Below are 56,492 nucleotides of genomic sequence, written 5' to 3'. Positions count from 1 at the left end.
GAAGGCGCTCGCCGAGTTGCAGCGCACGCGCGGGCGCTATGCGCTCGTGACGATGTGCATCGGCGGCGGACAGGGCATCGCAGCGATCTTCGAAAACCTGCAATGAACGGTGCGCGACACCGCGATTTCAACGAGAAGCGAACATGAAAATTCAAACGGTAGGCATCGTCGGCGCGGGCACGATGGGCAATGGAATTGCACAGACCGCCGCCGTCGCCGGACTGAATGTCGTTCTGATCGATGTGACCGAGGCGGCGCTGCAAAAGGGGATCGCGACGATCGAAGGTAGCCTCGGGCGGCTGCTGGCGAAAGACAAGCTCGATGCCGCAAGGCGCGACGCCGCGCTCGCGCGCATCGAGACCGCGACCGACTATCAGCGTCTTTCGGCCGTCGATCTCGTGATCGAAGCGGCGACCGAAAACGTCGACCTCAAGCACCGGATCCTCAAGCAGATTGAAGCGGTGGCGCGTCCGGACGCGATCATCGCGACGAATACGTCCTCGATCTCGGTCACGGCGCTCGCGGCGACGCTCGGCGATGCTTCGCGGTTCATCGGCATGCATTTTTTCAACCCGGTGCCGCTCATGCCGCTCGTGGAGATCATCCGGGGGCTGCAAACGAGCGATGCCACCGCTCAGGCAATTCGCGAGCTCACGCAACGCTTCGACAAATCGCCGATCGGCGTGAGGAACTCGCCGGGATTCGTGGTGAACCGGATCCTCGTGCCGATGATTAACGAGGCCTTTTTCGTGCTGGCCGAGGGTGTGGCGAGCGCCGAGGAAATCGACGCGGGCATGAAGCTTGGTGCGAACCATCCGATCGGCCCGCTCGCACTCGCGGATCTGGTCGGGCTTGACGTCTGCCTGTCGGTGATGGACGTGTTTCTGAAGGACTTCGGCGACGCGAAGTATCGTCCGTGTCCGCTGTTGCGCGAACTCGTGGCGGCGGGCCGGCTCGGCCGCAAGACGGGGCAGGGTGTCTATTGCTACGAATGAGTGGCGAGCACTGGCGATGAGCGAGCGCGTCTCGCGACTCGCCAGCGCTCTCGCGAAGCGTGACGTTCAGCACTCAAGAAGTGAGTGCAGGAGCGGTTCGCATAGCGTGCACGGTGCCCCGGAAGTCAGAGGCTATCCGCCTGCCCGACGCTTGCGCTTCGGCTGCGCGGGTGGCGTTTCCGGGACACTCAGCAATCCTATGATCTGGCTTCGCAGCCATATGCTTGCCTGATCCTGCTCACTGCTGCGATGCCAGTACAAATGCCACTCCAGCCTCTGTAGCCGGAACGGCAATTCAAAAATGCGCGCGTCATATCGTTGTAGCAGCTGCACCGGAGCGGTCAGCGCGAGGTCGGTGCGCAAGGCGACGAGCGGCGCAACCATATAGTGCTGCACGCGCATACGCATCTGCCGCTGTTTGCCGAGCTTTTTCAGCTCCGCGTCGACGAAGCCGCTTCCCTGGCGGCGACTCGACACCTGAATGTGACCAAACGCCAGGTAGTCTTCCATACTCAGCGTGTTGCCCTTGAACGGGTGGCCGTGCCGCAGCAGGCACGCGTAACGGTCGCTACCGAGCGGCGCCTGGCGCAATTGCGGATCGTCGATAAACGGCACGTCGATGGCAAAGTCGATCTTGCCCGTTTCCAGCGCTGCGGCCACTTCGTTGCGCGGGGTGAAATAGCACTCGATGTTCATGCCTGGCGCCTGTTGCTGAAGCAACTCGCCGAGCGTCGGCAGGAGGATTGCTTCCGTCAAATCGGGCATGCTCAGACGAAACGTGCGCTGCGATGCGGCGGGAACGAATACGTCGCCCGCGGTTGCACTCGCTTCGAGCAGTTGCAGCGCCTCACGCACGCGGCCGACAATGTTTTCGGCGAGCGGCGTGGGCACCATTCCTGACGACGTGCTCACGAAGAGCGGATCGTTCAACGCCCGGCGCATGCGTGCGAGCGCATTGCTCACGGCGGGTTGCGTGATGAAAAGCGCCTCGGCGGCGCGAGTCAGATTGCGCTTTTCATAAATCGACGCAAATACGACGAACAGATTCAGATCCAGCTTCGGCAGACGCATCTCAGAGGCTCCGTTTGCCGACATCTTAAACGAGCCGGAAGGTGACGATGCGTCCGAATGGGTCATGTGTGTCGCCGTCGCGCTTCAGGCTTCAATCGCGCTGCGGAATGTTCAGGTAGACCGCCGTCGATCCGAGCCGCGCCTTGCTGTGGCTGATTTCCATGCGTGCGATGGCCTGAAGATGAACCTCGTCGGGACCATCCGCATAGCGCAATGCGCGAGCCCAGGTCCAATGATCGGCGAGGGGCGTGTCGGGACTCAGGCCCATCGCGCCGAACACCTGCATCGCGCGGTCGCAGACAGTCGAATAAACCTGCGGGACCAGCGCCTTGATCATGGAGATCTCTTTGCGCGCCGCTTTCGCGCCCACTTCGTCGAGAAGCCAGGCCGTCTTCAACACGAGGAGCCGCGCCTGCTCGATTTCGATACGCGACTTGGCAATCCACTCGCCCACCGTTCCGTGCTGATGCAGATATTTCCCGAAGGTCTTGCGCTCCTGCGCGCGTTCGGTCATCAGTTCCAGCGCCAGTTCCGCTGCACCGATCGAGCGCATGCAGTGGTGAATACGTCCGGGCCCGAGCCGCGCCTGCGCGAGCGCGAAACCGCCGCCTTCCTCGCCGAGCAGATTCGACGCCGGAACGCGAACGTTCTTGAACGTGACCTCGCAATGTCCTTCCGGCGAGATGTGATTCATCACGGGAATGTTGCGTACGATCGTCACGCCCGGTGTTTCCGCCGGCACCAGAATCATGCTTTGCTGACGATGGCTTTCGGCGTCCGGGTCCGTCTTGCCCATGACGATGAATAGCTTGCAGTTGGGATGCGCCGCGTTCGTGATGAACCACTTGCGGCCGTTGATCACGTAATCGTCGCCGTCACGGCGAATGGACGTCGTGATGTTGGTGGCGTCGGAGGAGGGCACATCCGGCTCCGTCATGGCGAACGCAGAGCGGATTTCGCCCTCGAGCAGCGGCTTGAGCCACGCCTCGCGCTGTGCCGGCGTCGCGAACATATGCAGCAGTTCCATGTTGCCGGTGTCGGGCGCGTTGCAGTTGAATACTTCCGAGGCCCACGAGATGCGCCCCATGGCCTCCGCGAGCGGCGCGTATTCGAGGTTCGTCAGACGCGTGCCGGGCTCGTCGTCCGCCAGCTGCGGCAGAAAGAGGTTCCACAGCCCTTCGGCTTTGGCGATGGCCTTGAGTTCCTCCATGAACGACACGGGATAGTGGCCCGCATGCACTTCTTCCAGCCACTGGCGCTGACGTGGAACGATATGGTCGTCGATGAAGCCGCGCACGCGACGCAGCAGATCTTCAACTTTGGGGCTGTACGCGAAATTCATGATCGGGTTCCTTGTGTACGGTTTATCAGATCGTCAGTCCGCCATCGACGACGATGCACTCGCCGTTCGTGTAGCTCGCTGCGTCGGACACGAGATAGAGCACGGTGCCCGCCATGTCCTGCGGTTCGCCGTGGCGGCGTAACGGAATTTCGTTGATCCAGCGGTCGTAGATAGCCTTGTTCTCGAACAGCGCGCCGGCGAATTTCGTTTTCGTGAGGCCTGGCAACAGCGCGTTCACGCGGATGCCGAACGGCCCGCATTCCTTCGCGAATGCGCGCGTCATGTTGACTACCGCCGCCTTCGTGATGGAGTAGATGCCCTGCATGTCGCCGGGCTGAAGCGCGTTGACTGACGCAGTGTTGACGATGGCGCCCCGTCCCTGCGCCTTCATCATTTTCCCGGCTTCGATCGACATGAAGAAATAACCGCGGATATTGACGTCCACGGTCTTGTTGTACGCACCGAGGTCCGTATCGAGGATGTGGCCGAAATACGGGTTGGTGGCGGCGTTGTTGACGAGGATGTCGAGGCGCCCGTGTTTTTCCCGGATATAGGCGAACGTGGCGGCGATGTCTTCCATGCGGCCGACGTGGCAGGCGAACGCTTCGGCGCTGCCTCCGCCTGCGCGGATGGCCGCCGCGACAGACTCGCAGTCTTCGAGCTTGCGGCTCGACACAATCACGTGAGCGCCCTGCTCGGCGAGGAGCCGCGCGATTGCCTCGCCGATGCCGCGGCTTGCGCCCGTTACGAGAGCGATGCGGCCCGTGAGGTCAAAGAGATTCGTGCTCAATTTCGTTTCCTTTCTTTCGGGGTAATGGTGTGGCGCGTCAGTCGATCAGCTCAACCGCGAGTTTTGCTAGCGGCTCGACCATCCCGCCCACCTCGTGCGCATTCGCATTCGAGGCGTTGCCTTGCAGGGCCCGCGCCTTGACACCCTGAGCAATCGAAGCCAGACGGAAAAAGCTGAATGCCAGATAAAAATTCCAGTTCTCGATGGCGGGCAAACCGCGCAACGCGCAGTACCGTGCCACCATGTCCTCTTCCTCGGGAATGCCGAGCGCCGAGCGGTCCTGGCCGCGCAGACCTGTGATATTGCCCTTCGCGGGCAGGCGCAGGCACATGCAGAAATACGCGAGATCGGCGAGCGGATTGCCGAGTGTCGAGAGTTCCCAGTCGAGAATCGCGCGTACGCGTGGTGCGTCGTGCGCAAAAATGAGGTTATCGATGCGGAAGTCCCCGTGCACGAGCGAAACGCGCTGTGTGTCGGCTGGACAATGCGCGGGCAGCCAGGCGATCAGCGCTTCCATGGCTGCGATCGGTTCGGTCTCGGCGGCACGGTATTGCCTAGTCCAAAGCCCGATCTGACGCTGGAAGTAATTACCTGCGCGTCCGTAGTCACCGAGGCCCACAGCGTCGACGTCGACGTCGTGCAGTGCTGCGAGCGTCGTGATGATCGATGCGTAATAGTCGCGACGCGTGCCGCTCTCGACCTCCGGCAGAGCAGGGTTCCAGAAGATGCGGCCGTCCTCGTAGCTCATCACATAGAACATGCTGCCAATGACTTCGCGGTCTTCACACAGATGCCACGCGCGAGCGACGGGCACGCCGGTGTCGGCGAGCGCACGCAGCACGCGGTATTCGCGATCGACAGCGTGAGCGGACTTCAGCAACTGCCCCGGCGGTTGGCGCCGCAGGACGTAGCGGCGCTCGGGCGTATCGAGCAGAAACGTCGGGTTGGACTGGCCACCCGCGAATTTCTGCGCCTTCAGGGGGCCGCGAAACTCCGGAATATGCTGCCGGAGATAATCGGCGAGCCTGTCGAGGTCAAGAGGGGTTGAGGTGGATTCGCGAGTCATGGCTCTTGGTCTGTCTCTGTTGGCGCTCAACCGTAGGTGTGGAACGCGTGGCGTTGCGGATCGTCGAGATGCGAGACGGTGTTGAAGCTCGACAGATGAAACGCTTCGCGATTGAAAAAGCACTGGGTGACGCTGCTGTTGCGGATCTGCAGATTCAGCGCGATGGCCGTGGCCGGCGGCGCGTGCAACACCTGTTGCGTCAGCGCGCCAATCACGCCTCCCGAGGTCACGACCAGGACGCGCTGTGCGTCACTTTGCTGGATGATCGCACGCACCTTGGCGATGCGTAGCTGGAATGCACTCCACGTTTCGGGCACGCGCGTGTCGAGGACGCCCTCGGCCCACAGATGCAGTACCTGTCGAAGCGCTTTGAAGAAATCGCGTGGGTTGCCTTTGCTCGTTTCGACGAGATCACGATGTTCGTCGCCCAGTGCACGAAAGAGCGCGTGGAAATCGTATTCGTCCAGTTCGGGGTGGACTTCGTGGTCGACAGGGACGCCGGGCAGCGCACGACGAATCGCATCCAGCGATTGCGCGTGACGCCGCAGCGTGCCGGTCAGGACTCGGTCGAAGCGCTGGCCGTTGCGAGCGAAATGCTGCCCGAGCCAGAGGCATTGCTGCTCGCCTTTGTCGGAAAGGCAATCGTAGTCACCCGCGCCAAGCGACGCTTGTCCGTGTCGCACCAGGTAGAGTTCCGCCATCGCAAGCTTTATCAGGGAAGGGAGAAGGAGTCAGCTTAGCGGCAGGGTTGGTATTGATGAAATTTATTTTATTTATATACGATCATTCGCCATTGTGATGACCGAGGCGGGGCGACTGGCAGTGACGGACCGGGTTCGGAGCATCGGAAACGCTGCATGGACGAGGTGGTTTTGCACTTCCTTGCCCCTTGGGACATTCTCGGCGGAGATGCGGATGGCCCGGATCTTGTCCTTCGCTCTCGATCATGCCCCACAGGTGCACGATGCCGTAGGTGACGATCACGTTGTTGCGCCGCAGCGCTCACGCCCCGCTTCTACGACCGTCAATAGCAGCGCACCGAAGACTCGCCAACGTTACATGCCCCCTCCTGATCAAAGCAATGCGTATTCATTCGTGAAAAGTCGCGCTCTCACGTTTTACTATCCCGCAGGGCGAGAGAATCACCTCGAACTAGATAAACGTAACGACACAACAATTCGAAGAAGCTCTCTGATGACATTTACTATTCGTGCAGATTTGGATGCGGGTATCTGCGAATTGTCATCATAGAAAATATTCGGGGGGAAAATGAAACTGACTTTTCGCGCAAAGCTCTTTGCTCCTCTCTTTGTTTGCTGGCTCAGTTTGTGGGCGGTGACAGGAACCGGCCTCTACCACAACAAAGTGCGGCTATTGGAGGAGAGACAGCTTGCGATGAAATCCGCTACCGAAGTCGGCCTCTCTATCGCCAAAGACTACGCGGCGATGGTTGCTGCCGACAAACTTCCCCTGGCTGAAGCGCAACAGCAAGCGCTGGCACGTATCAGAGCGCTGCGCTTTGGGAAGGACGGGTACCTTTTTGTGATCTCCTCCGAGCCTAAAGTCCTGCTGCACCCGATAAAGCCTTCGATGGAGGGGCAAAACGTCGCGGATTATAAGGACCCTAAGGGAAACCGCCCTTTCATGGACATGGCGAACATCGCCAGAAGCAAGGGCGAAGGATGGGTGGAATACGTCTGGCCGAAGCCCGGCAACGCGGACCAATCCAAGGTGTTTCCCAAGGGTACGTATGTCTTGACATACAAGCCATGGGACTGGACGTTCGGAACAGGTGTCTATCTGGATGACCTGACCGACGCGACAATCAAGGACTTCTGGCTCGCTTTTCTGGTGCTCAGCGTGGTCGGGATTTTCCTCAACGGTGCAAGCCTGCTCGTCATTCGAAGCTTGAACAGGGCTGTCGGTGGAGAACTGGAAGCGGCTGCCAGCGCCGCGCGAAGAATTGCCGCTGGCGACCTGTCCGAAACAGTCAAGGTCAAGCCCGGCGATGACTCCAGCCTGCTGCACACAATGAAAACCATGCAGGATAGCCTGCTGGGTATCGTAACCAAAGTGCGCTCGGGAGCCGACGCCATCGCGGGTGCCGCAGGCGAAATCAATGCCGGCAATCTTGACCTGTCGTCCCGGACCGAGCAGCAAGCAGCGTCATTGGAAGAGACTGCCGCGACAATGGAGGAACTGACGGCTACCGTGAAAGAGAATGCGGAAAATGCGCGTCAGGCTAGCGAGATGGCTGTTGCCGCTTCTGATGTCGCCGGTAAGGGCGGGGAAGCCGTGGCGGAAGTGGTTGGCACAATGTCAGCCATTAACGTGTCGTCGAGGAAGATCGTCGACATCATCGGCGTCATCGACGGCATCGCCTTTCAAACCAACATTCTTGCACTCAATGCGGCGGTGGAAGCAGCACGCGCCGGTGAGCACGGCCGGGGATTTGCGGTTGTTGCTGGTGAAGTACGCATTCTGGCGCAACGTTCCGCAGTTGCAGCCAAAGAGATCAAGGCCTTGATCGACGATTCGGTCAACAAGGTGGGTGCCGGGACTTCTCTCGTAGAGCGGGCAGGTGCGACGATGAAAGAAGTGGTGGAGAGTATCCGCCGCGTGTCGAACCTCATTGGGGCAATCGCCGCGGCCGGCCACGAGCAAACGCATGGCATCGAACAGGTCAATCAGGCCGTCGTCCAGATAGACCAGACGACACAACAGAACGCAGCACTGGTCGAACAGGCTGTTGCCGCGGCGGATGCTTTAGACAAGAAGGCTGCTGAATTGACGCAGGCGGTCAATGTATTCAAGTTGGAGTGCTGACGCCGCGAACCTGTTCAGTTGCGCGGCTTTGGCTTTGCGGCGGGGCGTCTACTTGTCGTTGTTGGTAGACGCGCCGCTATGCCAACCCACTCCGCCGATTGTCAACTTCGCTCGGGATAATCCCGGCTTCATCGAGTTCCGGCACCCTCCATTGCCCCCTCGTACGCTTGCGCATCGCCCCCGGCGTGACACCGAACCATCGCCTGCAACTGCGTGTCAGCACCGATACCTCCGCATAGCCGAGGATATGGGCGATCTGCGTGAGACTCGGTCCCACGCGCAGTTCGATCAGCGCCATGAACTGCTCCTTGCGCACGTCATCCACCAATCGCTCAAACGTGACGCCCTCCACCTCCAGCCGCCGCTGAAGCGTGCGCGGATGAACCGATAGCGCTCGCGCGATGTCGGCGTGCCTCGCCTCGCCCGCGCCGAGGAAATTGCGTGCGAGCGAGCGCACACGATCGGAAAAGAGCGTCTGCGGTCTGCCGCCGAGTTGCTCGAGATAGCTCACGGCCAGCGCTTTCACCTGCGGATCGTTTTCCGAAACGACAACGTTGAGATCGTCGGCGGCGATGCGCACCGCGGCCGACGACGCCATGAACTGTACCGGGCAGCCATACGCCTCCTGATAGGCCGCTTCGGATGCCACGGGCGCATGGGGCAGGGTAACGAGGCGCGGCTGCACGCGCGCACCGGTGAGGGCGTTCAGGCCTTGGCAGATGATGCCGATGGACAGGCTGGTGACTTGTGGCCGCGCGATCAGGTTGGCGTGGGTGATGTCGCAGACCACGTCGAGCAGGTCGGGACGGCCGGGAACGGTGCGCGTTCCAAGTTGCAGGGCCGGACTGTGGACGAAGAGATAACGGGAGGCCAGCGCGAGTGCATTGCCCAGGGTGTCGGCGTGGCGCACGAGCACGGCGATGGGTCCGAGAATGCCGATGCCGCGCGCCTGTGCGAGACGCAAGCCGAGATCGGGGCAGCGTCCGAGGGAAGCGGAATATTCGAGCAGGTTGATGAAGGCCTGATAGGAGATCAGCAGGTCCGGATCGCGCAGCGCCTGAAGCGGAATGCCGAACCGCGAGAGGAGGGCGGGGACGTCCAGCCCGAGATCGCTTGCCAGGGTTTCGTAGGTCGAGAGCGTTGCGGAGCGGACAAGAATGGTCATTCGGCTGGGCGTGTCACGGGTGGTGTCGCCAAATGTGAATTTTTTGTCGTGAAGTGTCAATACGCATCCGGGCAATTCTTTCATGATGGAGATCTCAGCGAATCGCCTGCGCGTGGAAAACCAGCGCTGCCCGCCGTGCGGAGACCACGGCATCGAAGGCATAAGATGCGATCGCGGCACGGCGGGTTCCGGACCCACTCCTGGGTGTCGGAGCAAACGAGAAAAACGCAAACCAGCCACAGAAATCGACGCGGAGACCGACCCGATGGCCAATGGCGCTCAAGCAATGCTGCGCACACTGCTCGATGCAGGTGTGGAAGTCTGTTTTACCAATCCCGGAACGTCGGAAATGCATTTCGTCGCTGCCCTCGATACGGCGCCGGACATGCGCGCGATCCTGACGCTGTTCGAGGGCGTGGCGACGGGCGCCGCAGACGGTTACGCACGCATGGCCGACAAACCGGCCTCGACGCTGCTGCACCTCGGTTGCGGTCTGGGTAATGGTCTCGCGAATCTGCATAACGCCCGCAAGGGCAATGTGCCGGTGGTCAATATCGTTGGCGATCATGCGATTGCTCACGCGCAGTACGACGCGCCGCTGCAGTCGGACATCGAGACGGCCGCCCGCAATGTATCGCGCTGGGTGCGCACGTCGCGCAGCACGGCGGAGTTGTGCCGGGACGTCGCGGAAGCCGTCGCCGCGGCGAAGGGGCCGCCAGGACAGGTTGCGACGCTGATCCTGCCGGCCGATGTGTCCTGGGGAGAGGGCGGTGTGCCGGTGTCCGCGCCGGAGATCGCGAAACCGCCGCGTGCCGCCGACGATGTCATCGAAAAAATCGCTCGCGTGCTCGAGGCGGGTGGCCGGAACGCGTTGCTTCTGGGCGGGCGCGCCTTGCGCGAACCAACGCTGTTGGCCGCCGCGCGCATCGCCGCGCAAACCGGCGCGCGGCTCTACGCCGAAGTGTTCCCGACGCGGCTCGAACGCGGCGCGGGATTGCCCCACGTCGAGCGCATCGCCTATCTGGCTGAAATGGCCTCGGTACAGCTGGCGGGCCTCGACAACCTGATCCTCGTGGACGCGCGCGCACCGGTGTCCTTCTTCGCCTATCCCGGCAAAAAGAGCTATCTGGTGCCCGAAGGCTGCACCGTGCATGAACTCGCGTCGCCCGATCAGGATGTTTCCGGTTCGCTGGAAAGCCTGTGCGTGCAACTTGGCGCCGATCAGGTTGCACCGACGCTGCAGGCGCCCCTGCGCCCCGGCCGTCCACGCGGCAAGCTGACCGCCGAGAAAGTGTGCAAGGCCGTTGGCCATCTGCTGCCGCAGAACGCCATCATCGTCGATGAAGCGCAGACTTCCGGCACCATGCTGCCCATGTTCACCGCGGGTGCGCCCCGTCACGACGTGCTGGCGCTCACCGGCGGCGCCATCGGCCAGGCCCTGCCCGTAGCGGTGGGCGCCGCGATAGCCTGCCCGGATCGCCAGGTGCTGGCCTTGGTGGGCGACGGTTCCGCCATGTACACCTTCCAGGCACTGTGGACCATGGCGCGGGAACGGTTGAACGTCGTCTCGATCATCTTCAATAACAAATCATATGGAATCCTGAATGTGGAGCTGGAGCGTGTCGGTGCCGGGAAAGCCGGCCCGAAAGCCAAAGCCCAGCTCGATCTGAACAGTCCCGGACTGGATTTCGTGCAGCTTGCCGAGGGCATGGGCGTTCCCGCCGTACGCGTCACTACAGCCGAGGATTTCACCGCGGCGCTCGAACGGGCGCTCGCCAGCCCCGGCACCCATCTCATCGAAGCTGTGGTGCCCAGTGTTTTCTCTGGCCTCAAGCTGCGAGTGCTGCCCTGGCTGCTGCGCTCTCTCGGCACACTGCCTGACCCCGTGGCGCGGGCACTTAAGCGGAAGCTGGCGCCATGACCCGGATTCTGCGATCGGATGTGCTGGTGGTGGGCGGCGGTCTCGCCGGACTTGTGACTGCGCTCGAATGCCTTCAGGCGGGCAAGACCGTGACGCTCGTGGATCGCGGCAGTCGCGAGCGCCTCGGCGGCCTCGCGTTGTGGGCCTTCGGCGGCATGGCGCTCGTGGGAACGCCGTTGCAGGCGCGAATGAAAATACCGGATACGCCCGAACGGGCGCTCGCCGACTGGATTCGCTTCGGCGAACTGGGCGACACGGACACGCTGCGCCTCGCATGGGCGCGCCATTACGTGGAGCATTCCCGGGCGGACGTTTACGACTGGCTCATCGGTCACGGTCTGAAGTTCCTGCCCGCCGTGAACTGGGTCGAGCGTGGCCGCTTTGGCGATGGCAATAGCGTGCCCCGCTATCACGTGCTATGGGGCACATCGCGTCTGCTGACCCTGCGCATGATCGAGGCTGTAGAGCGCGCGGGCGGCGCGGGTCGGCTTGAGCTGCTGAGCCACATGCGTATCACCGGCCTCGATCGCTCAGGCGGCGCGGTCTCCGGTGCGAGCGGCGTGGATGAAAGAACGGGCGAAGAATTGCGCTTCGCCGCGCCGGTCGTCGTGCTGGCCATGGGGGGCATCAACGGCGGCCATGAGGAAACCCGGGCGAACTGGCCAGCCGGCCGACCGTTGCCGGCTACGATGCTCAACGGCGCTCATCCCTCGTCCGACGGCAAGCTTCATCGGCTGGTGGAGGGCTTCGGCGGGCGCATCACCGCCGCGGGCGAGATGTGGAACTACGCCGCAGGCATCCCGCATCCGCAGCCTCACTTCGAGGGTCACGGGTTGTCCATGATTCCGTGCAAGTCGGCGCTGTGGCTCGACCACCAGGGCCGGCGCATCGGTCCCGATCCGCTGGTGACGGGGTTCGACACGCACGATCTTTGTCAGCGCGTGGCGGGCGAGTCGAAGCCCTGGACCTGGCACCTGCTGAACTGGCGCATTGCCGCCAAAGAGTTGGCGATTTCGGGCGCGGAGCACAACGTGCGACTGCGGGATCGCCAGTTCCTTCTTTTCATGAAGGAGACGCTGCTCGGCAACCATCGGCTCGTGCACCAGCTCGCGCGCGAGAGCGGGCACTTCCTGGTGGACGATACGCTCGCCGGTCTTGCCGCACGGATGAATGCGCTGACCGGCGCCGAGCATGTGCGGCCCGAGGTATTGCAGGCGACCGCCGACGCCTTCGATGCCAATTTCGCCAACGGCAGCAAGCTGCAGAACGATGCGCAGATCCGTCGCATCCTCCATGCGCGCCAGTGGCGGCCGGATAGCCTGCGTACCTGCAAGCCTGCGCCGTTGCAGAAGCGTGGCGCCGGTCCCTACATTGCCATCCAGACGCAGCTCATCACCCGCAAGAGCCTGGGCGGACTCGTGACCGACTTGCGAAGCCGCGTTCTTGACGGCGCGGGCGATGCCATTTCCGGCCTCTACTGCGTTGGCGAGGCGGCGGGGTTCGGCGGTGGCGGGGCGTGCGGCAAGCGCTCCCTCGAAGGGACTTTCCTTCCGGGGTGCGTGTTGACGGCCAGAGCTGCTGCACGGGACATCACCGGAAAAATCTGAACGGGCAGGGCCGTCCAGGTCCTCCGCAGCGGCTGCAAGCGACGATGGCGCTATGAGACGTGGCCGATCCAGCGCGCGACGTGTCACCGGTATTCGGCGGTCGAAGGGAATTGATTCACAGCAGATCTGGGGATTAATGCAACTAACCGCCAACCAACTCCACACACAGCCGACGCCTGCCGGCGGCAGGAGCCGAGCGGCAGCGAGAATAGGGTGATAAATGATAGGGCCGCTTTGCGATCCCCAACTGGCGCAAACCGCGGGGCAGCTTCAATCCTCCATCGTCGCTTCGATCCGCCCTTCCTTGATGGCACGGATAAAGGCCCGGTAGTCGAGTCGATTCTGGGTAGGGTACTCGGTCGCGAACTCGGTGATCGCATCATCGAAAGTGTGCCCTGAGCCCATGTATCCCGTGATCGTCGCGGCGTCGCCTGAGCGGGCGTGCGCCCGCGCGAGAGCGTGGGCGCACATGCGCCCGTACTGCCGCAGCAGGTCCTCATCCAGATCCTCAATGACGACGGACATCTTCATGTCACGAAGTTGACGGATATAGAAATCGCGGCCGTTGGCGCCGCGTGTCCATCCGAGAAACACATCGCTTGCGGCCTGCATGATGCGTTGGCCCGCGATCACGCGCTGGCCCTGGTTGAGATGCAGGCTCTTGCCAGCATAGGGTTCGAGTACCGAGGCCCGCGCCTCTTTCACCTGCAGGAACAGTGGATCGTTGTCCCCCGCCATGAACAGGCCCACGCTGCACATCGTACCCACGCTCCCCACGCCGACCACCTTGACTGCCAGGTCGACGAACTGGAACCGGTCGAACAGAACGCGGACATGTTCGGCGAGGCTTTCGCGATAGGCAGCGATGGCCTCCGCATAGCCCGACGTGAAACCCGGGGCCATTTCATCCGTCGGATGGAAAATCAGCGGCGGATCGTCCTTGATCCTCGGCAGTGTGCCCTGTTCACAGACGAGCTTCGGATAAAGATGGTCGGGCACGGTCTTGCGCCGCACCACTTCAATCCGCTCCGCGATCCGCTTGCGTGCCGCGTCGACGACAGAGGGATCGCCCGACCGATCTTCATACCTTTGCAGGTCGATGCGGTCGTACCAGACGTCGAGCGCCCTCATCGACGCGTAGTCGTACATCCGGTTCCGGTATTCGCGGACGAGACCCGAAATGATGTGGATCGTGTCGCTGGAGGAAAATTCCAGATGCTGCGCCGCGATCACCACGCTCGCCGCCAGCCGCTTGAGGTCCCATTCGAACGGCGCGGGCAGCGTCTCATCCAGATCGTTGACGTCGAAGATCACGTTGCGCTCCGGCGTCGCGAACCCGCCGAAGTTCATCAAGTGCGCGTCACCGCATGCCTGCACCCGGATTCCGCTCGTGGGTGTGGTGGCAAGGTCGGCGGCCATCACTGCGGCCGCACCGCGGTAGAACGCGAACGGCGACGCAGACATGCGTCCGAAGCGGATTGGAATCAGGTTTGGGATGCGGCCTTCGTTGGATTCGATCAGGAGTTCGACCGGGTCGCGGCGCCCCGTCGCCGGCGTCCAGCCGGCCTGCGACGACCGTGGCACCGCCTTGCGCAACGCTCGCCCTTGAGACGCGCGTTCATCGGACGATAGATACGCAGTCTCCGGCTCATAGGCCGCACCTGCGTTTTTTGAATTAACGGCTTTGTCCATGGCTGTTTCCTGGAACATGCCCCACCGGCTCGGATCGCGCATGGGATCGGGCGATTTCTGTGTTCGCTGCGGGATGCCTTGATAGTCGAAGTATAGATTGAAGACCAGGCAGGCGATATCGTTCCTGGCATAAGCGGTACGACCACACTTCGCTCTTTATGGCATGACACCGACCGGCTGGTGTGCCGTGTCCGCTCACATTTGCACTGGGCTACATCTATGTTGAAACCGTTGAAGCCATTGTGGATGAATTAATGGACATTCACGGCAAGAAAGTGTTTCAGGTTGTGATGAACGTTAGATAAAACTTCAAGGTGAGGCGCGGTGAGATATCTGAGCGGAAAAGAATGCGAGCTATTCCGCTGCCGTGTAATTGCACGGCATGACTTTAGTTAGGGTAACGATTAAAAGTCCGCTGCAAATATCGGTTTCAACCGGATTGACAGGGCGGTTGCCAACGCCGATGTCAAGCGTCCCGGAGCCAATGGCGCGTCACATCCAGCAAGCGATTCACAAAGCCCCACTCGTTGTCGAACCACACCATCAGATTCACGAGACGATGACCGCTGACATGAGTCTGCGCGCCGTCGATGATTGCAGAATGCGGATCATGATTGAAGTCGATCGAAGCATGCGGGTCGTCCGACCAGGCGATGAGGCCGGCATAGGGGCCGGCCGCTGCGCTTTTCAGCAGTTCGTTGACACTCGCAGCACTTACGTCGCGTCCTAGCGACAACACCATGTCGATCGCCGACACATTGTGGGTCGGTACTCGGATCGCCTTGGCATGCACGCGGCCCCTGAGTTCCGGAAGCAGGCGTTCCACGCCACGCGCGAGACCCGTCGAAACGGGGACTATCGATTGCATCGCCGAGCGTGTTCTGCGCAGGTCAGAGTGGTGATAGCCGTCGATCAGCGGCTGGTCATTCATTACCGAATGCAGTGTCGTGAGCTGCACCTGTTCGATATTGAACGCCTGGTGCAGTAGTGAAAGTACCGGTACGGTCGCGTTGGTTGTGCACGAAGCGTTCGACACGAGACGCTCCTTGCCCGAAAGGATGCCGTGATTCGTGCCGAATACAACCGTCGCGTCGACATCCGCAGCGCTGTCACCCGGATGCGAGAGCAGCAGCCGCGTGCAGCCCGCGTCGAGAAAACGCGTCAGCGATGCGCGATCGCCGTAGCGCCCGGAACACTCGACGAGCAGATCGACTTCGAGGCCTCGCCAGTCGACGCGCTCGGGCGTGGTCTCATGGAATACCGGGATTGGTTCGCCCTCGATAAGCAACGTGCGTTCTCCGACTTCGACCTTTCCCGGGAAGCGCCCGTGGGTGGAATCGAAGCGCGTCAGGTAAGCCATGCTCGAGAGATCGGCAGGTTCATTGATGGCCGAAATCCTGAAGGCATTACGGTAGTCCGACTCATATATTGCCCGCAGGAGGCAACGGCCGACGCGGCCGTATCCGTTGATCGCAATACGCAACGGTGCAGGGAACCTATCAGGCACGGCGTGATTCATGAAAAATTAATTAACGAGTAGTGTTAAAACACTGGATTCACTCATGCTTTTCCTCGATGCGTAGCCAGGAAAAATGCATGGTGAAAATTGAGATAAGCCTGCAAGGAAAGTACATTATGACGTGCCCGGCGTTGCGTCAATACGTTCGCAATGTATCGGGCATTACATCTGTTCGTCGGTAAGCCGGCTCTTTTTCATGTCTTCCTTTCTCCGTTGGAAGCCATTCTCTCAAATTTTAGATGGTCCGAAAATTCCAAGGCAGATCACATGGAGTCCGGGCGGACTCGTGAGCGACTTGCAGAGCCGCGTTCTTGACGGCGCGGGCGACGCCATTTCCGGCCTCTGCTGCGTTGGTGAGGCAGCGGGGTTCGGCAATGGCGGGGCCTGCGGCAAGTGCTCCCTCGAAGGGGCTTTCCTTCCGGGGCGCGTGTTGACTGCCAGAACTGCAGCACGGGACGTCACCGGAAAAATCTGAACAAGCAGGGCCGTCCAGGCCCGCCGCGCCCCCTGACAGACCGACGCATCGGATTTGTATCACAACCGGTACGACGACAACCGCAAGGGATTCAGTGTCCCGATTGTCAAGAACTCGCAGTGCCATGTGAATCGAATAATTGCGTTCGCGCAGAAAATTCGCCCTCCGTCTTATCGCAAAATTAGAGGGGGATAAAATGCCGCACCACGGTTAGATGCAGCAAGCATATTTCACGCGGCACTTTGGTGGATAACGCACGATTCCTGAGACGATCCATGTCCTGCCCCCCAAGGGATCTGGTCAGCCAGACCTTCCCGACGTATAGGCCCATCGTTGTACTGTTCGGCTTGCTGATCGCATTCAACGTCGGTGCGTGGGCATGGGCATTCATGGCGTTTCGCGACTATCCGCTGTTGATGGGGTCGAGCCTGCTCGCGTACTCGCTGGGATTGCGACATGCGGTCGACGCGGATCACATCGCCGCCATCGACAACGTCACGCGCAAACTGATGCAGACGGGCCAACGTCCGATAGGCGTCGGGCTGATGTTCTCGCTCGGGCACTCGACGGTCGTCGTGCTCGCATCGCTCGCGATCGTGGCTACGACACTCGAATTACGGCGCCGGTTCGGTGATTTCCGCGAGATCGGATCGATGATTGGCACACTCGTGTCGACGTTCTTCCTGTTCGCGATCGCGCTGGTCAATCTTGTGACCCTGAAGTCGCTGGTCGGCGCGTTCAGGCGCGTTCGCCGCGGGGAGCGGTACGAAGACGAAGACCTCAATCAGCTGCTGGCGAACAGAGGCCTCCTTGCGCGGTTATTCCGTCCATTGTTCCGGCTCATCACGCGCCCCTCGCACATGTACTTTCTCGGATTTCTGTTTGGACTGGGCTTCGATACCGCCTCCGAGGTTGCGCTGCTCGGCATCGCGGCGGCGGGCGCGACACAGGGATTGCCGATCTGGTCGATTCTGGTGTTTCCCGTACTCTTTACGGCAGGCATGACGCTGATCGATACGATCGATAGTGTTCTGATGACGGGCGCTTACGGATGGGCGTTCATCAAACCAGTCCGCAAGCTCTACTACAACATCACGATCACGACCGTCTCGGTGCTGGTGGCGGTACTGGTCGGAGCCATCGAGGGGCTGGGACTGATCGCCGGACGAATGCATCTGGAGGGCCGCTTCTGGACTTTCATCGGCGGGTTGAACGACAACTTCGCGCTGGTGGGCTACACGATTATCGGCGTGCTGGTGATGAGCTGGGTGCTGTCCGCAGCGGTGTATCGCTGGAAACGACTCGACGAGGAGCCGGGCGCGGCCCCCGGCGGTTCCGCCGGATGTCAGGCTGAATAAAAGCGGGACGCGCCGAGCCATGTGTTGCATAGCCAAAAGGTACATCACGTTATCTCAATATTCGTATGGAGTCCGGAGTTATATGCGGGTAGTGGAAACCAGGGGTAATTCCCGGTATCGATTGGGTGTTTAAGGCGAGCGCTAATTTGATTTGGCGCAAGCTGGATTTGTCTGTGCAAGCAGAATATTCATTTGTCGTCCTTGATAAATCTCACAAGCAAAGGGGGAAACTTGGAAACCTTTTACGATGCCATGCGCAGTCAGGGCGTGACGAGGCGCAGTTTCCTCAAGTTCTGCAGCCTCACCGCCACGGCGCTGGGGCTTGGCTCGTCGTTCATCCCCCGTATCGCCCACGCGCTCGAAACGAAGTCGCGCACGCCGGTGATCTGGCTGCATGGCCTCGAATGCACGTGCTGCACCGAATCATTCATCCGCTCATCTCACCCGCTCGCGAAGGATGCGATCCTGTCGATGATCTCGCTCGATTACGACGATACGATCATGGCAGCAGCCGGCACGCAGGCCGAAGCCATCCTGAACGACATCACGACCCGCTACAAAGGCAACTATATCGTCGCGGTAGAGGGTAATCCGCCGCTGAACGAGGACGGCATGTTCTGCTTTCCTGGCGGAGAACCGTTCGTCGAAAAATTGAAGCGCGTATCGGCCGATGCAAAAGCCGTGATCGCGTGGGGCGCCTGCGCTTCGTGGGGCTGCGTGCAGGCAGCCAAGCCGAACCCGACCCGCGCGACCCCGATCGCCGACGTGATTCTCGACAAGCCGATCATCAAGGTGCCGGGTTGCCCGCCTATTCCGGAGGTGATGGCTGCGGTCATCACGTATCTCGTCACGTTCGACCGGATTCCACCGCTCGATCGTCAGGGCCGGCCAAAGATGTTCTACGGCCAGCGCATTCACGACAAGTGCTATCGCCGGCCTCACTTTGATGCGGGGCAGTTCGTCGAAAGCTGGGACGACGAAGGTGCGCGCAAGGGGTATTGCCTCTACAAGATGGGCTGCAAGGGACCCACCACGTATAACGCGTGCTCGACGGTGCGCTGGAACGATGGCGTTTCGTTCCCGATCCAGTCGGGGCACGGCTGTCTCGGCTGCTCGGAGAACGGATTCTGGGACAAGGGCTCGTTCTATGACCGGGTCGTCGATATCAACCAGTTCGGCATCGAATCGAATGCCGATCGTATCGGTCTGGCTGTCGCGGGCACCGCCGGCGCGGCGATCGCCGCACACGCCGTCGTCAGCGCAATCAAGAGTTCTGTACTCAAGCGGCAAGACCTGAAATCGCTCCACGAAACACATGACGAAGCAGCACGCGAGGAACACGGCCAATGAGCTACGAAACCCAGGGCTTCACGCTCGATAACAGTGGACGCCGCGTCGTCGTCGATCCCGTCACGCGCATCGAAGGACACATGCGCTGCGAGGTCAATCTCGACAGCAATAATGTCATTACGAATGCGGTTTCCACGGGCACGATGTGGCGCGGTCTGGAAGTGATTCTCAAGGGCCGCGATCCACGCGACGCGTGGGCGTTCGTCGAGCGCATCTGCGGCGTGTGTACCGGTACACATGCGCTGACGTCGGTGCGCGCGGTCGAAAACGCGCTGAACATTTCGATTCCCGACAATGCGAACCTGATCCGCAACCTGATGCAGGCGACGCTCTGGGCGCACGATCACCTCGTCCACTTCTACCATCTTCACGCACTCGACTGGGTCGACGTGGTGTCTGCCCTGCAGGCCGATCCCAAACGCACGTCGGAACTGGCGCAAAGCATCTCCGACTGGCCGATGTCGTCGCCCGGCTATTTCCGCGATCTGCAGTCCCGTCTGAAGCGCTTTGTCGAGTCGGGACAGTTGGGCCCGTTCCGCAACGGTTACTGGGGACACCCGGCCTACAAACTGCCGCCGGAAGCGAATCTGATGGCGGTCGCGCACTATCTCGAAGCCCTCGACTTCCAGAAGGACATTGTCAAGATCCATACGGTATTCGGCGGCAAGAACCCGCACCCGAACTGGCTCGTCGGCGGGATGCCATGTGCGATCAACATCGACGACACAGGGGCGGTCGGCGCGATCAACATGGAGCGGTTGAATCTGGTGTCGCAGATCATCGACCGGACGATCCAGTTCTGCGATCAGGTGTATCTGCCCGACGTGATGGCGATTGCCGGGTTCTACAAGGACTGGGGCGCGATCGGCGGCGGACTGTCCTCGCAGGCTGTCTTGTCGTACGGCGATTTTCCCGACCACGCGAACGACTACAGTGCCAAGAGCCTGCTGGTGCCGCGCGGGGCAGTGATCAACGGCAACTTCAACGAGATCCACGAGGTGGATCTGGTCAATCCCGACGAGATCCAGGAGTTCGTCGCGCACTCGTGGTACCGCTATCCCGAGGGAACACATGGCCTGCATCCGTACGACGGCCAAACCGAGCCGCACTTCGAGCTTGGCGGGGCAACCCGCGGAACGAAAACGAAAATCGAGCAGATCGACGAGTCGGGCAAGTATTCGTGGATCAAGGCGCCGCGTTGGCGCGGTCACGCGATGGAGGTAGGACCGCTGGCGCGCTATCTGATCGGCTATCACCAGAACCGCGCGGACATTCGCGAGCCGGTCGACGCGCTGCTCCGGCAACTCGACGTTCCGGTCGCCGCGCTGAACTCCACGCTGGGGCGCACAGCAGCCCGCGCGCTCGAAGCGCAGTGGTCCGCGCACAAGATGAAGTACTTCTTCGACCGGCTGATGGCCAACATCAAGGCTGGCGATACGTCCACGGCGAACGTCGACAAGTGGCAGCCCTCGACATGGCCGTCCGAGGTGCGGGGCGTCGGCTTCACCGAGGCGCCGCGCGGCGCGCTCGGCCACTGGCTCAAGATTCGCGACACGAAGATCGACAGCTATCAGTGCATCGTGCCGACCACATGGAACGGCAGTCCGCGTGATGAAAAAGGGCAGATCGGCGCGTTCGAGGCAAGCCTGATGCAGACGAAGATGGCACGTCCGGACGAGCCGCTCGAAATTCTTCGCACATTGCACAGTTTCGACCCTTGTCTTGCGTGCTCCACCCATGTCATCGGGCCGGCCGGCGAGGAACTGGTCAACGTCACAGTGCGCTAGGACCGGGAGACGACCATGTCGAAAAACCAGCATCTGAAAACCTACGGATTCGACGGCAACGCCCCCGCGGAACTCGGCGGCAAGCGTGTTGTGTCCGTCTATGTGTACCAGGCGCCGGTGCGTCTGTGGCACTGGCTGACGGTTTTGTCCGTGATGGTGCTGTGCGCGAGCGGCTACTTCATCGGCAAGCCGCTGCCGACCTTGTCCGGCGAAGCCAGCGCGCACTTCCTGATGGGCTATATCCGCTTCGCACATTTCTGCGCGGGTTATGTGCTCGCGATCGGCCTGATCTTTCGCGCGTGCTATGCGTTCTTCGGCAACACGTTCTCGCGCGAAATTTTTATCGTTCCGGTCTGGGATCCCCAGTGGTGGCGCGAGATGTTCTACGAATTGCGCTGGTATCTGTTCCTCGCACGCTATCCGCGCAAGTACGTCGGTCACAATCCGCTCGGACAGATCGCGATGTTCGGCTTTTTCATCGTGGCCATACTGATGAGCGTCAGCGGTTTCGCGCTGTACGGAGAGGGGCTGGGCGCCGATAGCTGGGCTTCCCACCTGTTCGGCTGGGTGATCGCCATGTTCGGCGGCAACAGCCTTTCACTGCACAGCTGGCACCGGCTCGGCATGTGGAGCATCGTGCTGTTCGTGATGATTCACGTCTACGCCGCGATCCGTGAGGACATCATGTCGAAGCAGAGCATGATTTCCACGATGATCAGCGGCTTCCGGATGTTCAAGAGTTGAAGCATGGAAACAACCATGGCTGACAGGACGCGTATTGTCGTGCTCGGCATCGGCAACGTGCTATGGGCGGACGAGGGCTTCGGCGTGCGTGCGGTCGAGCGGCTCAATGCGCTATGGCGATGGCCGGATAACGTCGAACTCGTGGACGGCGGCACGCAGGGACTCGCGCTGCTGCCGTTCGTCGAGTCGGCGGACCGGCTCATCGTGCTCGATGCAGTCGATTTCGGTCTGGAACCGGGCACGCTCGACGTGCGCGAAGGTGACGCGGTTCCCGCCTGCCTGAACGCCCGCAAGATGAGCCTGCATCAGGCCGGATTTTCCGATGTGCTCGCCTGTGCGCAACTCAAGGGGCATTACCCCGCGGAACTGGTGTTGATCGGCGTGCAGCCGGTCGAACTGGACGATTTCGGCGGCAGTCTGCGTCCGGCCGTCAGGGCGCAAATCGAACCGGCTGTGGCGGTTGCGTGCGAATGGCTGCGGCGCTGGGGTGCGTTACCCATTGCCCGGGACGAAACCGATGCGCCCGCTGCACCGTTGAACGCGAGCGGCCTTTCGCTGTCGCGCTACGAGGACGAGCGTCCTTCGGAACAACGTGCGAACCGGCAAGGCGACACGCGTTTCTGGCATCCACCGGAGCAAACCTGATGTGCATCGGCATCCCTGCACGTGTGTTGCACGTCAATGGTCTGCGCGCCCAGTGCGAGAGTCGCGGCGGTCCGTGTACGGTCGATCTGTCGCTCACCGGACCGGTAGCGCCCGGCACGTGGGTATTGACGTTTCTCGGCGCGGCGCGCGAGGTGATCGACGAGACACGCGCACGCGACATCGACGCGGCGCTCACGGCGCTCGAAGCAATCGCACGTGGAGAGGCCAGCGTCGACAGCTACTTTGCGGATCTGGCCGATCGCGAGCCGGAACTGCCGGAACATTTACGCGAAAAGGTCATGCGATGACAACCCCGGCCACCTCGACCGCGCCGACGCTCGAACGGTTGCGCGGACAACTGCTCGGGCATGGTTTCACGGAGCTGGTGCCCGATACGCTCGACGACGTCGCCGCCGCGGGCACCGGAATGCTGATCGTGCTTCCGCTCGACGATCCGGCGCAGCGTCCTGAATTTTTCGATCTGACGGTCGTCCTGCCGGAAATCGTGCACCAGTTCGGACCCGACGCGTTCCGTGTCGCGTTCGCCTGTCCGCCGGACAGCGCGGCGACTGCAAAGCGATTTGGCGTACTGCGTCACCCGGCGCTGATCTTTCTGCGGGAAGGTCGCTACGTCGGCTCGATCGAAGGGCTGCGCGACTGGGCGGATTACGTGCAATCCTTCGCGCGCCTGCGGACCGAAGCGCCTCAACCGATACCGATTCCACTATCGGTGTCCGGAGCCAGATCATGAGCCGTCCCTTTCCCGTTCCGGTCGTGACCACCGGTCCGGGCTCGCAGCCCGAACCCGACGACTGGTCCTGCCTGCCGCTGCCATCCACCGTCGAAACCTGGCGCTCGCCTGACACACCCGATCCCGGCGAGCCCGGTACGGACGAAGTGCTCGCGCTGTTGCGCAACATGGCGGCCGCGCTCGCCAGCGATCCGCAGCCGACGCAGCCGCTCGTTTTCCCCGTCGCCGCACTTGGCGCCGACGCGCATCGGCTGCTCGCACAGGTCATGGGCGAAGGCGAGGTTTCGGCGCAGGTCATGCCGTCCCGCAAAACCTACTGCGGTGCGGGTGCGCTCGTTCGCATCCAGGAATCCCGCTATCCGGGCATCTGGCGCGTGATCGTCGACAGTGCGACCGGCGAGCGAATCGATGACCGGATCGAGATCGGCGCCATTCCGGCTGTCATCCTCGATGAAGCGCAGCACAGCGGTACGACGCAGGGCACGGTTGCGGACACGGCAGGTCATGACCTGATGAACGCCCCGTCTGTCGCCACAGAAATCGTCGCGGCCCAGGCGAGGGCGCTCGCCCGGCACGGCGCGGGCAGCCATGTCGTCAACTTCAGCCTGTTGCCCGTCACGCCCGCGGATATCGCGTGGCTCGAAAACATGCTGGGAGCAGGGACGGTCGGCATTTTCTCGACGGGCTACGGCAAGTGCACCGTCATCGCGACCGGCTGGCGTTACGTGTGGCGCGTGCGTTACTTCGACGGCACGAACAAGATTCTGCTCGACACACTCGATATCACGGGCATTCCGGAAGTCGCCGTGGCGTCGGCGGAGGATCTCGCCGACTCCTTGCGTCATCTGCGCGAAATCGTGGAATGGCTGGAGCAGGCTTGATGTTCGAAGGCAGCTATCTCGGCGACAACAATGCACTGCACGCCCATAGCCGGCTCGAGTGCAAGATCTGCTGGTACGTGTACGACCCGGCGCAGGGCGATCCGGTCTGGAATGTTCCGCCCGGCACGCCGTTCGCCGATCTGCCCGAACACTGGAAATGCCCGGTGTGCGACGGTGCTCGCGACCAGTTCATGGTGCTGCCGGACTGACATCATGACACCCGTCGCATCGTCGTTCGGCGCCGAGCTGACACATCGGATCGAAAGCGCATTCGGGCATATTGCGCAGACGCGCATGCGTGACCTGCCGCTGCTGAATCCGCGCCTGAGCGTCGCCGCTGTCGGCTTTCGGCCGTGGCAGTCCGGCTGGATCGGCGTGCTTGTTACGCCATGGAGCATCAATCTGCTGCAGTTCCCCACGCCAGATGCCCCCTTTGCACCGGCGCGCGCCGATGCAGTGTTCGAAATCGCGCTGCCGGGCGCGACCATGCCGTTCATGCCGGCGCGTCTCGATACGCTCGGCGAATTCCGGATGTGCTCGCTGTTTTCGCCGGCACAGCAGTTTGCCGACCAGGAGACTGCGCTCGCGACCGCGCACGAGACGCTGCGGCTCTTGTTCGAACCGGATGACTCCGCTCCAGCCAACCTGAGATCTGCCAGCCCGACGACGCGTTCGCAGCAAGATCGACCTACCGCGTCGCGGCGACGTCTGTTTGGACTGCGGCCATGACCCTGTTGCAGGTCCCGGTTTTGACGCTGACGTTGCGCGGCGACGCCGAATGTGTGCACACCGTTGCCAGCCAGTGGTCGCCGCTGCCCGTCGAGCGTCTCTTGACTGGTCGCGGCGCAGCGGAGGTCCCGGCATTGTTGAGCACGACCCTTGTGCTGTGCCGCCACGCACAGTGCGCGGCCTCTGCGCACGCGCTCGCCGCGGCGCTGGAGGCCCCTTCGCCGGATGCAGCAGACCCCGAGCCGATCGAACTGGAAGCGGCGCGCGAAACGCTGCGGCGCTGGTTGATCGATTTCCCCGCCGTGTTTGGGGGTGCCTGGGCGAAAGACGAGATCGCACAGTGGGCGCGACTCGACTCGCGAGCGCACATCGCCGATTTTTGCGAGCAACACGTGTTCGGGATGTCCGCAGCCGCGTGGCTGACACGGCCGGAGTTCGATCTCGCGAACTGGGCCGCCAGCGCGGGCACGCTGCCGGCGCGCTGGCTGCATGGCCTGCTCGAACGCGCTGAACGGCCGGTGTCGGTCATGCCGGCGAACGTATTGCGTAACGTGCATGAAAATGCCGAAACGGTTCTGCTCGCCCGCGATGCCGACGTTACCGCTACGTCCGGTTCCGGCTGGCCCGCCCATGCAGATCTCTGGGACGCTCCTGGCCGGGGACCTGACCTCGCGAGCGCGTTGCTGACTTCGCGGCTGCAACATCTCGCGCGTCTTTGTGCGAACCGTGCATCCCGCGTGACCGGTGGCCTGCGGCGAGGTGACATCGGCATAGGCTGGGCGTATTGCGCGCGGGGTCTGCTCGTGCATCTCGCACGCGTCGAAGATGGCAGGATCGCAGCGTACCGGATCGTACCGCCGACCCGGTGGAACCTCGGCCGGACCAGCCTGCTGCCGGACGCACTTCGCGGTCTGCGATGGAGCGCCGCGCAACCCCTCGCGCAACGTCTCGCGCTGTTGCTCGATCCCTGCGCGCCATACCGTATCGAGGTCGACCGTCATGCATGAAATGTCCCTTGCGCAAAGCATCCGTGACCTGATCGAGGGCGAGGCGCGCCGGAATTGCTACCGGCGCATCCGCGAAGTCGAGCTGGAAGTTGGACAACTCGCGAACGTCGATACCAGCGCGTTGCGCTTTGCACTCGACGTGGCGCTGCGCGGCTCGGTTGCCAGCGGCAGCGCCGTCACGATCCACGAGCCGCCCGGCCACGCGTGGTGCATGCGATGCGCGGGTACGGTCGAAGTGCGGCGGCGCGGCGAAGGCTGTCCTGCCTGCGGCAGTTATCAGCTTGCGGTGACGGACGGTGACCAGATGCGCGTCGTCGGCATGGTCGTCGACTGACGGCTGCAAAACAATACCTGGCGGAACGGGCTCATCCAACCACCGCGCGACGGCGCGCAAAAACTGGAGGACAACATCATGTGTACGACTTGCGGGTGCGCTTCATCCGAACCCCGGATCGAGAGCGATGGTTCATGGACGACGCTCTATCCCCACGGGCACGATCATGGTCACTCGCACGTATCGGCTCACGGGCACGCGCACGATCACGGGCACGACCACGACCACGCGCATGATCATGACCACGGGCACGATCACGCGCATCCACACGCAACCGATGGGCGTCATGTCCAGTTCGAGCGCGAGGTCCTTCACGAAAACAACCACCATGCCGCCGCGAATCGCGAGCGGCTGCGCGAACGTGGCGTGTTCGCGCTGAACCTCGTATCGAGCCCCGGGTCGGGCAAGACCTCGCTGCTGGTGCGTACGGTGTCCGCACTCAAGGCTGAGATGCCGGTCGCCGTGATCGAGGGCGACCAGCAGACCGCCAACGACGCCGAGCGCGTCCGCGCAACCGGCGTACCGGCCGTGCAGATCAACACGGGCAAGGGATGCCATCTCGATGCACACATGGTCGGGCACGCGCTCGATCGACTGCCGCAAGATGCGCTCGGCCTCCTGCTGATCGAAAACGTCGGCAATCTCGTGTGTCCGGCCTCGTTCGACCTCGGCGAGGCACACAAGGTCGTCGTGCTGTCGGTGACCGAAGGCGAAGACAAGCCGCTCAAATATCCGGACATGTTCGCCGCCGCGCAACTGATGCTGCTGAACAAGACCGATCTGCTGCCGCATCTCGACTTCGACGTGCACACCGCGCTCGACTACGCACGACGTGTCAATCCTTCCATCGAGATCCTTTGCGTGTCGGCGCGAACCGGCGAAGGTTTCGACAAGTGGCTCGACTGGCTGCGCGCCGGGCGGGCGCTCGCGCAGGCGGCTGCCGCTCCGGCGCGCAGCGGGGAGAAGGCCGCATCGTGATCGAGCGTGAGCGTCTCGAGGTCAGCGGCGTCGTACAGGGCGTCGGATTCCGTCCGTTCGTCTGGCGGCTCGCGCGGCGCCTGAACCTGAGCGGTGAAATTCGCAACGGCACGCACGGTGTGCATATCGACGTACAGGGTGAACGGCGCGATCTGGATGCATTCGGCGCCGCCCTGACGACACGGCCGCCGCCGCTCGCACGCATCGAGGCGGTGCAGCGAACGCCGGACACCCCTGATCCGATTCGGCGCCATTTTCGGATCGCGGACAGTACCGACGACGCGCAAGCCCAAGGCCGCGTCCCTGCCGATTCCGCTCCGTGCGACCCCTGTCTCGACGAACTGTTTACCGAAGGCGGACGGCGCTGGCGTCACCCGTTCATTTGCTGCACCGACTGCGGGCCGCGCTTTACGCTGACGGATCGCACACCTTACGACCGCGCGCACACGAGCATGGCCGCCTTTTTGCCGTGCGCGCGTTGCGCGGCCGAATACGATGATCCCGCTGACCGGCGCTTCCATGCGGAAACGATTGCCTGTCCCGAATGTGGACCCCGGTTGCGTTTTCGATACCTCGGCGTGCCCGTCAGTCATGCAGAGCTTGATGGTCAACCGGACGTCGATCCGGTCGCGCGAGCGTGGGCCGCGATCTCCCGCGGCGAGATCGTTGCCGTCGAGGGGCTCGGCGGTTTCCAGTTGATCTGCGACGCAACGAATCCCGCCGCCGTGGCACGGCTGCGCGAGCGCAAGCGCCGGCCGGCGAAACCGCTGGCGCTGCTGGTGTCGAACCTGGCGTCGGCCGCGCAATGGGTAGACCTCGCCGACGAGGCGAACGCGGAACTGCTCGCATCGGCGGCACGGCCGATCGTGGTGCTGCCGCGTCTCGATGGCCAGACGCTGGCGGGCGTGGCGCCAGGGCTAAACCGCCTCGGCCTGATGCTGCCCAGCACATCGGTTCAGTACCTGCTGTTTCATCAGGCGTTGGGCCAGCCAGGCGGTACGCAATGGCTCGACAAAGCCCAGCCGGTGATCCTCGTCGCGACCAGTGCGAACCGGTCCGGCGAACCGCTCGTTGCGGACCCCGACGAAGCGGACGACATGCTCACCGGCATCGCCGACGCGATACTCGACCACGACCGCCGGATCGCCGTGCGCTGCGACGACAGCGTGGTGCTCGCTGCGCGTTCGTTACCGCCCCTCACGCTGCGTCGTGCACGCGGCTATGTGCCGGAGCCGGTGCCGCTGCCTGCGGATGGACCGTCCGTGCTCGCGCTCGGCGCGCAAAAGAAATGTACCGTCACGCTCACGGCGGGCCGGTTCGCGGACGTATCGCCGTATCTTGGCGACCTTGGCAGTCCGAACATGTGCGAACTGCTCGAAGACACCGTCGAACGGTATCTGCGCTGCCGGCAGGCAGTGCCCGACGCCGTCGCCTGCGACCGCCAGCCCGATCTCTATTCGACCCGTGTGGCCGAAAGGCTGGCCGGGCACTGGAATGTTCCGTTGTTGCGGGTTCAGCATCATCATGCGCACGTCGCCGCCGTGCTCGCGGAGAATGGCCATACCGGTCCTGCGCTGGGTCTTGCGCTCGATGGTTTCGGTTGGGGCGACGACGGCGGCGCGTGGGGCGGAGAACTGCTGCTAGTCGAGGACGGTCATGCGCGGCGTCTCGGTCATCTGAGTCCACTGCCGCTGCCGGGCGCGGATGCCGCCGCCCGCGCGCCGTGGCGCATGGCGGCTGCGTTGCTGCATACACTCGAACCGGGCGCGCACCGGCTGCCACCCACCATCGACACAACGACCGCCGCGCGGCTCTACCGGCAGATCGAACGCGGCTTCAACTGCCCGGCCACGACCAGCCTCGGCCGCTGGTTCGACGCCATCGCCGGACTGGCCGGCATCTGTCCTGCCCAGCAATATGAAGGTGAGGCCGCGATGAAGCTCGAAGCACTCTCGCGTCCGGCTGTTCCGTATGCTCAAGGCTGGCGCATCGACGGCTTCGACCTCGACCTGTTGCCGCTGGCACGCCGGCTCGTCAATGCGCGCGACCCCGCCGAAATCGCCAGCAACTGGCATGCAACGCTTGCAGCGGCGCTGGGCGACTGGCTGTGCCATGCCATGCGCGCGACCGGCATCGAAACGATCGCGCTCGCCGGCGGCTGCTGCGCGAATCTGGTGTTGATGTCCGGCTTGCGAGACGCGTTGCGTGACGTGGGCTGCACGCTGCTGCAGGCCGGCGGCTTGCCACCGGGCGACGATGCAATCAGCTACGGCCAGGCGTGGGCGGCCATCCAGCAACTACAGTCTCCCGCTGTTGTGTCCTGCCGTCCCGGCGCTGCACGACCGTCCGAAATGAAAGGAATCCGGCCATGTGTCTAGCCATGCCTGTCGAAGTCGTCGAACTGTTGCCGGGGGACTGCGCTCGCGTCAGCGTCGACGGCGTCACGCGCGAAATCTCGCTCGCGCTCGTCGAAAACGTCGCGCCCGGCGACTTCGTGCTGCTGCATGTCGGTTATGCGATCGGGAAGCTCGATCGCGCTCAGGCGGACGCGACGCTCGCCCAGCTCGCCGCGCTTGCGGCTTCGTGCGACGGGAACGAAATGGACCGGACACCAGACGACGCATCCGGCGGAGTGCAGGCATGAAATACGTCGACGATTTTCGCAACGGCGAACTCGCGCGCAAGATCGCCGCGCGCATCCATGCAGCCGCCGTGCCGGGACGCCGCTATCGCCTGATGGAGTTCTGCGGCGGCCACACCCACGCCATCGCGCGATATGGGTTGACCGCGCTGTTGCCGCCTGGCATCGAACTGATTCACGGGCCCGGCTGTCCGGTCTGCGTGCTGCCGGTCGCGCGTATCGACAGCGCGATAGAACTTGCACTCGAGCATCGCGTCACGCTCTGCACCTACGGCGATCTGCTGCGCGTGCCCGCGTCGCGCCGGATGAGCCTGTACAAGGCCCGCGCGGCGGGCGCCGACGTGCGCCTCGTTTATTCGAGCGCCGACGCTCTCGCGCTGGCCCGCGCAATGCCGCAGCAACAGGTCGTGTTCGTCGGCATCGGCTTCGAGACGACTACACCGCCGACCGCCGTCGCGCTGTTGGCGGCTCAGGCCGAGCGGCTCGACAACTTCAGCGTGTTCAGCAATCACGTGCTGACGCCCGCCGCTATGCGCCACCTGCTTGCCGACGGCGACGCGAACCTCGACGGCTTCATTGGTCCATCGCACGTGAGCACGATCATCGGCACGGCACCCTATCGCGCGATCGCGCACGACTATCGCAAGCCGGTGGTCGTCACCGGTTTCGAGCCGCTCGATGTACTGCAGGCCGTGCTGATGCTCGTCACGCAGATCAATGAAGGGCGCGCGGATACCGAAAACCAGTTCACGCGTGCCGTCACCGAGGTCGGGAACCTGAAGGCGCAGGCCATCGTCGCGCAGACGTTCGAGTTGCGTGATGAATTCGAATGGCGCGGACTCGGGCTCGTTCCTGGCAGTGCGCTCGCAATCCGTGCGCCGTTCGCCCGATGGGACGCGGAAAAGCGCTTTCAACTGTCTGCGAATCCCGTCGCCGACGTGAAAGCATGCCAGTGCGGCCAGATCCTGCGTGGCCGCTGTAAGCCCACCGACTGCAAGGTGTTCGGCACGGCATGCACGCCCGCGACCCCGCTTGGCGCCTGCATGGTGTCGAGTGAGGGCGCCTGCGCGGCGCATTACCAGTACGCCCGCTTCAACGATGTCGACGCTTCCGTCGCGACCGGATCTACCCACTGATGAAACACCACTTCTCACACGGTCACCGTCTCGACCTCAAGCACGGTCGTATCGACCTGACGCACGGCGCCGGAGGCCGCGCCACTGCACAGCTTGTCGCCGAAGTATTCGCCCCGGCGTTCGACAACGCGTGGCTTGCGCAAGGTAACGACCAGGCCATCATGCCGCCTGTTGCCGGACGGATCGCGATGAGCACCGACTGCCACGTCGTTGCGCCGCTGTTCTTCCCTGGCGGCGACATCGGAACGCTCGCCGTCAACGGGACGGTCAACGACCTGGCGGTCGGTGGTGCGCAACCGCTTTATCTGAGTGCCGGTTTCATTCTCGAAGAGGGCTTGCCTTTCGAGACGCTCGTGCGAGTCGTCGGCTCGATGGCACAGGCCGCGCGCGACGCCGGTGTGCAGATCGTCGCTGGCGACACAAAAGTCGTCGAACGCGGCAAGGCGGACGGATTGTTCATCACCACGGCGGGCGTCGGCGTCGTGCCGCCGGGCATCGAACTGGACGGCGCCAACGCGCAACCAGGCGACGCCGTGCTGGTATCCGGGTATCTCGCCGAGCACGGTCTCGCCGTGCTGTCGCAACGGGATGATCTCGGCTTCGACAGTTGCATCGTCTCGGATTGCGCCGCGCTTCATGGCCTGACAGCGCAAATGCTCGAGGCGTGTCCGTCGTTGCGGCTGATGCGCGATCCGACCCGCGGCGGCCTCGGCAATACGCTCAACGAAATTTGTCACCAGGCGGGCGTCGGCATCCGCATCCGGGAAGAGTCGCTGCCGATCCGGCCCGCTGTGCGAGCCGTCTGCGAGTTCTATGGCCTCGACCCGCTCTATATCGCAAACGAGGGCAAGCTGATCGCCGTGTGTGCGATGACGGACGCACCGGCTCTCGTCGACGCGATGCGCGCCCATCCACTCGGCCGCGATGCCGCGCAGATCGGCGAAATCACGGATGATCCGCACGGCTTCGTGCGGATGCAGACGTCGTTCGGCGGCGAACGGCTGGTCGACTGGCTAAACGGCGAAGTGCTGCCTCGCATCTGTTGAAGCGCAGGAGGCTCTTTTGTGCGGATTTGACGCTGCCTCGTTTTCATGTACAGCAAGTCATGCGGCAATTGACCTTGCGTCGTAGTCGACGGGGTAGGGAAGTCGATAGAGGCGTGCGGCGTTGCCGACTGTAATCGTCTTTGACCCAGCCGACGCTTGCTCAAGCGGGCTTGTGCGCGCGTTTCGTAGCGAACCTGATAGCTTCTCTCGACGTTCAGCGTCTTGAAGAAGCTCCATCGGGGCGTTATCCCACGCATTGGCGCGTCGGCTCATCGAGATGTTTGTCTTTAAGTCGGCGGCCCGTTTCCGGTACGCTCGGCGCGCGGCGCGGACTGTGTGGCTTCGCCGTGGGTGAACTGCCGCAGGGCACGCATAGGTCACGGTGCTGATGGTGCCGCGATCGACAATCTGGTTGGTCGGATCAAGAGGCCAGGTCGCTAAAGGTTGATTGCGCTTGCTGATGTATTATTTAACATAATCTTATTTATCGAACTTTTACTTGTAGGTCCCAAATAGATGGAATGGTCGCCTCCCGCCTTAATGGGCCGTCCGACGCCGCAATCTCGCGTCCAGAGCATGCGACATTGCTGCTTCGGCAGTCCCGCCGTCAAGGAGAACCAGATGGAACCCACGACCATTGCCATCGACCTGGCCACGCGCGTTTTCCAGATTCACTATGTCGAGCCTGAGACCGGCGCGATTCACAGCAAGGTCCTCAAACGTGCCCAGCTCGTGCCGTTCTTCACCAACCTGGCTGCAAGCCGTGTCGTCATGGAGGCCTGCGGCAGCGCCCATTACTGGGCGCGGGTCCTGGCACGGCTGGGCCACGACGTGCGGCTCATCGCAGCCCAGTTCGTGCGGCCGTTCGTGAAGTCGAACAAGAACGACGCGGCCGACGCAGCGGCGATCTGGGAAGCGGCCCAGCGACCCGGCATGCGCTTTGTGGCCGTCAAGACCGAAGACCAGCAGGCCATGCTGGCGCTGCACCGCATACGCCAGCAACTGGTCCGCATGCGCGTCATGCAGGTCAACCAGCTTCGTGGACTGCTCTACGAATTCGGCGTGGTACTGCCGCAAGGCCGCCGGACATCGATCGAGGCGGCCAAAGCAGCGCTGGCGTCATTGGCTGACCAGTTGCCAGCCATGCTGGTGGATAGCCTGCAGGACCAATGCTCGCGACTCCGCGCGCTTGACGAGCAGATCGCGCGCCTCGAACAACGCATTCTCGACTGGCGCCGCAATGACGATGCATGCCGTCGCATCTCGGAAATTCCCGGCGTGGGTGTGCTCACGGCGACCGCCGCCGTATCGGTCATCGGACAGGCAGAGACGTTCCGTTCCGGTCGGGAATTCGCCGCTTATCTGGGCCTCGTGCCGCGACAGAACAGCTCCGGCGGCAAGGTAAAACTCGGCGGCATAAGCAAGCGTGGCGACGTGTATTTACGGACACTGCTGATCCACGGCGCGCGATCGGTGATCTCGAGTTCAAGACATTTGCCAGAGCGTTTGCGCCAGATGCTGACCCGGCGCCCAACGAACATCGTTGCGGTTGCACTCGCCAACAAGATGGCACGAACAATCTGGGCGCTGCTGGCGTATGGCCGAACGTACGAGGCCACACCCGCGTCGTGATCACGCTTCAAGACCAGTAACCCCATCCACGGTTGCACAGGTGTATTGAACGATGGCAAGACAGGTTGGACCGCGCAAAGGCAAGCCTGAGACATTACTCGGACCTCGAATCCGACAAGTAGATTAGGACCTTTGCGGCGAAATCCATCGGGGCCGGCGGGTGCATCCCGCGATCGAGTCCGGATATAAGTCCGCAACCACCCTCCTCGCCACGCACAATCACCTTGCAAATGGGAGGCGACCATATAAGAAATGTCGTGTTCTGTGTCGGCTGAGCGCCGGACATCCACAGGGAGCGCCGGCGAAGAACGCGACTGGGACGATCACGATGACGATGCGCGAAGTCGACCGGTTCAAGGTTAAGCGCACACACCGTGCATCAGATCCACCGCAGCCCCCAGGCAAATACGCCAAGGCCTGCCCGCACGAATGTACCGAGCGCACTTGACCACGCCGATCTGCCGCTTGAGCGACGGCATGTCGTGCACCCAGCCGGCCACCATAAAGAACGGCATATAGCCGATCAACCAGATCAGCCACGGTGCGTCGAGGTTCCACCAACGCCACTCCCAGGTCAGCGCGCCGATACAGTTGAGAAGAACCTCCATAAGCTAACGATGGCATCACGGAACGTAAGCCGCTATGCCGCGATTCAACGCGAACGGGCACGCCCGCGGGAGCCGCGGAACGTGCCCGTCCAACTCGAAGCGGGTCAATCGCCAACCCGCCTTACCGCATTCCCCCACTGGCGACAATATGCTCACCCGTCAACCACCGGGCATCGTCCGATGCAAGGAACACCACCGCCGCCGCGATATCATCCGGCTGCCCCACGCGACCTAGCGGAGTCTGGCTGACTGCAAGCGTCTCGAAATCAGATCCGATGATGCCCGCGCTGTGAGTGCCCTCGGTCGCCACCACGCCGGGATTGATCGCGTTCACACGGATCTTCTTCGGACCCAGTTCACGCGCGAGCACACCGGTGATCGCATCCACCGCGCCCTTCGTGCCGCTGTACACGGCGCTCGTCGGCGGCGTAATGGTCGTCACGACCGAGCTGACATTGATGATGCTCGCACCTTCGCCAAGATGCTTGAGCGCCGCCTGCGTGGTGAGCAGCACGCCGAGCACGTTTGTGTCGAACTGCCTTCGGTATTGCGCTTCCGTGAACTCTTCGATCGGTGCCAGCTCGTAGATGCCTGCGTTATTGACGAGTATGTCCAGGCGGCCGTACGTTTCGATTGCCGTGTCGACGATACCTTGCGCGTCGCTGGCTTTCGACACGTCGCCGCCTACGGAAATCGCCTTCCCTCCGGCCGCAGTAATCGCTGACACGACAGCGTCCGCACCCGCCCTGCTGCTCGCGTAGTTCACGACCACCGAAGCGCCTTCGGCCGCGAGCGCCTTCGCGATACCGGCGCCGATGCCTTTCGACGCGCCCGTGACAACAGCCACCTTCCCTGCAAGTCTGCTCATGATCTCTACCTCACCTTAAGCTGCACCATCGATCGGAACCGGCGTCTTGACTTGTGCAAGGCAATCGGCCGGGATTGACCGTGAATGTAGAGGTCCGCGCTGCTGCGATAAAGAACCCGCGCACGAATTCACTGGCGGGATCAGCCGAACAATCGGAGTAAGCGGGCGCAGAAATTCCAGAGACGTCAATCGCAACTACGAGCGCCGCACCAATATCACGGACGCAATCTGAAAACTGGCGATGCGACATCGGCGCTCGAGGCGCGTTCAACGCCGCACGGTAGTCGGGTTTTTAAGGCTCCCGCAGATCTGGGTTCAGGGCTTATAACCCCTGCGTGACACAGGAAGAATTTCATTACAACCCGCGAAACGGGAGTCAGGCGCTTTTCCGTACTTCTGTCTGGTTCTCCTTGATGGCGGGACTGCCGAACCAGCAACGTGGCGCGCTCTGAACGCAACTCTTTGCAGTTGTTCGCAAGCAGCTTAACGAACAGCCAACGTGCATCGCCGTGTCATCGACGGATCTCGTCAGGTCGACGCTAACTCCTTTCATACCGGTCCGCGAGCTGTTCGCGCCGGCCCAGGTCGGACCAGGAACTTTCCCTATAGGACCTTCGGCCGATTTGCTGACGGGTGTACTCGTGTCACCATGAACTCACGCGGCTTCGCCGCGGCGTGGCCGCCAGCCGCGCCTGGACGTGATTCCGCTGCTCATTGAGGCTGTCGGCTGTCCGCGCGAGATTGGCAAGTGCGCTGTGAAAGCCACGCCGCGCCTGTGGTCGCCGCGCGTGGAAGGTTCGCTGTTCGCCGAATCAGCGGGCAATCCGACGATTACCGATGATCGGTTCGCAGTACCACTGCGTTTGATCGATGCTCGCCGCGCAGGCCTATAAAAATCACAGCTCGACCAGAAATCCCGCAGCGGCGTCGGTGCAATCGGGATACTGCAGTTCATGCCGGTGTGGTGCTGCTACCCGACGACCTCGAAGACGAGAACGCTCTTCAGCGCGAGCAGACTACCGGAATTCACGTGCATTGCGTGCCGACTTGTCGAACGGGCAATTTACATGCGTCATCTGAACGCCACGGCACAGAGACTGGCGAGCGGTACCGTGCATGTGCGGGAAGTTGTCAAATCGCCGGGAGCGTCGACGACGAGAGGTGCCGCACGGACGCCTGCCCACGCGGCAGTTCGGGCCATTCCGCTAACACTGGGGAGGCAAAGGTCATGGGATTTTTGTTACTAGCCGCAATCTTCATTGCATCGACTGGGTTGCTTGTCCACGGTTCGGTAGCGTCGACCCCGCCTGCCGCGATTACGCCAGCTCCGGCTTCCGGTTCGGAAGGAGACAGGACCACCGTCCCGCAGCCAGGTCCCCAGTTGCATGGGGCGAACGCTCTACTCCGTCCGCAGGATCCTGAATCACCCTCACCCAGACGAGGCCAAGCAAACGCATAAGTGTGGATGCGTGCGACTGGGGCGCGGTTCGAAGCAACTACGATAGCCGCGCCTGGCGCATTGTAGAAAAAGGAAAGAGACGAACGAAGCAAATATGACCGCTATTAATCGCGTACATCGTTACGAGCGCGTCCGCTTTAGTTCATCGATGCGGAGACGATAGCTACGCAGCAAGCAAGCTTTATCGCCACACACATTGCGAGAATTGCGAAGCCATGCTCGTTGATCTTCACGCAACTTCGATTTATTCGTCGCCGATTTTGTTTTTTGACTATAAATTTCCGCTAGTTCCTGATCGACACGCGTAAGTTCCGCATCCCCGCAAATAAGCTGCGCTTGAATGGATATGAGCTTGCTGCATTCAAAACTCTCGATCAAGGCGGCCTTCATAACGGATTGATTCTCCAGCGCCCCTGGCCTGCAAAGCCCTTGCATCGTCGTACAGGCGGCGTCGCGCCCCACCCATGCCATGTCTCGCGCGCCGTATTGCTTGACGAAACGATTGATGCCTGCGTGACTGACACCTCTTTGCATGGCATTGGCCGCAATTATCTCGTTACAAAGCGAGTCCGCTGCGTAAGTCTTTCCATCGCGCTTGTAGCAGCTGTGGAAACCAAGCAATCCACCGCCAACAATACTTCGACGCTCCCCTGAAGCGAACACGATCGAAGCACAAGCGGACGCGCATTTGGCGTTGTCTGGAACGGTCGCGTAGACGCGCACTTTGTCCATTGCATCGACGAGCCGGAAAGCGGCCTCGACATTTCCTCCAGGACTATTCAAAAGAAGGAGAACTAGTCCGTCGATATCACGGTCGGCTTTTTTGGCGAGCGTCAGAAACTTCTCTGCGTCGCCGTCCTGAATCCTCCCCTCGCCGATAACCATCTTCAGCTTGAGTTGAGGTTGGTAGTAGATCTTGAAGTCCATCCCTGGTGCGCCGCCGGGGAACATGAGCACTGTGAAGCAAAGCGCGGGCAACAGCCGACGGATCAAGCGTTGCGCCGCCGCGCCCCTGGCTGTCGGGTGCTGAGCGTTGCGCATACGCTTTTCCTCAGGGACGATTCCAGACGATCACGCGTGGCGCGCAAGCACGTCTATTGCGCGCATAGCGACGGGATCCGACTTGGGCCAATAAAATCATGCGACGTTAGCGGTGACATCGAAACCAGGTTGGTGAACGGTTCACTACCGGCAAGGTCCAGATATTCTTGCCGGGTAACCTGATGACATCTCATCGGACCCTTATGCCCTCTTCCATTCATCACACGCTCGTCCGAGAGCAAATCCTCGGCCCCAGCCAGGTGACCGGGTTGGTGATCTTGCAGGTTAGGACGACTATTCGGCGTGGTATATCGGACCTTCGTCCGATTGAGATGATTGCGGTAACCCACCGCGGCCCGGCAGCTAGCCACCGCGCGGACGCTCGCCCAGGGCGGAAATTGCAGCGCAATGCAAGCGGTGCGTCGCATCGGTTCGACGGCGGCCTTGCCGTCTGAAGCGTGCCTCACCGCTGTTGGGCGGGCCCCGGTGTGACCAGAAAACACCCCGCTCCTCTTGTGGAAGCTTACATGGGGCCAAAAAACTTCTGCACCGTCTACTTGTTGTTCATCTACGTCACACGGGGAACGCACCTGGCAATGTCCTGGACCTTGCCGATTTGTGCGTTTCCAAAACCGTGCCACTGAGCGTCACCGCGCCGTTTTTCGCGCGCACGCTGATGTTGCGGGCGTTTTTGATATCCACTGGGACTGACTTTCACCACCTCGCACAGCACCAAAACCGGCCGGTAGTGTCGATTGCGCTCGACGAACGCGTACTTCACATCGACAGTACCGCCGGCGTGCCTTTCACGTTACATACCGCCCAGTGGCTTCTGGACCGTCAGCTTGTTTGTCACCGACATAACGCCAGGCACGCCCTTGGCAATCTCGGCGACTTTGTCGATCTGCGCGGCATCCGGAACCGTGCCATTCAGCGTAACCGCCCCATTCTTGGCCGTGACACCGATACTGCCGCCGTGGATTTCCTTGTGCTTCGCGATCGCGGTGTACACCGCGCGCCGCAGTTTGGTGTTGGTCGGCGCAGCGGGCGCCGCCGGGCTGGACGCCGCCATGGCTGTATCGCCAGGTGCGCTGGCTGCGGGTTGCGCGGACGCGTTCAGGGACGCCGCGGCGAGCAGCGTGCAGAGCGCCAGGCTGAGGGTCTTGGTGGTTGTGTTCATTAAATTCTCCTGTGGTTGCTGCTGCTAGGTGAACCGCTGTTTTTCCGTCTGCGATCACGCGGACGGACCGGGCGCGTCGGCGGCCTGCTTGCGCCCGTCGCGAGATCGCTGGTGACGCAGAAATGACAAAACCACCCCGACGCGTGCTTCCGGTTGCCCGGCAGCCTGCGCCAAGGTGGGCCAGTGCGGGACTGATCCAGGCCCGCACACGACTTAGAACGTATGGCGCAAGCCGAAGTTGACGGCTGTGGTGTTTTTGCCCGGGGCTACCGGGGTTCCATAAATGAGTTCCTGGTTCATCTGGCCGCGGTTGGACACATAGCCGACCTGGGCATAAAGCGCCGTGCGCGCCGACACCCTATAGTTGCCGCCGATTGCGTAGGCGGTCGACTGGTTCGCGTTGTGCTTGTTGTCTTTCAGGTAATAGACACCCGAGGTGACGTCGAACACCGGGGAGAAGCGGTAGCCAAGACCGCCCGTCCACATGTCGAAATCACCGGAGACAACAAATGGCGGCGCCGCATTCGGTCTGGCCGGATTGCGCCCGTTGCTGAACGAACCGGAGACCGAGAAGCCGTGCCATGTGTACTTCGCGCCAAAGTAGACGAAGCGGTTATTGTTCAGGCCAGTGGCCGGAACCGCCGCGTTCGGGCTCGTGTAAGGAAAAGGGTTCGCGTCGTGCCCGTTGTAGTAGACGGCATCCGCGTTCAGACCAAAGCCAGAATACTTAAGTATCGCCGACTCGCGCGTGCCGCCTTGGGCCTGCCCTGCCACCCCGCCGGGCGAGTACTGCAGTGCAGTGGACACGCCGTAGAACGACGGCGAATTGTAGACGATCGAATTGTCGTCATACAGCGCGCCAATCTGGCCGTTCGTGGTGCTTCCCGACCAGCCCGACATCGTGTTCATGGTCAGCCAGGCGGTCAGGACGCTGCCGAAGTACTGCGCGTTGCGCACGTCCGTTTCGGCCATCGCGTAGGCCATCGGCGCGAACTGGCGGCCGAAGTCGATCTTGCCGAACGGTCCCGACAGACCGACGGTCGTGACCTGGGTGAAAATCGAGCTGCCCAGCGACGCGGGCACAGAGAACCTTTGCGTCTGGCCGTTGGAGGTGTTAAACGCCCCCTGGAGCTTGAAGTTGGCTGCGTAGCCGCCGCCAAGGTCTTCCGTGCCCTTCATGCCGAAGATGCTCGAGTAGATGCCACCGTCCTTGAGCTGAACCACGTGGCCTGCGTTGCCGTTCAGCTTGGTGTTCGGCAAAAACGGCGCCGATGCGAGCGCCGCCGACGTGCTCTGGTAGAGCAGACCCGAATCCAGCGCTCCATAGAGCGTGACCGACGATTGCGCGTGAGCTGTGCTGGCAAACAGGGCAACTGCTGCCAATGCGCCGAACTTCAATTTCATTTCGTCTCCTCCGTGCGTGGATACCTTCCGGGTGGGCCCGGTGGCTTATGGTTACTGCGTGTTTGAAACTCTGTGACTGTGGTCGGATATCAAAGCGACATGTAGTAGTCGCCGTACTGCTCGCGTAGCTTGTTCTTGAGCACCTTGCCCGTCGCGCCGATCGGTACGGCGTCGATGAACAGCACCGCTTCGGGCTTCCACCACTTCGCTACGCGACCGTCAAAGAACGTAAGCAGTTCTTGCGCTTCGAGCGCGCTGCCGGGCTTCTTCACGATCAGCAGCAGCGGGCGCTCATCCCACTTCGGGTGCCGCGCGGCGATACAAACCGCGGTCGCAACTTCAGGGTGCAGACCCGCGACGTTTTCGATGTCGGCCGAGCTGATCCATTCGCCGCCGGACTTGATGACGTCCTTGCTGCGATCCACGATCTGCATGAAGCCGTCCGGGTCGATCTTCGCGACGTCGCCGGTCGGAAACCAGCCGTCGTTCAGCGGCGATGCGTAGTCGCCACCGAAGTACTCGTGCGTGACCCAATGTCCGCGCACGAGCAGATCGCCGGCGGCGCAGCCGTCCCACGGCAATTCTTTGCCCGCAACGTCGACGATCTTCATGTCGATGCCGAATACCGAACGCCCCTGCTTCGCCTGAAGCGCGTAGCGCTCGGCTTCGGGCAGCGCGGTCTGATGCGCCTTGAAACTGCAGACGGTGCCAACCGGGCTCAACTCCGTCATGCCCCATGCGTGCAGCACATCGACGTGATGCCGTTCCTGGAACGCCGTCGTCATCGCAGTCGGACACGGCGCGCCGCCGATAATCGTGCGCCGCATCGACGAAAACGAACCTTCGACCGATTCGACATGTGAAAGCAAACCCTGCCAGACCGTCGGCACACCGGCCGAGAGCGTGACCTGCTCTTGCTCGATCAGTTGATAGAGCGACTTGCCGTCGAGCGCCGGCCCCGGAAACACGAGCTTCGCACCCACCATGCACGCGATATACGGCAGCCCCCACGCGTTCACATGGAACATCGGCACGACTGGGAGAATCGCGTCGCGCGCCGAGCAGTTCAGCGAATCCGGCAGTGCCGCTGCGTAGGTGTGCAGCAGTGTCGAGCGGTGGCTATAAAGCACCCCCTTGGGGTTGCCGGTCGTGCCCGACGTATAGCAGAGCGAAGAGGCGCTGTTTTCGTCGAGCAGCGGCCAGTCGAAATCCGCGCTGTGACCTTCGATCAGATCCTCGTAGCAGAGCAACCTGGAGCCGAGCGCATGATCGCTCGGCATATGTGCGCGATCGGTCATCGCGACGAAAAATATCGGGCTCGTCACGCGCGGCGCGACGCTTTCGATCAGCGGCAAGAACGTGAGGTCGAAGAAGACGACGCGATCTTGTGCATGCTCGATGATGTACACGAGCTGGTCGGCGTGCAGCCGCGGATTGAGCGTATGGAGCACGGAGCCGGAGCCCGATACGGCAAAGTACAGCTCCATGTGCCGGTAGCCGTTCCACGCCAGCGTGCCTACACGTTCGCCGCGGGCGACGCCCAGACTCTCGAGCGCATTGGCCATGCGGCGCGCACGTTGCGCGAGATCCTGGTAGCGATAGCGATGAATGTCGCCTTCCACTCGCCGCGAGACGATTTCCCGGTCGCTGTGATGGCGTTCCGCGTGCATGAGCAGCGAAGCGACCAGCAGCGGTTGTTGCATCATCAAACCTTGCATCGTTTGCTATCCTGAATGATTGTCTCTTGGGCCGATAACCGAACCACCCGTGCTGTCCTACGCGAGATCCGTAGCCGCGTCCTCGAGGATCACCACCAGCTTGTCGTCCACGGTCCGCACCGGGAACGTTTTCACGCTCAATCCGCCCGCTCCCGGCATACAGCCGGTGCGCAGATCGAAGCGCAATCCGTGCGCCGGGCAGCGCAGCAAGCACCCTTCCAGCTGACCGCTCGCGAGCGAGGCACCGTTATGGGGGCACGAGTTGTCGATCGCGTGAACCGAGCCAGCAACGTTGAACAGGACGATGCTGCGGCCATCGACGAAAGCCAGCTTGCGCTGCCCCGGCGCGAGTTCATCGACAGTGGCTACCGGTACCTCACGTGACATTTCCTTTACCCCCAACTTCATTGACTCGCGTCGCGGCTTGCCTGCGCCGCTCACTTCCGATCAGAGCAGTTCATTGATCAGCGTTTCGGCCATGGACCATTCACCGAAGCCCGCGATGGGATTCAGGTGACCGACTTCGCCCAGGTCGACGAGGCGGCTGCCCCAGTCCTTCGCCATGGCCTCCACACGTTCGAAGCTCGCGAGCGGATCATTGCGGCTTGCACCGACGATGCTCGGGAACGGCAGCGGCTTGCGCGGAATCGGATACCAGCCGTTCTGGGCGATCGCATCAAAGGCCGGGTAGCCAGCCGGCAGCGGCGTCTCGAGGTCGGCCGGCGCGGCGAGCAGCGCGCCGTGAATCTTGCGGCTGTGCTGCTGAGCCCATTGAACCGTGATCATCACGCCTGCGCTGTGCGCGACGAGGATGACGGGGCCGTCGATTTTCGCGAGTGCCGCATCGAGGGCTGCAACGCGCGCCGCGCAACTGAGCTTGTCGTGTTCGAGCGGCGGCACCGAGGCAGCCTTCGGCAGCCTTGCCTCCAGCAACGTTTGCCAATGTTCCGCAACGTGATCGCGCAGCCCCGGAACCATCAGGATGGTCGGTGTGGTTTGTGAAGCCATTTGTTATGGTCTCCTGCCTGATCAGTGCGGCTTGTCACCGATGATGCCTGCACGTTCCATCTTGCGGTGGCACGGCGGGTAGTCCATCACGGCATAGTGCTGCGTGCTGCGGTTGTCCCAGATCGCGATGCTGTTGGGCTTCCAGCGCCAGCGCACCTGATACTCGGGGATATAGGCCTGGCTCACGAGATAGCGCAGCAAATCGCCGGCGCCGGGGTTCGCGTCCTGCCCGAAGCGCACGCGCTCCGGCGTGTGATAGTTCGTGAAGTGCGTGGTGAACGCGCTCACGAACAATACTTTCTCGCCGGTCTCCGGGTGCGTGCGAACGACCGGGTGCTCCGCGTCCGGGAACTGCGCCTTGAGCGCGTGACGCTTCTCGATTGGCATCGCCGCGCCGAAGCTCGCCTCGATGCTGTGGCGGGCACGCAGGTCCGCGATTTGCGCCTTCACGTGCTCCGGCAGCTTCTCGTAGGCGAGCGCCATGTTTGCCCACATCGTGTCGCCGCCGACAGGCGGACACTCAACACAGCGCAACACAGCGCCGAACTGCGGAGCCTCGCGCCAGGTGGCGTCCGCGTGCCACGCGTTTTCATACCGGTCGTTGGGCTGGTCCGGGTTCTTGTAGATGCGCACGAGGCCAGGATTCTCCGGGTCGCTACCGGCGACAGGATGATCCTCCAGCTCGCCGAAGCGGCGCGCAAACGCCACATGCTCGGCACGCGAAATGTTCTGGTCGCGCAGGAACAGCACGCGGTGCTTGAGCAGCGTCGCGCGAATCTCGGCGAAAAGGCCATCGTCGTGGATGGCATCGGCGAGATTCACGCCGGTCAGCTCGGCGCCGATGGCGCAGGTCAGTTGTTCGACTCGCACGTTACTCTCCTCAGATAACGAAGACCGACGAGCCCGTCGTCTTGCGCGATTCGAGATCGCGGTGTGCCTCGACCGCGTCTTCCAGCGCGTAACGCTGGTTCAGTTCGATCTTGATGCGGCCCGCGGCGACATGCCCGAACAGTTCTTCGGCGAGCGCGTTTTTCTCGGCGGGGTCTGCGATATAGTCCGCGAGCGCCGGGCGCGTGAGGTAGAGCGACCCCTTCATCGCCAGGATCTGCGGATTGAACGGCGGGATCGGCCCGGACGCCGTGCCGACGCAAACCATCAGGCCGCGGCGCTTGAGCGAATCGAGCGACGCCTCGAAGGTGTCCTTGCCGACGCTGTCGAACACGACGTTCACGCCCACGCCATTCGTGAGTTCACGCACGCGCTTTGCGACGTCTTCGCGGCTGTAATAGACGATGTGATCGCAGCCATGCGCGCGCGCCACTTCGCCCTTCGCTTCGCTCGATACCGTGCCGATCACCGTGAGGTCCAGCAGCTTCGCCCATTGCGATACGATCAGGCCCACGCCGCCTGCGGCCGCGTGCAGCAGAATCGTGTCGCCGGCCTTGAAGTCATGAATGCGGCGCATCAGGTACGACGAGGTCAGGCCGCGCATCGTCATGCCGGCAGCCGTTTCGCAGGAGATTGCGTCCGGCAGCTTGATGAGCGGTGCCGCCGGGATCAGGCGCTCGGTGCTGTAGGCGCCGAGCGTGTTGATGAAGCCGGTGTAGGTCACACGGTCGCCGACCGCGACGTTGGTGACTTCGGGGCCCACGGCCTCGACCACGCCCGCCGCTTCGACACCCATGCCCGCAGGCAACGGCACCGGATACAGGCCACTTCGGAAGTAGGTGTCGGCGAAATTCAGTCCCACAGCCTCGTGGCGCAGGCGGACCTGTCCGGGGCCCGGGTCACCCACTTCGACGTTCTCGTAGCGCAAGACTTCGGGTCCGCCGGTTTCATGGAAGCGCACTGCTTTCGCCATTTCTACTCTCCTATCCTTTACTCAAACTGCAAAACCGTTTCAATTGCGGCGGGACGGCTCGTCCCACCCTTGAGGCACTATTACCGACTGTTTGTTTACATCTAGCGCGCTGCTTCTTCGAGCAGGACGTTCACACGATCCAGATCGGCGGTGTAATTGCGCTTTCCGATAAAGAACACAGCTGCCGCGACCAGCGGGGCAAACGGCACGAGTTGCAGCGCGCCGAGCAGCCCGATGCGATCGGCCACGATGCCCGTCAATATGGCAGCGGGTGCGAGCCCCAGCAGGTTGTTTGCCAACGTCAGCGTGGCAAACGCCGAGGCGTGGATCGACGGCGGCGTGAGATTCGCCACCATCGCGCCCGACGGGCCGGCCGCGCCAGCACAGAAGAACATACCGGCGCCGATCACCACAAGTTGCGCCGTACCGGCAGGCATGCGCAGACCGATTGCGAGCAGCGTGAAGCAGATCAGGCAGTACGCAATCGCAATGGTCCATTTCCTTTCGCGGGCCTGCTTGCTGAAGCGGTCCGCGAGGTTTCCGCACACCACCATGCCGACGCCCGTCATCAGAACGAACGCTGCGGCAGTCACGGCAGCCTTGCCGGTTTCCATGCCGTAGTAGCGGTTCAGGAAGCTCGGCATCCAGCTCCAGATGGCGGCCGGAACCAGCAGATGCACACCGCTGCCGACGTAGGCACAGACGACCGAACGCGTGGAAAACAGCCCCTTCATCAACGTGCGCAAGCTCGTGCACATACCGCGGCCCTGCGCTGGTCCGCCCACGCTTTGCGGCTGCAGCGGGGCGAGCCGCTTTTCGGTGACGACGATACGATAGAGAACGACCAGCACGATCCCCATGGCGGCCATCGCGCCGAACGCCGCGCGCCAGCCGTGATGAGCCGCAACCGCACCACCGAGCGCCATGCCGAGCACCGATCCGAACGCGCCGCCCGCCATGAACGCGCCAGTAATCGTGGAGCGCAGATGAACCGGGAAAATACTTAGGACCACTGCAATACCGACACTGCCATAGGCGGCTTCACCGATACCGACAAATGCCCGCGCGAGGAGCATCTGGCCATAGTTGGCCGAGATCGCGCAGCCGAGCGTCGCGAGGCTCCACATTGCCGCCATCAGGGTGATGCTCTTCACGCGGCCCCAGCGGTCGGCCAGCACCGACAGCGGAAACGTGAGTACGCCCACCATCAGCGCGACCACACTGCTCAGCGAGCCGAGCCGGGTGTCCGAGAGACTCCACGTCGCCTTGAGCAACGGGAACACCGCATTCAACACTTGCCGCGACATGTAGTCGGAAAGCAGCAACCCGACCGTCAAGGCGAACACGACCCACGCATACGTGCGCACGTTCGTTTCCCCCGCCGCAAATTCGCCCGCAGTGGGCTCGGCATGCGTGGTAAGCATATGTCGTCTCCTTATGTTCCGCTCGTGGTCGGGCGGTATTGGCCGCCGAAAAAATGCGGCCGATTGTCGATACTGGCCAGGTCGTCAGCGGCGCATTACGCCGTGTACATCGGCACGTTCTTCACGCCGGCCTTGCGGTTCGGCGCCATGCCGTTCGCGGCGAGCGTCTCATCGATCGTGTCGTACTGCACGCCGATGCGATAGATCTCGCGCGCTTCCTTGCCGGTCGCGATCTCGCGGCCCAGTTCGCGCGCCACGCGCACGCACTGCTCGATCTGCTGCACCGACGTGAAGCGCTTGCCGTGCTGGTCGATGATCGTATCTTCGATGCCGCAGCGCGGATGCAGGCCCATCGACATCGCCATCATGTTGAACGGCAGCACGTTCTTCAGCAGCGACTCGGCAGTCACCGTGCAACCGTCCGGTGCGCGGTGCACGAAGTTGAAGAAGTTGAACGGGTTCGGGCCGTCGAAGCCGCCACCGATGCCAATCCACGTCAGGTTCAGCGGGCCCTTGTACACGCCCTTGCGCACGAGGCGATCGAGCGTTTCGAGCGCGTGAATGCCCGTGAGCTGGAAGTGCGGCTGGATGCCGGAAGCCTGCAGGCGGCGCAGGTGCTCCTCGACCCAGGCCGGACCGGCCGGAACCGTCATTTCACTATAGGCGGCCATGTACGCGGGGTTGGACAACGAGGTGCCTTCCAGGTATTCCGGATAGAGCAGCTCCATGATGTTCATCTGCGTGGTGTTGATCGCCACCGTCACCTGGTCGGGCTTCGGATCGAGGTCCGCGAGCATGTGGCGCGTGTCGTCCGAGAGCCACTGTGCTGCCTGGCCTTCGGTTTCCGGGGCGAACGAGATCGAGCCGCCCACCTGGATGATCATGTCGGGCACCGCGGCGCGCACGCCGGCGATCAGCTCGTTAAACTTGGAGAGGCGCTTGGAGCCCTTTCCGTCGAGTTCGCGCACGTGCAGGTGCAACACGGTTGCGCCCGCGTTGTAGCAGTCCACAGCCTTCTGGATCTGCTCGTCCATCGTCACCGGAATGTCTTCCGGGAAATCTTCCGGCATCCACTCCGGGCCGTACGGCGCGGTCGTGATGACCACCTTGTCCTGATTCTCGGGGTGCAGCGAGTCGTCGAGGAATTGCATCGTGTTCTCCAATGTGGGTGGCGGTATTCCGACGTTTTGCGACGCAGCAGATCGCCTGAAATACCGCTCGGAAATTTCGTTATCCGTTGAGCTGGAACAATACGCCGATCTCGCGCTACACTTTTGTGAATGAACGCCATCGTTTTAGGCTTTCGCGCCACCAGGCGTTAACACCACCGAGCGTTAACACCACCTGGCGTCGGTACCACCTGGTGTTAACACCAGTAATTGCGAAAGCGCGGTCGCCGCCGAATGAGAAAGCGCGACAAACCCGATGCGTGGAAGGAGACACAACGATGGAAACGATGCTGCGAGCGGCCTCGCTAAGCGGCTATTTCGACGTGGCGCGGCGCTCTGGAATGAACCCGGTCGAACTCGCGCAACAGGCCGGGATTGACGCCGCGGCGCTCGCGAACCCGGACGAGCGCATATCCGCTGCTGCGGCCTGCCGGATACTCGAACTCACGGCCGAAAAGGCATCGTGCCCGACTTTTGCGCTGCAAATGGCCGAGACACGGCAGAAGTTCGGCACGGGCCTCGTCAACGTTCTGCTCGCGCACAAGCGCACGATGCGCGAAGTGCTGCTTGCCGCAGTCGAATACCGGCATCTGCTGAACGAAGCCCTCGCGATTCATGTCGAGGATGCGGGCGAAACGGTCACCATCCGCGAGGAAATAGTCGTCGATCCGGGTATTCCGACGAATCAGGCGATCGAACTCGCGGTCGGCGTCCTCGCCCGCCACGCCAGCGCCCTGCTCGGCGATCGGTGGAAACCGCGTTCCGTTCATTTCGTTCATCAGGCGCCGGCAGACCTTACGTTTCACCGCCGCTTCTTCGGCTGCCCGCTGGAGTTCGGCAGCGACTTCAACGGTCTCGTGTGCGCTGCGGCCGACCTCGACTACCCGAACCCCGCCGCCGACCCGGAACTGGTGCGTTACGCGGAGAGCCTTGCCGATACGCTCAATGTATCGGGTGTCCACTCCGCCGCTCTCGAAGTGCGCAAGGCGATCTACCTTTTGCTGCCACTCGAACAGGCCACCGTCGAGCGGGTGGCCGCGCATCTGCATCTGAGCGTTCGCACCATGCAGCGCCAGCTTGGGCTCGCCGATACGAGCTTCACGCGCCTCATCGAGGAAGTGCGGTCCGAACTGGCGGTGCGCTACATGAATAACCCGCGCTATCCGATCGGGCGCGTTTCCAACTTGTTAGGCTATTCGCAGCAGGGCTCATTCACGAACTGGTTCAGCGCGCGCTTTGGCATGACGCCGCGCGACTGGCGCAATAGTCATTCGAAGTGACGGTACGGTGATGACGTTGCCGGGCGCATGATGGACGAGGCCGTTTCGCGACGGTCTCGATGACCGTGTTCCACGAATGCGCTGTCAACTTGACGGACAGGAGTCGAGTCGGAAGATGTGGATGGCTCAGTCATTTACCGACTGATTTTTGATGAGCCCGATGAATTTGCGCCACGCGACGAAACGGGCTGTGCGTTGGTTGCGATAAAGCGATGCGCATAGCAGATGGCGCTTGAACGCAAAGTGCTTCGGTATTGGACCGAAGTTCGACGGAAAGGCCTGCGTTCGTTTAGGGCCTCGACACCGGCAACGCAGCAACCGCACTTCCGGACTCGGCCCCATTGCATCAAGTTGACAAGCCGCGACTCGCGCCAACGGCTGCGATCAAGCGTCCACTTCCAGCGTTACGCCTGCGCAGCGAAGCACCTGCAGGTAAGCGGCCGTATCGCCGACGGCAGCGATGGCCTGCTCCGCTAGCCTCCACACGCGCGTAGATTTTTCTGCGCTCGCCATCATCGATTCGAGAGCGTCCGAATCGGCAAATCCGTGCGCTGTCGCCACCCCGAGAACAGCATCCAGAACGCGTCGGGCCGCTGCTCGCGCATCGACCTCCGCCCGTGGTGCCCGGTATGCAAGAAAGCCTGCCATCAGCAGGAATTCCGCCGGGCTGATGTGCTGGCCATCGCCAACAGGCACACCGGTCGCATTGCTGTGATCTGGCGCCATACATCGCCTCCCGCTTTGGAGCATTGAGCGCTGCGAACGCGCGAATACGCGTCTTGACTGTCATTGCCCGTTCCGGATCGGTTTCTCCGGCAGACGGATTCAAGCGCATTTGCGCACGCTCGTGCCGAGCAAGGCGAACGCTGCTACGAATTCACCGCAGATATAGCACAGAAAGAGTTGCCGATGAAAATGAACGCTGCACATAGTTCGGTCTGTAGTGCGTGCTTAAATGCGTGAATCGGAAAGCGGAATATCTGCTTGAGATCGACGCGATTGTGGACGTCAAACGTAATATTTTTGTAATGGTCAACAGATTAAAGGCCAATTTTTTCGCAAAGTCGAAGCGGCAAGACGTAGTATCCTTGATCGTCTTTAGTTTCTGATGACACAGGAAAGGACGGCGTCCACAGTCGCTATGCAGCACGTGTCAATTTTTTGAAGGCATTGAAACAATTCGCGAACATCGCCGAAACATGGCGAGTTCCAGCAGTTCACCGATCCATATCGGGATGACTATTTTTTCGAGGGCATTCATGAAAACGTTGTTTCTGCAGGCACCTTCCTATGACGGTTTCGATGGCGGAGCGGGCTCACGGTTCCAGACGAAGCGTGAGATCAAATCGTTCTGGTATCCGACGTGGCTCGCCCAGCCCGCAGCACTGGTCGAGGGTAGCCGCCTCGTGGATGCTCCCGCAGACGGTCTCTCGCTGGACACCACGCTCGATATTGCCCAGGAATACGAACTGGTCATCATTCATACGAGCTCCCCGTCCTTCTCCAGTGATGTTCGATTCGCCGAACATTTGAAACAACGTAAAGCGTCGATCCTCATCGGGATGATCGGTGCAAAGGTAGCCGTCGATCCTCACGGCTCACTGACCGCGAGCGATGCGCTCGATTTCGTGTGCCGGGAAGAATTCGACTTCACGTGTCGCGAGATCGCGCAGGGTCTTCCGTTCGAGTCGATTCTCGGTCTCAGCTATCGTCTGCCCGATGGCTCGATCACGCACAACGAAGCCCGGCCCATTCTCGAAGACATGGACCAGTTGCCGTTCGTCGCGCCCATTTACAAGCGCGACCTGACGTCGAAGAATTATTTCAGCGGCTACCTCAAGCATCCCTATGTATCGCTCTACACGGGCCGAGGCTGCAAATCCAGGTGCACCTTCTGTCTCTGGCCGCACACGGTCGGCGGCCACCGCTATCGCACACGTTCGGTCGAGAACGTCATCGAAGAAGTGAAATGGATCCGGGACAACATGCCCGAGATCAAGGAGATCATGTTCGATGACGATACCTTCACCGACCTCCGGCCGCGAGCCGAAGAGATCGCGCGCGGCCTTGGCAAGCTGGGCGTGACGTGGTCGTGCAACGCGAAGGCGAACGTGCCTTATTCAACCCTCAAGGTGATGAAGGACAACGGGTTGCGGCTGTTGCTCGTCGGCTACGAGTCCGGCGACGACCAGATCCTCGTGAACGTGAAAAAGGGATTGCGGACCGATATGGCTCGCCAGTTCAGCGAGGATTGCCGCAAGCTTGGAATCAAGATCCACGGTACGTTCATTCTTGGACTTCCCGGCGAGACGCACGAAACGATCCAGAAGACGATCCAGTACGCGCAAGAGATCAACCCGCACACGATCCAGGTGTCACTCGCGGCGCCTTATCCGGGTACGGTCCTTCACAAGCAGGCTGTCGAGAATGGATGGCTGAACGACGGCAAGGTCATCACCCTCGTCAATGAAGCCGGCACTCAGGCTGCGGCTATCGGTTATCCGCATCTGTCGCGCGACGAGATCTATCGTGGCGTCGAGGAATTCTACAAGCGCTTTTATTTCCGACCGTCGAAGATCTGGGAAATTGTCCGCGAGATGTTGGTGAGCTGGGAAATGATGAGACGGCGCCTGCAGGAAGGCGTGGAGTTCTTCAAATTTCTTCGGGCCCGCAAGGCATGAAGTTCGGCGCACGTTGTTGTCGCATACAGCGGCAACGACGTGCGCTGGTTTTCGCGCAGTCGGCGGTCGACGTCGATTACCCCCCCAGCGCAATGATGGCCATCGTCAGAAGAACGCCGAGCGCGACCATCGTTAATCCAGCTTTCATCGCACCCGCCCCACTGTAGCGCCCCAGCGCATAGCCCGCGATGAAGAGCATCACGAGTGTGAGCACACGTGATGCGATGAGTGCCGTCTTGAGATCCAGCACGAAAAGAAACGGCAGCGCGACCGGAAAGGTGCCGAGGACAACAAGCAGAAAAATGCCCAGCGCGCCGACGAAGTCGTCGAACATGTATTTCGCGCGAGGCGGCAGCGTCGACACGGCAGCGAGGCGCGTGCGAATTGGCTCGAGGTCAGCGTCTTCGACTAGCGGCTCAAGCTTGTCTGGTAATGCCTCGCGCAAGGCACGCACGCCGACTGCCTGATCCTGCTCCCGCTGTATGGTCTGTACGAGTGTCAGGCGCTGTCCTCGATCGGCGAGTGTGCGCACGAGATACATCACGGCGTCCGCGAGGCCCCATGCAAGATTGCATCCGAGTGCGGTGAGGAACATCTTGTACCCTGCGTCTGCGCCGGGGTTGACTGCCTTGACCGCGCCGACGAACGTCAGGGCCATGAACAGACCAAAACACAGTTCGGACACGCGATCGACGGTGTTGAGTATCTTGCCGCGCGTCTCTGGCTTGTCTTGCGGGGCTTGCATGGTGGTGTTCATATGACCTCGCCTCAAGGTTGATAACCCGACATTCAGCTACCGGGCCGTGTTTTCGGCATGCGATCTTCCGATCTCGCGACCTTCAAGTCGACATTGCGTAAATGCGTTTCGATGACGTCATCCACCGAGACCCGGCGGCTGATATCGCCGACCTGCTGATCCAGTCCTTCCGCGCGCAGCATATCGCGCACGCTGCCATGCGCGGCTACGATCCGCAAATTCCCTCCCGCCTTGGCGAGGTCGGCATGCAAGGTGGCCAGCATCCGGGCTCCTGCCATGTCCACCGCCGGGGAATTGGACAGATCGACTATCACCAGCTTGACGGGGCTCGTTGCCGACCGGATTGCCGCCCGTATCGTCGCTCGCACGTGATCTGCATTGAAGTAAAGCAGCGAAGCCTCTACGCGGAACATCAGTACGCCGGGTATCGACTCATTGTCGGGATGGCGCTCCGTGTCCGAATACCGATGCGTTCCCGGAATGCGTCCAAGGATCGCCACATGCGGATGCGCGGCGCGCACGATTAAAAGAAGCATCGATGCGAGCACCGCGAAAATCACCCCTTTGAGAATGCCCAGCAGCAGTACGGCGATAAAGGCGACCATCGACACCAGAAACTCTTGACGGCTGGCATGCCAGACGTGACGCAACTCGCGAATATCAACGAGGCCCTTCACCGCTATCAGCACGATGGCCGCCAGTACGACGTTGGGCAGGTTGCTCAGCAGGCCAGTGAGAAACATCAGGCACAGGCCGATGGTGATCGACGCGAATACCAGTGCGAGCGGGGTCCTGGCGCCTGCCTTGTCGTTGACTGACGATTGCGACAAACCGCCCGCCACCGGGTACCCGTGAAAGACACCCGCTGCGAGATTCGCCGCGCCGAGCCCCAATAGCTCTTGACGAGGGTCGATTTCATATCCGTTCTTTTGCGCGATCGCGCGTGCCGCCGATACGCTTTCCACGTACGACAACAGCAGGCATGCGAATGCAAGCGGAACGATGCCATCGACGTCCCGGACATGGAGTGAAGGCACATGAAAATCGGGCAGGCCACGGGGCAAGGCGCCGACGACCGTGAATCCCATCCCGCCCAGCGGTGTCACCGACAGCAGAACGATGGAGAGCGCCACCACAAACAAGGCGACCGGGCGCCCCGGCAAGAATTTCTCGCCGAGGAGCAGCAGCGCCAGCGCGCCGAGCCCGAACGCCAGCACGACAAGATGCGTGTCGGGAAGCTGCCGGACCAGAATCGCGATACGTTCGTAGAACTGCTCGCCGCCTCCTTTGACGCCAAACAGCTTCGGCAATTGAGTCAGCGCGATCGTCAGCGCCGCTCCGGCCTTGAATCCAAGCAGAATCGTTTCGCTGATGAAGTTGACGAGCGAGCTTAGCCGCAGGATCCACCCCAGCAGGCACATGGCTGCGATCAGTATCGCTGTCAACGAGGCGATGGACGCGAACCGCTCAGGATCGCCGCCTGCCATGTCCACCACCGTCGCGCTGACGAGCATCGAGATGGCCGACGTGGGGCCGATCGCCAACTGGCGCGACGAACCGAACAGCGCGTAGAAGATTCCTCCGACCAGATAGCAGTAGATGCCGTATTGAGCCGGCAACCCAGCGAGTGTTGCATACGCTAGCGAGACGGGAATGCCGTAGGCGGCAAGCGTCACCCCGGCCACGAGATCGGACGAAAGCCACTGCAGCCTGTAATGCGTCACCCATTGAGATGCGGCCAGTATCGTGCGCCAGCCTCCAGCGGGGAACTGCTTTTCGGTCATCGCGCTCGTCCTCCCGACGGTTGGTCGGGAAGGGTCCATCAGGTGAATGAGGGTTCTCGCTCTTTCTGTTAATGAAGCCCCGCATGCACCGATGGCTACGATGGTTTGAACGGCCGTTCGAACCGATCCCAACTCTCACGACAAGACCACATTAAGCATCGGCATGAAATCGGACCTTGGTCCTATCCGCTGGCAACGTCGCCGATCTGTCGAAGAGACGTTGTTCCTTTCCCGTGCGTGTCCTAGACTCAGAAGGGTCATCGCGTGTTCGGCAAGAGCATCGGAAGGTCATGCTGCTAATGTTCTTCCATCGAGTACCCGGCGTCATCCCCAACGTTGACGCCATCAGGACACACGGACTCTCGTACGAGACTCAGCAGGAGAACTGAATGCGTACCCTTCTCTCTCCATTCCTGATTGCCTTGCCTTTTGTGGTGGCGGGCTGCAACACGCCACCCATTCCGCCCGGAAAACCAGTCGACATATCCACCGCTTTGCGGACTGTCCTGGCAGGACTTTGCGATTTCAAAAAAGATGAGGCGGCACGAGGACAGGGCCAGGGCGTTGCTTTCGACTCGATCACCGTGGAACTGGACCTGACCGTGGACGGTTCGAAGACCCCTCCGATAGCCGTTGCACCGGACATTCAATTCGTCCCGACCGTCAGTTACGGCAATATCATCACCGCAAACCGGGGAAGTCGACTCACACTGACGCTGAAGAATAGCGGCAAAGGCAGCATGCCCGCCGAGTGCGAAGGCAGTAAGCCAGCGCAGCAGTGATCCGCAGCACGACTACTGGACTCTCGTGCCTGACGCCTGTTCGTTGGGTCAGACAACCTGTTTGAGACGACGGTTATGCCTCGCGCGTCGCGCCAGCATGTTCATGCCTTCAACGAACGCGGAGAACGCCATCGCCGCGTAGATGTAGCCTTTTGGAACGTGAGTGCCGAACCCTTCAGCGATCAGCGTCATACCGATCACCAGAAGAAAACTTAGCGCCAGCACGATGATCGTCGGATTGTGGTCGATAAATCGCGTCAGAGGGCCCGCCGCGAAAAGCATCGCTGCGACAGCCACGATCACCGCGATGTACATGATGGCCAGATGACTGGTCATGCCGACCGCGGTCACGATGCTGTCGACGGAGAACACCAGGTCGAGCATCAAGATCTGAATAATCGCTGCTCTCGCCGTCAGGCCGACCAGCGTTTCGCCTGTCGATTCTTCTTCGTCGGACTGCGAGACGTTGTGATGAATTTCCTTCGTCGCTTTCCAGACCAGGAAAAGTCCCCCGCCCATCAGAACGACATCGCGCCACGAAAAGGCATGATCAAACAGCGAGAACGCGGGCTGGGTCAATCGTGTGATCCATGCAATGGTGCCGAGCAACAAAAGGCGCAATACGAGGGCGAGCCCGATACCGATCCGCTGGGTCCTTACTCGCTTCTCGGGCGGCAGCTTGTTGCTGAGGACAGCAATGAAGACGAGATTGTCGATGCCGAGCACGACCTCCATGGCCACAAGTGTCACCAGCGCAGCCCAGGCCGCGGGGTCGAAAAAGAGCGCAACGAGGTTGTCCATGTGCACGTGATCGGTTCTGGGCAGCGGAGAGATATATTCTGCGATCGCACGGTTCCCGCAGACTACGCCATGATGTTAACGCCACCATCAATATACAGCGTCTCGCCGGAAACGCGGCGCGCATACGGCGTCGCGAGAAACGCGCATGTATAGCCTACGTCCATGATGTCCACGAGTTCCCCGAGCGGCGCGCGCTGCGCGGCCTCATTGAGCAGCAAGTCGAAGTCCTTCAGGCCAGACGCTGCACGGGTTTTCAGGGGGCCCGGCGAAATCGCGTGCACGCGGATGCGCTGCGGCCCGAGTTCGTACGCGAGATAGCGCGCGCAGGCTTCGAGTGCTGCCTTCACCGGCCCCATGACGTTGTAGTTCGTCACCACTTTGTTCGCGCCGTAATAGCTCATGGTCAGCATCGTACCGCCATTTTTCATCAGCGGCGCGGCAAGGCGCGCCATCCGCACGAACGAGTGGCACGAAATGTCCATGGCGATTCCGAAGCCCTTGCTCGAACAATTGAGCAGGCCGCCTTGCAGGTCATCCTTCGGCGCGAAGGCAATCGAATGAACCAGAATGTCGAGGCTCCCCCACACCTGTTCAATGCGCTCGAACACGGCCTCGAGGTCACCTTCGCTGGTCGCGTCGTAGGGCATGAATACCGGTGCCTCCAGTTCTTTGGCAATCGGCTCGACCCAGGCCTTCGCTTTTTCGTTGGCGTAAGTGATGGCGACTTCTGCGCCGACCTGCTTGAACGCCTTGGCACAGCCATAGGCGATCGAATGCTCGTTCGCGATACCAGTGACGAGGGCTTTCGCACCTGCGAGGATTGGGCTGATCTGATCGACTGTCATGGTTTCACTCTCTCAATCCAGATTCAATTCCGGCACGGTGTCGGGAATGTCCAGTTGCGCTTCGGTAGCGTCTATCGCCAGCTTTCCCGCCATCACGATAACCGCGTTGATATTGCGCACAGTCAGCGCGTTGGCGAGATCGCTTCGCGCGTATGGCGCGCAATCATCAGTTCCTCATTGGTCGGGATCACCCATACCGATACCTTGCTGGCGGGAGAGCTGATCTTTGGGCCGCCGGCCTCGTTCGCGACCGGGTCGAGCTCGGCGCCAAGCCATCCGGCGTGGCGCACGACGCGTTCGCGTATCGCATGCGCATGCTCGCCGATACCGGCGG

Annotated in this window: 53 protein-coding genes and 3 pseudogenes (2 of these 56 running past the window's edge); 27 read left to right on the top strand and 29 right to left on the bottom strand. The window is 61.9% G+C overall.

The window, feature by feature from the left end; translation table 11 throughout:
- Together bktB and D1Y85_RS10480 are read left to right on the top strand one after the other, a co-directional pair.
- Positions 1-106, top strand: the 3' portion of a protein-coding gene (gene bktB / locus D1Y85_RS10485; protein WP_124150977.1) for a beta-ketothiolase BktB. Its footprint begins 1,082 nt before the window's first position; only the last 106 of its 1,188 coding nucleotides appear in the window; its start codon lies off the left edge, out of view; it ends in the stop codon at positions 104-106.
- Between the two features lie 37 nt (positions 107-143).
- A complete protein-coding gene (locus tag D1Y85_RS10480; RefSeq protein WP_124150976.1) occupies positions 144-995 on the top strand; it encodes a 3-hydroxybutyryl-CoA dehydrogenase in 852 nt (283 codons plus the stop codon).
- A 132-nt stretch (positions 996-1,127) separates the two neighbouring features.
- Here D1Y85_RS10480 and D1Y85_RS10475 read toward each other — a convergent pair whose 3' ends face one another.
- From D1Y85_RS10475 to D1Y85_RS10455, 5 genes are all read right to left on the bottom strand, one after another.
- Positions 1,128-2,066, bottom strand: a complete 939-nt coding sequence (locus D1Y85_RS10475; protein ID WP_124150975.1) for a LysR family transcriptional regulator — start codon at positions 2,064-2,066, stop codon at positions 1,128-1,130.
- A 91-nt stretch (positions 2,067-2,157) separates the two neighbouring features.
- Entirely contained in the window at positions 2,158-3,408 is a 1,251-nt protein-coding gene (locus D1Y85_RS10470) for an acyl-CoA dehydrogenase family protein (protein WP_124150974.1), read from the bottom strand.
- 25 nt (positions 3,409-3,433) lie between these two features.
- A complete protein-coding gene (locus D1Y85_RS10465) occupies positions 3,434-4,198 on the bottom strand; it encodes an SDR family oxidoreductase (RefSeq protein WP_124150973.1) in 765 nt (254 codons plus the stop codon).
- A gap of 37 nt (positions 4,199-4,235) precedes the next feature.
- On the bottom strand, positions 4,236-5,264 hold the full coding sequence (locus D1Y85_RS10460; RefSeq protein ID WP_124150972.1) for a phosphotransferase: 1,029 nt from the start codon (positions 5,262-5,264) through the stop codon (positions 4,236-4,238).
- A 26-nt stretch (positions 5,265-5,290) separates the two neighbouring features.
- Complete coding sequence (locus tag D1Y85_RS10455) at positions 5,291-5,965, bottom strand: histidine phosphatase family protein (protein ID WP_124150971.1); 675 nt, start codon at positions 5,963-5,965, stop codon at positions 5,291-5,293.
- A 568-nt stretch (positions 5,966-6,533) separates the two neighbouring features.
- Between D1Y85_RS10455 and D1Y85_RS10450 the strand changes: the two genes are divergently transcribed.
- The gene (locus tag D1Y85_RS10450) at positions 6,534-8,090 is read left to right on the top strand and encodes a methyl-accepting chemotaxis protein (protein ID WP_124150970.1); all 1,557 of its coding nucleotides are present in this window, start codon (positions 6,534-6,536) and stop codon (positions 8,088-8,090) included.
- Positions 8,091-8,166: 76 nt separating this feature from the next.
- On the opposite strand, the gene D1Y85_RS10445 is transcribed toward D1Y85_RS10450, so the two are convergent.
- The gene (locus tag D1Y85_RS10445; protein ID WP_185218948.1) at positions 8,167-9,339 is read right to left on the bottom strand and encodes an AraC family transcriptional regulator; all 1,173 of its coding nucleotides are present in this window, start codon (positions 9,337-9,339) and stop codon (positions 8,167-8,169) included.
- Positions 9,340-9,520: 181 nt separating this feature from the next.
- On the opposite strand from D1Y85_RS10445, the gene D1Y85_RS10440 reads away from it, so the two are divergent.
- The gene (locus D1Y85_RS10440; RefSeq protein ID WP_124150968.1) at positions 9,521-11,176 is read left to right on the top strand and encodes an acetolactate synthase large subunit; all 1,656 of its coding nucleotides are present in this window, start codon (positions 9,521-9,523) and stop codon (positions 11,174-11,176) included.
- On the top strand, positions 11,173-12,783 hold the full coding sequence (locus D1Y85_RS10435) for an FAD-dependent oxidoreductase (RefSeq protein ID WP_124150967.1): 1,611 nt from the start codon (positions 11,173-11,175) through the stop codon (positions 12,781-12,783). Before D1Y85_RS10440 ends, D1Y85_RS10435 begins: the two co-directional genes overlap by 4 nt.
- A 270-nt stretch (positions 12,784-13,053) precedes the next feature.
- Here D1Y85_RS10435 and D1Y85_RS10430 read toward each other — a convergent pair whose 3' ends face one another.
- Together D1Y85_RS10430 and D1Y85_RS10425 are read right to left on the bottom strand one after the other, a co-directional pair.
- Positions 13,054-14,475 (bottom strand): DUF2252 domain-containing protein, encoded by a 1,422-nt coding sequence (locus tag D1Y85_RS10430; protein WP_124151057.1) that lies wholly within the window; start codon positions 14,473-14,475, stop codon positions 13,054-13,056.
- 466 nt (positions 14,476-14,941) lie between these two features.
- Entirely contained in the window at positions 14,942-15,994 is a 1,053-nt protein-coding gene (locus tag D1Y85_RS10425; protein WP_124150966.1) for a type I glyceraldehyde-3-phosphate dehydrogenase, read from the bottom strand.
- A 196-nt stretch (positions 15,995-16,190) separates the two neighbouring features.
- On the opposite strand from D1Y85_RS10425, the gene D1Y85_RS10420 reads away from it, so the two are divergent.
- From D1Y85_RS10420 to hypE, 18 genes are all read left to right on the top strand, one after another.
- Entirely contained in the window at positions 16,191-16,469 is a 279-nt protein-coding gene (locus tag D1Y85_RS10420) for an FAD-binding protein (RefSeq protein ID WP_124150965.1), read from the top strand.
- 275 nt (positions 16,470-16,744) lie between these two features.
- A complete protein-coding gene (locus D1Y85_RS10415; RefSeq protein WP_124150964.1) occupies positions 16,745-17,827 on the top strand; it encodes a HoxN/HupN/NixA family nickel/cobalt transporter in 1,083 nt (360 codons plus the stop codon).
- Between the two features lie 231 nt (positions 17,828-18,058).
- Positions 18,059-19,177 carry a hydrogenase small subunit gene (locus D1Y85_RS10410; RefSeq protein ID WP_124150963.1) on the top strand — a complete coding sequence of 373 codons (1,119 nt, stop codon included), beginning with the start codon at positions 18,059-18,061 and terminating at the stop codon, positions 19,175-19,177.
- The gene (locus D1Y85_RS10405; RefSeq protein ID WP_124150962.1) at positions 19,174-20,964 is read left to right on the top strand and encodes a nickel-dependent hydrogenase large subunit; all 1,791 of its coding nucleotides are present in this window, start codon (positions 19,174-19,176) and stop codon (positions 20,962-20,964) included. Before D1Y85_RS10410 ends, D1Y85_RS10405 begins: the two co-directional genes overlap by 4 nt.
- A gap of 15 nt (positions 20,965-20,979) precedes the next feature.
- Complete coding sequence (gene cybH / locus D1Y85_RS10400; protein WP_124150961.1) at positions 20,980-21,708, top strand: Ni/Fe-hydrogenase, b-type cytochrome subunit; 729 nt, start codon at positions 20,980-20,982, stop codon at positions 21,706-21,708.
- A 15-nt stretch (positions 21,709-21,723) separates the two neighbouring features.
- Positions 21,724-22,353 (top strand): HyaD/HybD family hydrogenase maturation endopeptidase, encoded by a 630-nt coding sequence (hybD, locus tag D1Y85_RS10395; RefSeq protein ID WP_124150960.1) that lies wholly within the window; start codon positions 21,724-21,726, stop codon positions 22,351-22,353.
- Positions 22,353-22,661 (top strand): HypC/HybG/HupF family hydrogenase formation chaperone, encoded by a 309-nt coding sequence (locus D1Y85_RS10390; RefSeq protein ID WP_124150959.1) that lies wholly within the window; start codon positions 22,353-22,355, stop codon positions 22,659-22,661. The genes hybD and D1Y85_RS10390 overlap by 1 nt, the downstream gene beginning before the upstream one ends.
- Entirely contained in the window at positions 22,658-23,104 is a 447-nt protein-coding gene (locus D1Y85_RS10385; protein WP_124150958.1) for a thioredoxin domain-containing protein, read from the top strand. The genes D1Y85_RS10390 and D1Y85_RS10385 overlap by 4 nt, the downstream gene beginning before the upstream one ends.
- Positions 23,101-23,985 (top strand): hydrogenase expression/formation protein, encoded by an 885-nt coding sequence (locus D1Y85_RS10380; RefSeq protein WP_124150957.1) that lies wholly within the window; start codon positions 23,101-23,103, stop codon positions 23,983-23,985. The genes D1Y85_RS10385 and D1Y85_RS10380 overlap by 4 nt, the downstream gene beginning before the upstream one ends.
- On the top strand, positions 23,985-24,194 hold the full coding sequence (locus tag D1Y85_RS27525) for a rubredoxin (RefSeq protein ID WP_246024860.1): 210 nt from the start codon (positions 23,985-23,987) through the stop codon (positions 24,192-24,194). Before D1Y85_RS10380 ends, D1Y85_RS27525 begins: the two co-directional genes overlap by 1 nt.
- Before the next feature lie 4 nt (positions 24,195-24,198).
- Entirely contained in the window at positions 24,199-24,714 is a 516-nt protein-coding gene (gene hybE / locus D1Y85_RS10375; RefSeq protein WP_246024859.1) for a [NiFe]-hydrogenase assembly chaperone HybE, read from the top strand.
- Positions 24,711-25,721 carry a HupK protein gene (locus D1Y85_RS10370; protein WP_124150956.1) on the top strand — a complete coding sequence of 337 codons (1,011 nt, stop codon included), beginning with the start codon at positions 24,711-24,713 and terminating at the stop codon, positions 25,719-25,721. The genes hybE and D1Y85_RS10370 overlap by 4 nt, the downstream gene beginning before the upstream one ends.
- Positions 25,714-26,055, top strand: coding sequence for a hydrogenase maturation nickel metallochaperone HypA (hypA, locus tag D1Y85_RS10365; protein WP_124150955.1), 342 nt, complete (start codon positions 25,714-25,716; stop codon positions 26,053-26,055). The genes D1Y85_RS10370 and hypA overlap by 8 nt, the downstream gene beginning before the upstream one ends.
- A gap of 78 nt (positions 26,056-26,133) precedes the next feature.
- Positions 26,134-27,033 (top strand): hydrogenase nickel incorporation protein HypB, encoded by a 900-nt coding sequence (hypB, locus tag D1Y85_RS10360; protein WP_124150954.1) that lies wholly within the window; start codon positions 26,134-26,136, stop codon positions 27,031-27,033.
- Positions 26,949-29,411: a carbamoyltransferase HypF gene (gene hypF / locus D1Y85_RS10355; protein ID WP_246024858.1), complete on the top strand. Its 2,463-nt coding sequence runs from the start codon at positions 26,949-26,951 to the stop codon at positions 29,409-29,411. The genes hypB and hypF overlap by 85 nt, the downstream gene beginning before the upstream one ends.
- Complete coding sequence (locus tag D1Y85_RS10350) at positions 29,402-29,677, top strand: HypC/HybG/HupF family hydrogenase formation chaperone (RefSeq protein WP_124150953.1); 276 nt, start codon at positions 29,402-29,404, stop codon at positions 29,675-29,677. Before hypF ends, D1Y85_RS10350 begins: the two co-directional genes overlap by 10 nt.
- Complete coding sequence (gene hypD, locus D1Y85_RS10345) at positions 29,674-30,810, top strand: hydrogenase formation protein HypD (RefSeq protein WP_124150952.1); 1,137 nt, start codon at positions 29,674-29,676, stop codon at positions 30,808-30,810. Before D1Y85_RS10350 ends, hypD begins: the two co-directional genes overlap by 4 nt.
- The gene (gene hypE, locus D1Y85_RS10340) at positions 30,810-31,856 is read left to right on the top strand and encodes a hydrogenase expression/formation protein HypE (RefSeq protein WP_124150951.1); all 1,047 of its coding nucleotides are present in this window, start codon (positions 30,810-30,812) and stop codon (positions 31,854-31,856) included. Before hypD ends, hypE begins: the two co-directional genes overlap by 1 nt.
- 57 nt (positions 31,857-31,913) lie before the next feature.
- Here hypE and D1Y85_RS28070 read toward each other — a convergent pair.
- A pseudogene (locus D1Y85_RS28070) lies at positions 31,914-32,180 on the bottom strand (integrase core domain-containing protein); the annotation flags it as partial.
- Between the two features lie 297 nt (positions 32,181-32,477).
- Here D1Y85_RS28070 and D1Y85_RS10335 point away from each other — a divergent pair.
- Positions 32,478-33,488 (top strand): IS110 family RNA-guided transposase, encoded by a 1,011-nt coding sequence (locus tag D1Y85_RS10335; protein WP_124150950.1) that lies wholly within the window; start codon positions 32,478-32,480, stop codon positions 33,486-33,488.
- Positions 33,489-33,847: 359 nt separating this feature from the next.
- On the opposite strand, the gene D1Y85_RS10330 is transcribed toward D1Y85_RS10335, so the two are convergent.
- The 13 genes and pseudogenes from D1Y85_RS10330 to D1Y85_RS10275 form a co-directional block, all read right to left on the bottom strand.
- Positions 33,848-34,096, bottom strand: coding sequence for a hypothetical protein (locus D1Y85_RS10330; protein WP_124150949.1), 249 nt, complete (start codon positions 34,094-34,096; stop codon positions 33,848-33,850).
- A 121-nt stretch (positions 34,097-34,217) separates the two neighbouring features.
- Positions 34,218-34,964: a glucose 1-dehydrogenase gene (locus tag D1Y85_RS10325; RefSeq protein ID WP_124150948.1), complete on the bottom strand. Its 747-nt coding sequence runs from the start codon at positions 34,962-34,964 to the stop codon at positions 34,218-34,220.
- A 1,579-nt stretch (positions 34,965-36,543) separates the two neighbouring features.
- Complete coding sequence (locus D1Y85_RS10320; RefSeq protein WP_124150947.1) at positions 36,544-37,464, bottom strand: lysozyme inhibitor LprI family protein; 921 nt, start codon at positions 37,462-37,464, stop codon at positions 36,544-36,546.
- A 649-nt stretch (positions 37,465-38,113) separates the two neighbouring features.
- A pseudogene (locus D1Y85_RS28065) lies at positions 38,114-38,251 on the bottom strand (IS3 family transposase); the annotation flags it as partial.
- Between the two features lie 24 nt (positions 38,252-38,275).
- Positions 38,276-38,644 (bottom strand): BON domain-containing protein, encoded by a 369-nt coding sequence (locus D1Y85_RS10315; RefSeq protein ID WP_124150946.1) that lies wholly within the window; start codon positions 38,642-38,644, stop codon positions 38,276-38,278.
- Positions 38,645-38,857: 213 nt separating this feature from the next.
- Positions 38,858-40,048 carry a porin gene (locus tag D1Y85_RS10310; protein WP_124150945.1) on the bottom strand — a complete coding sequence of 397 codons (1,191 nt, stop codon included), beginning with the start codon at positions 40,046-40,048 and terminating at the stop codon, positions 38,858-38,860.
- Between the two features lie 89 nt (positions 40,049-40,137).
- On the bottom strand, positions 40,138-41,766 hold the full coding sequence (locus D1Y85_RS10305; RefSeq protein ID WP_124150944.1) for a 3-(methylthio)propionyl-CoA ligase: 1,629 nt from the start codon (positions 41,764-41,766) through the stop codon (positions 40,138-40,140).
- A 57-nt stretch (positions 41,767-41,823) separates the two neighbouring features.
- The gene (locus D1Y85_RS10300) at positions 41,824-42,153 is read right to left on the bottom strand and encodes a Rieske (2Fe-2S) protein (protein ID WP_124151056.1); all 330 of its coding nucleotides are present in this window, start codon (positions 42,151-42,153) and stop codon (positions 41,824-41,826) included.
- 60 nt (positions 42,154-42,213) lie between these two features.
- Positions 42,214-42,774, bottom strand: a complete 561-nt coding sequence (locus D1Y85_RS10295) for an RBBP9/YdeN family alpha/beta hydrolase (protein ID WP_124150943.1) — start codon at positions 42,772-42,774, stop codon at positions 42,214-42,216.
- A gap of 21 nt (positions 42,775-42,795) precedes the next feature.
- Positions 42,796-43,644, bottom strand: coding sequence for a TauD/TfdA dioxygenase family protein (locus tag D1Y85_RS10290; RefSeq protein ID WP_124150942.1), 849 nt, complete (start codon positions 43,642-43,644; stop codon positions 42,796-42,798).
- A 10-nt stretch (positions 43,645-43,654) separates the two neighbouring features.
- Positions 43,655-44,635, bottom strand: coding sequence for a quinone oxidoreductase family protein (locus D1Y85_RS10285; RefSeq protein ID WP_124150941.1), 981 nt, complete (start codon positions 44,633-44,635; stop codon positions 43,655-43,657).
- A 101-nt stretch (positions 44,636-44,736) separates the two neighbouring features.
- The gene (locus D1Y85_RS10280; protein WP_124150940.1) at positions 44,737-46,059 is read right to left on the bottom strand and encodes an MFS transporter; all 1,323 of its coding nucleotides are present in this window, start codon (positions 46,057-46,059) and stop codon (positions 44,737-44,739) included.
- A 95-nt stretch (positions 46,060-46,154) separates the two neighbouring features.
- Positions 46,155-47,210 (bottom strand): beta-keto acid cleavage family enzyme, encoded by a 1,056-nt coding sequence (locus D1Y85_RS10275; RefSeq protein ID WP_124150939.1) that lies wholly within the window; start codon positions 47,208-47,210, stop codon positions 46,155-46,157.
- Between the two features lie 296 nt (positions 47,211-47,506).
- On the opposite strand from D1Y85_RS10275, the gene D1Y85_RS10270 reads away from it, so the two are divergent.
- A complete protein-coding gene (locus D1Y85_RS10270; RefSeq protein WP_124150938.1) occupies positions 47,507-48,508 on the top strand; it encodes an AraC family transcriptional regulator in 1,002 nt (333 codons plus the stop codon).
- A 126-nt stretch (positions 48,509-48,634) separates the two neighbouring features.
- Here D1Y85_RS10270 and D1Y85_RS27520 read toward each other — a convergent pair.
- Both D1Y85_RS27520 and D1Y85_RS10260 read right to left on the bottom strand, forming a co-directional pair.
- Positions 48,635-48,808, bottom strand: a pseudogene (locus D1Y85_RS27520) (IS6 family transposase); the annotation flags it as partial.
- A gap of 84 nt (positions 48,809-48,892) precedes the next feature.
- Positions 48,893-49,234 (bottom strand): hypothetical protein, encoded by a 342-nt coding sequence (locus tag D1Y85_RS10260; protein ID WP_124150937.1) that lies wholly within the window; start codon positions 49,232-49,234, stop codon positions 48,893-48,895.
- 533 nt (positions 49,235-49,767) lie between these two features.
- Here D1Y85_RS10260 and hpnJ point away from each other — a divergent pair.
- A complete protein-coding gene (gene hpnJ, locus D1Y85_RS10255) occupies positions 49,768-51,189 on the top strand; it encodes a hopanoid biosynthesis associated radical SAM protein HpnJ (protein ID WP_124150936.1) in 1,422 nt (473 codons plus the stop codon).
- A gap of 76 nt (positions 51,190-51,265) precedes the next feature.
- On the opposite strand, the gene D1Y85_RS10250 is transcribed toward hpnJ, so the two are convergent.
- Positions 51,266-51,946, bottom strand: coding sequence for a VIT1/CCC1 transporter family protein (locus D1Y85_RS10250; protein ID WP_124150935.1), 681 nt, complete (start codon positions 51,944-51,946; stop codon positions 51,266-51,268).
- A gap of 32 nt (positions 51,947-51,978) precedes the next feature.
- Positions 51,979-53,730 (bottom strand): SulP family inorganic anion transporter, encoded by a 1,752-nt coding sequence (locus tag D1Y85_RS10245; protein ID WP_124150934.1) that lies wholly within the window; start codon positions 53,728-53,730, stop codon positions 51,979-51,981.
- Between the two features lie 389 nt (positions 53,731-54,119).
- Between D1Y85_RS10245 and D1Y85_RS10240 the strand changes: the two genes are divergently transcribed.
- Positions 54,120-54,512 (top strand): hypothetical protein, encoded by a 393-nt coding sequence (locus tag D1Y85_RS10240; RefSeq protein ID WP_124150933.1) that lies wholly within the window; start codon positions 54,120-54,122, stop codon positions 54,510-54,512.
- 48 nt (positions 54,513-54,560) lie between these two features.
- On the opposite strand, the gene D1Y85_RS10235 is transcribed toward D1Y85_RS10240, so the two are convergent.
- From D1Y85_RS10235 to D1Y85_RS10225, 3 genes are all read right to left on the bottom strand, one after another.
- Complete coding sequence (locus D1Y85_RS10235; protein WP_124150932.1) at positions 54,561-55,313, bottom strand: TerC family protein; 753 nt, start codon at positions 55,311-55,313, stop codon at positions 54,561-54,563.
- A gap of 62 nt (positions 55,314-55,375) precedes the next feature.
- Positions 55,376-56,158, bottom strand: coding sequence for an enoyl-ACP reductase FabI (fabI, locus tag D1Y85_RS10230; protein ID WP_124150931.1), 783 nt, complete (start codon positions 56,156-56,158; stop codon positions 55,376-55,378).
- A 122-nt stretch (positions 56,159-56,280) separates the two neighbouring features.
- On the bottom strand, positions 56,281-56,492 hold the 3' portion of the coding sequence (locus D1Y85_RS10225; RefSeq protein ID WP_124150930.1) for an acetate/propionate family kinase. The gene runs 967 nt beyond the window's last position; 212 of the gene's 1,179 nt are visible here — the last part of the coding sequence; its start codon lies beyond the right edge, outside the window; it ends in the stop codon at positions 56,281-56,283.

It is taken from the genome of Paraburkholderia dinghuensis (assembly GCF_003837865.1).
In the GTDB taxonomy this organism is placed as follows: Bacteria; Pseudomonadota; Gammaproteobacteria; order Burkholderiales; family Burkholderiaceae; genus Paraburkholderia; species Paraburkholderia dinghuensis.
The sequence above is the reverse complement of the archived record's forward strand: the minus strand, read 5'-3'. Positions and strand labels throughout refer to the sequence as shown.

Excerpts from the sequence above, each read along its gene's own strand:
- D1Y85_RS10430 (WP_124151057.1), bottom strand. The coding sequence starts at position 14,475 with ATGGACAAAGCCGTTAATTCAAAAAACGCAGGTGCGGCCTATGAGCCG.
- D1Y85_RS10245 (WP_124150934.1), bottom strand. The coding sequence starts at position 53,730 with ATGACCGAAAAGCAGTTCCCCGCTGGAGGCTGGCGCACGATACTGGCC.
- D1Y85_RS10260 (WP_124150937.1), bottom strand. The coding sequence starts at position 49,234 with ATGGCGCCAGATCACAGCAATGCGACCGGTGTGCCTGTTGGCGATGGC.
- D1Y85_RS10385 (WP_124150958.1), top strand. The coding sequence starts at position 22,658 with ATGACAACCCCGGCCACCTCGACCGCGCCGACGCTCGAACGGTTGCGC.
- D1Y85_RS10420 (WP_124150965.1), top strand. The coding sequence starts at position 16,191 with ATGTCTTCCTTTCTCCGTTGGAAGCCATTCTCTCAAATTTTAGATGGT.
- D1Y85_RS10250 (WP_124150935.1), bottom strand. The coding sequence starts at position 51,946 with ATGAACACCACCATGCAAGCCCCGCAAGACAAGCCAGAGACGCGCGGC.
- D1Y85_RS10370 (WP_124150956.1), top strand. The coding sequence starts at position 24,711 with ATGACCCTGTTGCAGGTCCCGGTTTTGACGCTGACGTTGCGCGGCGAC.
- hybD (WP_124150960.1), top strand. The coding sequence starts at position 21,724 with ATGGCTGACAGGACGCGTATTGTCGTGCTCGGCATCGGCAACGTGCTA.
- D1Y85_RS10315 (WP_124150946.1), bottom strand. The coding sequence starts at position 38,644 with ATGAACACAACCACCAAGACCCTCAGCCTGGCGCTCTGCACGCTGCTC.
- D1Y85_RS10240 (WP_124150933.1), top strand. The coding sequence starts at position 54,120 with ATGCGTACCCTTCTCTCTCCATTCCTGATTGCCTTGCCTTTTGTGGTG.
- D1Y85_RS10325 (WP_124150948.1), bottom strand. The coding sequence starts at position 34,964 with ATGAGCAGACTTGCAGGGAAGGTGGCTGTTGTCACGGGCGCGTCGAAA.
- D1Y85_RS10270 (WP_124150938.1), top strand. The coding sequence starts at position 47,507 with ATGGAAACGATGCTGCGAGCGGCCTCGCTAAGCGGCTATTTCGACGTG.
- hpnJ (WP_124150936.1), top strand. The coding sequence starts at position 49,768 with ATGAAAACGTTGTTTCTGCAGGCACCTTCCTATGACGGTTTCGATGGC.
- D1Y85_RS10350 (WP_124150953.1), top strand. The coding sequence starts at position 29,402 with ATGTGTCTAGCCATGCCTGTCGAAGTCGTCGAACTGTTGCCGGGGGAC.
- D1Y85_RS10425 (WP_124150966.1), bottom strand. The coding sequence starts at position 15,994 with ATGAATCACGCCGTGCCTGATAGGTTCCCTGCACCGTTGCGTATTGCG.
- D1Y85_RS10285 (WP_124150941.1), bottom strand. The coding sequence starts at position 44,635 with ATGGCGAAAGCAGTGCGCTTCCATGAAACCGGCGGACCCGAAGTCTTG.
- D1Y85_RS10435 (WP_124150967.1), top strand. The coding sequence starts at position 11,173 with ATGACCCGGATTCTGCGATCGGATGTGCTGGTGGTGGGCGGCGGTCTC.
- hypD (WP_124150952.1), top strand. The coding sequence starts at position 29,674 with ATGAAATACGTCGACGATTTTCGCAACGGCGAACTCGCGCGCAAGATC.
- D1Y85_RS10330 (WP_124150949.1), bottom strand. The coding sequence starts at position 34,096 with ATGGAGGTTCTTCTCAACTGTATCGGCGCGCTGACCTGGGAGTGGCGT.
- D1Y85_RS10295 (WP_124150943.1), bottom strand. The coding sequence starts at position 42,774 with ATGGCTTCACAAACCACACCGACCATCCTGATGGTTCCGGGGCTGCGC.
- hypB (WP_124150954.1), top strand. The coding sequence starts at position 26,134 with ATGTGTACGACTTGCGGGTGCGCTTCATCCGAACCCCGGATCGAGAGC.
- D1Y85_RS10455 (WP_124150971.1), bottom strand. The coding sequence starts at position 5,965 with ATGGCGGAACTCTACCTGGTGCGACACGGACAAGCGTCGCTTGGCGCG.
- hypA (WP_124150955.1), top strand. The coding sequence starts at position 25,714 with ATGCATGAAATGTCCCTTGCGCAAAGCATCCGTGACCTGATCGAGGGC.
- hypE (WP_124150951.1), top strand. The coding sequence starts at position 30,810 with ATGAAACACCACTTCTCACACGGTCACCGTCTCGACCTCAAGCACGGT.
- D1Y85_RS10335 (WP_124150950.1), top strand. The coding sequence starts at position 32,478 with ATGGAACCCACGACCATTGCCATCGACCTGGCCACGCGCGTTTTCCAG.
- D1Y85_RS27525 (WP_246024860.1), top strand. The coding sequence starts at position 23,985 with ATGTTCGAAGGCAGCTATCTCGGCGACAACAATGCACTGCACGCCCAT.
- fabI (WP_124150931.1), bottom strand. The coding sequence starts at position 56,158 with ATGACAGTCGATCAGATCAGCCCAATCCTCGCAGGTGCGAAAGCCCTC.
- hybE (WP_246024859.1), top strand. The coding sequence starts at position 24,199 with ATGACACCCGTCGCATCGTCGTTCGGCGCCGAGCTGACACATCGGATC.
- D1Y85_RS10405 (WP_124150962.1), top strand. The coding sequence starts at position 19,174 with ATGAGCTACGAAACCCAGGGCTTCACGCTCGATAACAGTGGACGCCGC.
- D1Y85_RS10275 (WP_124150939.1), bottom strand. The coding sequence starts at position 47,210 with ATGCAATTCCTCGACGACTCGCTGCACCCCGAGAATCAGGACAAGGTG.
- D1Y85_RS10440 (WP_124150968.1), top strand. The coding sequence starts at position 9,521 with ATGGCCAATGGCGCTCAAGCAATGCTGCGCACACTGCTCGATGCAGGT.
- D1Y85_RS10390 (WP_124150959.1), top strand. The coding sequence starts at position 22,353 with ATGTGCATCGGCATCCCTGCACGTGTGTTGCACGTCAATGGTCTGCGC.
- D1Y85_RS10380 (WP_124150957.1), top strand. The coding sequence starts at position 23,101 with ATGAGCCGTCCCTTTCCCGTTCCGGTCGTGACCACCGGTCCGGGCTCG.
- D1Y85_RS10305 (WP_124150944.1), bottom strand. The coding sequence starts at position 41,766 with ATGCAAGGTTTGATGATGCAACAACCGCTGCTGGTCGCTTCGCTGCTC.
- D1Y85_RS10450 (WP_124150970.1), top strand. The coding sequence starts at position 6,534 with ATGAAACTGACTTTTCGCGCAAAGCTCTTTGCTCCTCTCTTTGTTTGC.
- D1Y85_RS10300 (WP_124151056.1), bottom strand. The coding sequence starts at position 42,153 with ATGTCACGTGAGGTACCGGTAGCCACTGTCGATGAACTCGCGCCGGGG.
- D1Y85_RS10320 (WP_124150947.1), bottom strand. The coding sequence starts at position 37,464 with ATGCGCAACGCTCAGCACCCGACAGCCAGGGGCGCGGCGGCGCAACGC.
- D1Y85_RS10310 (WP_124150945.1), bottom strand. The coding sequence starts at position 40,048 with ATGAAATTGAAGTTCGGCGCATTGGCAGCAGTTGCCCTGTTTGCCAGC.
- D1Y85_RS10460 (WP_124150972.1), bottom strand. The coding sequence starts at position 5,264 with ATGACTCGCGAATCCACCTCAACCCCTCTTGACCTCGACAGGCTCGCC.
- D1Y85_RS10475 (WP_124150975.1), bottom strand. The coding sequence starts at position 2,066 with ATGCGTCTGCCGAAGCTGGATCTGAATCTGTTCGTCGTATTTGCGTCG.
- cybH (WP_124150961.1), top strand. The coding sequence starts at position 20,980 with ATGTCGAAAAACCAGCATCTGAAAACCTACGGATTCGACGGCAACGCC.
- D1Y85_RS10480 (WP_124150976.1), top strand. The coding sequence starts at position 144 with ATGAAAATTCAAACGGTAGGCATCGTCGGCGCGGGCACGATGGGCAAT.
- D1Y85_RS10415 (WP_124150964.1), top strand. The coding sequence starts at position 16,745 with ATGTCCTGCCCCCCAAGGGATCTGGTCAGCCAGACCTTCCCGACGTAT.
- D1Y85_RS10235 (WP_124150932.1), bottom strand. The coding sequence starts at position 55,313 with ATGGACAACCTCGTTGCGCTCTTTTTCGACCCCGCGGCCTGGGCTGCG.
- D1Y85_RS10445 (WP_185218948.1), bottom strand. The coding sequence starts at position 9,339 with ATGAAAGAATTGCCCGGATGCGTATTGACACTTCACGACAAAAAATTC.
- D1Y85_RS10280 (WP_124150940.1), bottom strand. The coding sequence starts at position 46,059 with ATGCTTACCACGCATGCCGAGCCCACTGCGGGCGAATTTGCGGCGGGG.
- D1Y85_RS10470 (WP_124150974.1), bottom strand. The coding sequence starts at position 3,408 with ATGAATTTCGCGTACAGCCCCAAAGTTGAAGATCTGCTGCGTCGCGTG.